This is a genomic window from Pseudarthrobacter sp. PvP090, from assembly GCF_040547365.1.
Classification (GTDB): domain Bacteria; phylum Actinomycetota; class Actinomycetes; order Actinomycetales; family Micrococcaceae; genus Arthrobacter.
On the sequence record NZ_JBEPPO010000003.1, the window covers coordinates 169,100 to 226,132 of the forward strand.

Below are 57,033 nucleotides of genomic sequence, written 5' to 3' on the forward strand. Positions count from 1 at the left end.
GGAAAGGGGCCGCACTTGTCATCTGGACGGTATCGCCGTCGGTCAGTGTTCGGACTTCGACGCCGACTCCACGGTGACTTCCTTGCCGTCGCAGTCGATCAGCTTGCCGCCCTCGAAGCGGTCGCCGTCGGCCAGGCACTTGAGGTCCTGTTCCCGCACGATCCGCTCCGTGCCGGCCACAAACACCGACTGGTTCTCCGAGTTGCCCGCCTTGAGGTGGTTGAAGAGCAGGTTCAGCAGGATGGCCATCACGGCGGCGGAGCTGATGCCGGAGTGGAAGATGGTGGCGAACCAGGACGGGAACTGGTCGTAGAAGGTCGGCGCAGCGATCGGGATCATACCGAAGCCGATCGACGCGGCCACGATGACCAGGTTCATGTTGTTCTTGTATTCCACCTTGGCCAGGGTCCGGATGCCGCTGGCCGCCACCGTGCCGAACAGGACGACGCCGGCGCCGCCCAGGACCGGTGTCGGTACCGCGGCCACCACCCGGCCCAGGACCGGAAGGAGGCCCAGGATCACCAGGATGGCGCCGCCGGCGCTGACCACGAAGCGGCTCTTGACGCCCGTGATGGCGACCAGTCCCACGTTCTGGGCGAAGGCGCTCTGGGTGAAGGAGTTGAACAGCGGCGAGATGGCGCTGGACAGCATGTCGGCGCGCAGGCCGTCGCCGATGCGCCGGGCGTCCACCTTGGTGCCCACGATTTCGCCGACGGCGATGATGTCCGCGGACGTCTCCGTCAGGGTCACCAGGATCACGATCAGCATCGAGATGATCGCGGCAAGGTGGAACGTGGGCGGGCCGAAGGCGAACGGGGTGGGGAATGCCACGATGTCGCCCTGCGCGACCTTGGAGAAGTCGGTCATGCCGGCGATGAAGGCGATGACCGTGCCCAGCACCATGGCCAGGAGGATGGAGAGCCGCGAGATGGTGGCGCTGCCGACCTTGCTGAGCAGCAGCACGATGGCCATGGTGGCGGCCGCCAGCCCGATGTTGGCCACGGAGCCGTAGTTGGGCGCCGCCTTGTTGCCGCCCATGGCCCAGTTGGCGGCCACCGGCATCAGGGTCAGCCCGATGACGGTAATGACCGTTCCGGTGACCACGGGCGGGAAGAAGCGGATGATCTTGGAGAACAGCGGCGTGATGAGCAGGCCGATCAGGGACGCGGCAATCACGGAGCCGAACACCGACTGGATGCCGCCGCCCTCGTCCACGATCGCCACCATGGTGGAAACGCCGGCGAAGGAGACGCCCTGGACCAGGGGAAGCCGGGAACCGAAGAACGGGATGCCGATGGTCTGCAGGATGGTGGCCAGGCCTCCCACAAACAGGCAGGCCGCGATCAGGAGCCCGATTTCCTCCGACGGCATTCCGGCCGCCGCGCCAATGATGAGCGGGGGTGCGATGATGCCGCCGTACATCGTCAGGACGTGCTGGAGGCCGTAGGCGAAGGTGCTTCCGATCGGAAGCCGTTCGTCTTCTGGCCGGTCGGACGGTGTGCGGCCGGCGCGGGACTTGACCGCTGACGGCTTCTTTTTCATGTTCATGGCAGACTTTCTTGGTTCATGGCAGACGTCTTTGTCTGGCTAACGGTGTCTGGCTAACAGATGTGGCTTGTTGGGGTGGTGCTTGCCTGTTCCAGGGCCGGCACTGGTGCTGGCCGGTGCTGGCCCTGGAACAGAACTGGCGGCGGCTTGTAAGCCGGCGGGGTCCAGGTCCTAGCAGAAGCCGGCGATGCCGGACCACGCGGCGTCGGCCGGTGCTGCGTCCTCGCGCTGGACCGTCGCCTCGATCAGGCCGTACGGGCGGTCGGCGGCAAAGAACACCTCGTTGGGGTTGTCGAGGCCAAACGGCGAGAGGTCCACCAGGAAGTGGTGCTTGTTGGGCATCGAGAACTTGATTTCATCGATCTCGCTGTGCGCTTCCAGGACCTTGGTGCCCATGTCGAACAGGGTCTGCTGAAGGGCGTGGGAGTACTTTTCGGTGAAGCCTTCCAGCAGGAGGGCCTTGACGTCGTCGTAGCTCTTGTTGAAGTCGAGGGTGCTGAAGTCCGTCCCGGTGTTGTAGCGCCAGCGGGCGGAAACGTCCGTGGCGAGGATCCGGTCCGTGGTCTCCGGCAGGGTGGTGTACTTGTCCCGCGGGTAGCCGACGAAGCCCGACTGTGTGGACTTGAGGACCGTCAGGTCCTTGAGCCCCGAGATCAGGTGCCGGTCCGCGCCGTCGCGGACCAATACGGCGGTTCGGATTTCCTGGCCGTTGCGCACAAAGGAGTGGTCATGCGCCGCGCCGTGGGCCTGGATGCGGTCCCAGCTGTAGGACTCTGCCTCCCAGCGGCCACCGGTCACCCAATCGAAGCTCGAGGTGAAGTGGTCTCCGAGCCGGAGCAGGAACGCCTCCGGGGAGCCGATGCCCTCCCGGGCGAAGGCGTAGATGGTGTTCTTCTGCGTGTCCGTGGCCACGACGTGGCTGTTGTCGCCTGCCAGGTGGGCCGCCGCGAAGTCGCCGCGGAGCTGTGAGGTGACGTTGAGGTCTTCGATCTCGTGGCGGTCCGTATCGCGGGTGATCTTGACGACGCGGACTTCGGCCTTACCGTACTGGTTCTGTCCGAGGACGATCTTGTTGTTCATGGTGGGTTTCCCAACTTCCGGTATGTGGGATCAAAGTCCCACATAGAAATGTCGTACGCGTTTCGCGTTCGTTTCTTTTCCCGCCGGCCCACAAAAAAGAGCCGACGTCAGTTGACGCCAGCTCATTACAACCCTGCCTGCTGCTCCCAGGTTACGTGACCTGCGCCACGAATTACCTTCAAGGCTAGCCCAGTCCGGCGGTGGTGTACATCACAAACTGAATTTTCCGATTGTGACCGGGCGGAGCCCGCGGCAGCACGCGGGGTCTTGACCGGGCGCGGGGCCGAGGCTTACAGTTTCCACAAGGCAATAAATATTTTCCGAATTACGGAAACACCTGCAAGAATGAGGAGGAACAGATGGACCCCCAGGAGCAAGACATCGTCGCTGACTTTCCGGCACCCGGCCAGGAGCTGTACCTGCCCTTCGGCGCCACCGACCCCGACTTCTACATCCCGGCCGACTGCGACCGCACCGGCCGCGGGTTCTCCCGCTGGCTGCGTGCACTCCCGGTCTTCGGCCGCTAACACAGGTAGCGGCGCGCCGCCTCAGCGGCGCTCGCCTTCAGGCCCCGGGACGCCCCGGCCAGTCCCTGCCGGCCCAGGGGTCGTAGTCGGCGATGAGCTCCTCCTGCGGCGGACGCTCCGCTTCGGGGACATGCTGCAGGTTCACCCGCACCCTGTACCAGAGCGAGCTCGAGCCGCGCATTCCGTCGACGAGCACGTCGGCGGGGTGCAGGGCCGGGACGATGTCCGCATGCCGGGTCTTCCAGTCATCGAGGGCCGCGAGCGCCTCGGGCTTGGTCCTGGTGCGGGCCACCTCAATAAGCGGCATCACCGACTGCCGGCGGCCGGAGCCGTCGACGCCGCGCGGGGGCTTTTCGGCGGGGCCCAGCTCGGAAGCCAGGGCGAGGAGCCTGTCGAGTGAGCCGGCCGCATCGTCGATGCCGGCGTGGGGGTCGCCCCCGTCCGCGAAGCGCCCGGGCACGGTGCGCACCGTGAACATTTCCGGCCGCGCGGAGCGGACCTCCTCCCAGGCCAGCGGCGTCGAGACCCGGGCGTCAGGCAAGGGCCGGATCGAGTAGGCCGATGCCACGGTGCGGTCCTTGGCGTTCTGGTTGAAGTCGACGAACACACTCTCGCCGCGTTCCTCCTTCCACCACCGGGCGGTGGCGAGGCCCGGCGCGCGGTTTTCGACCTCGCGGGCGAGGGTCTCGGCGGCAAGCCGCACATCGCGGTATGACCACTGAGGCGCGATGCGCACCAGGATGTGGAGTCCGCGCGACCCGCTCGTCTTCGGCCACCCCACGAGCCCGACGTCGTCGAGCACGTCCCGCGCGACATACGCGACGTCGATGATCTGGGACCAGCCGACTCCCGGCATCGGATCCAGGTCGACCCGCAGCTCGTCGGGGTGATCGAGGTCCTCGGCGCGCACCGGATGCGGGTTGAGGTCCAGGCATCCAAGGTTCACCACCCACGCCAGGCCCGCGGCATCCCGGATGACAGTCTCCTCGGCTGAGGTCCCCGACGCGTAGTGCAGGGTCGCCGTGTCGATGAAGTCCGGGTGGTTTTCGGGCACTCGCTTCTGGAAGAACGGCTCAGTGTCAATGCCCTTCGGGAAGCGCTTGAGCACCATGGGCCGGCCGCCGGCGCCGCGCAGCGCACCATCCGCGACAGCGAGGTAGTAGTGCACCAGGTCGAGCTTCGTCAGCCCGGGTTCGGGGAACACCACCTTGTCCGGACTCGAAATCCGGACCTCGGTGCCGGCGATGTTGAGGACCTCGGCCGGGGCCTTCGACGGGTTCATTCCGTCACGCTAGCAACGATCGGATGCGGCGGCCAGACCGGCTGCGCGGCCGGCGGAGGCGGCCGGAAATGGCTCAGCCGTTCACCAGCCTCCGCGCTGCGGCCGAGTGCTCCGCCATGAGCCCGGCAACGTCCAGCCCCGGAATCTGGCCGTCCACCACGCGCCATCGTCCGCCCACCATGACGCGGTCCGCCCGGTCGGCCGCGCACAGCAGCAGGGCCGCGACGGGGTCATGGCTGCCGGAGAAACGCAGTTCATCGAGGGTGAAGAGGGCCAAGTCGGCCTGCATCCCGGGGGCCAGCTGGCCCAGGTCCGGCCGGCCCAGGACCGCGGCGGATCCCCGCGTCGCCCAGCCCAGCGCCCGTTCCACCGGAACCTGCGCGCCGTAGCGCAGCCGCTGAAGGTACAGCGCCTGCCGCGCCTCCAGGATCATGTTGGAGGCATCATTCGACGCCGAACCGTCCACACCCAGCCCCACGGGGACCCCGGCGTCCTCCAGTTCCAGCACCCTCGCGGTTCCGGAGGCCAGGCGCATGTTGGAGGTGGGGCAGTGCGCGACGGCGGTGCCGGCGGCCCCCAGCGCGGCGATCTCGCCGTCGGTGAAGTGGATGCCGTGGCCCAGCCACGTCCGGCCGCCCAGCCAGCCCACGCTGTCGAGGTACTCCACGGTCCGCAGGCCGAACATCTCCCGGCAGAAGTCCTCCTCGTCCAGGGTCTCGGCGAGGTGGGTGTGCAGCCGGACATCGTGCCGCTCCGCCAGGGCCGCGCTTTCCGCCATGATCTCCCGGGTGACCGAAAACGGTGAGCACGGCGCCAGCGCAATCTGGACCGTGGCGCCGTCGCCGCGCTCGTGATACTCGCCAATGAGCCGTTCGCTGTCCGCCAGGATCACGTCCGGTGATTGCACCGTGGACTGCGGCGGCAGGCCGCCGTCGTCCGTGCCGAGGCTCATGGAGCCCCGGGTGAGGGTGGCGCGCATGCCGAGTTCGCGCACCGCCCGGACCTCGATGTCGATGGCGTCCTCCAGGCCGTCCGGGAACAGGTAGTGGTGGTCCGCCGCGGTGGTGCAGCCGGACAGGAGCAGCTCCGCGAGCGCCACTGTCGTGGCCAGCTCGAGGTCGCGGGGCGTAAGGCGCGCCCACACCGGGTATAGGTTCTGCAGCCAGGGGAAGAGCGGCGCGTTGGCCACCGGCCCCCAGGCCCGGGTGAGGGTCTGGTAGAAGTGGTGGTGCGTGTTGATGAGCCCCGGCAGCATCACGTGGCTGCCGGCGTCGAACGTCTCCTGGCACGGTGCCGCGGGCAGCTGCCCGGCAGCCAGCACTTCGACGATGACGCCGCCGCTCACCACGACGCCGCCGGAGGCGTCGAGGCTGTTGGCGGTGAAGGCGCCGAGGGGGTTCTTGATCCAGAGCCGGGTTTCGGGGGACGGTGCGGGCATCGGGGTTTCCTGTCTGAGCGTGGGGAGGTTATGCCAGCTCAGTGATGCCCTGTCTGCTGATCCAGGGTGCCGGCGGCGGTGCGCCGGTTCGAACAGGTTAGGGTGGCCGTGGACGGTCCGTCAATGTCGGGCGGGCGTGAGAGTCCGGAAACCTAGATTTCACATCACGAAACTTAAATTCCACAAAACTATGGCGCGGGCCCCGGTTCCACTGCTAGTCTCGCTGGTGTCAAAGGCGGGCACCCGGGACCGGGAGGCTATCTACCAGGCGCAACTGAACCTTCATCGCACACGCTGAAGCCTGGTCACCGACGCAACTGGCCTATTACGTTCCGGCACGGTACCGGCTTCCACAGCACAAGGGAGTCGCATCATGACCGTCACCGTCACGGCCCAGGCGTATCTTGCCCGGTCCATCGAGCTGGCCACGGCCAATGTCATGAACAGCGGAGGGCCTTTCGGCGCCGTCATTGTCACCGCGGACGGCCAGGCATTCGACGGCGTCAACCGCGTCACCGCCACCAACGATCCCACCGCCCACGCCGAGGTCACGGCCATCCGGCGGGCGTGCGCCGACCTGGGCCGGTTCGAACTCAGCGGGGCCACGCTCTACACCAGCTGCGAGCCGTGCCCCATGTGCCTGGCCTCCGCCCTCTGGGCGCGCGTGGACCGCGTCGTCTATGCCGCCGACCGGCACGACGCCGCCTCGGTCGGGTTCGACGACGCCGTGTTCTACGAGTACTTCGAGAACAACCAGCCCGAGGCCGTCCTGCCCGTGCGCAAGCTGGAGCTTGAGGGGCCGGGGGCGCCGCCCGTGCTGCAGCCCTTCACCACCTGGAACACGCTCCAGACGCGGATCGACTACTAGGACCCGTGGCTGAAGTGCGGATTTCGCTGCGCATTCGGACAGCCGCGGCGCGGATCCCGGGCGCGGGCGTCCGGAACCGCAGCGGAATTCCGGCGCTTCCCCTGGCCGCAGTTACGAACGAGAATGTGCACACCGTCGCCGCACGGGACAAGGGGGTGCAGCAATGTTGGATCTGATGCCTGCGCTGGCAGCCTGGCCGCCGGCCGCCACCGGCGGGCGCTGCGCCGTGGCGACCGTGGTGGGGGCTGGCGGTTCCGTACCGCGCCCGGTCGGAACCTCCATGCTGGTGTCCGAGTCCGGTGATGTGCTGGGCAGCCTCTCCGGCGGCTGCGTGGAGGGCGCCGTCGTCGCAGTCGCCCTGGAGGTGATGGCCGACGGCGGCACCCGCCGCGAGTTCTTCGGCTACAGCGCCGAGGACGCATTCGCCGTCGGGCTCACCTGCGGGGGTGAGCTGGAAGTCCACATCGAACTGCTGGCGGACACCCTCGGCGGCCTCCGGCCGGAGGGCCTGGCCACCCTGGACGCCCACGATCCCGGCCCGGGCCTTGCGCTCATCCGCCGGATCGATGCCGCCTCCCCGGAAGATGCCTTGTCCCCGCGGGGCGCACGTTTCGGGCGGGGCACTGGGTCCCCGCGGGGCGCCGGCGCCGTCGTCATCCCGGATCCCGCCCGCTACCAGGTGGCGCAGTCCGACGCCGTGGCCGCCCTGCTGGGGGTTGCGGGGGACGGGGCCCGGTCCCTGCTGCGGGCGGCCGCCGCGCAGATCGAGCCCCTGCTGAGAACCGGGACCACCGGGGTGGTGCGGCTGGCGGCGGAATCCGGCTGCTCCGGCGACGCGGCAGCGGGCCGGCCCGCCGCCGAGCCCCTCACCCTGCTGGTGGAGAGCAGGCTGCCGCCGGCCCGGATGCTGGTGTTCGGCGCCAACGATTTTGGCGCGGCCCTGGTGCCGGCCGCCCGGCTGCTCGGCTACCACGTGACCCTGTGCGACGCCCGGCCGGCCTTCGCCCGGCAGGAGCGCTTCGCCGCGGCCGAGGAGGTGGTCACGGACTGGCCGCACCGCTACCTGGCCGCCGAAGCCGCGGCCGGCCGGCTCGATGCCCGGACCGTCGTCTGTGTACTCACCCACGATCCCAAGTTCGACATCCCGCTGCTGCAGACGGCGCTCGGCCTGGACCTGGCGTATGTCGGGGCGATGGGATCGCGGCGGAGCCACGCCCAGCGGCTGGAGTCGCTGCTCGCCGCCGGGGTGGCGCCGGGAGAGTTGGAGCGGCTGCATTCCCCGATCGGGCTGGATCTGGGCGCGGTCACCCCGGCCGAGGTGGCCGTCTCCATCACCGCGGAGCTGGTGGCAGGCCGGAGCCGGTCCGCCCAGGGGCTGTCCCTGAAACACGGGAGCGGACCGATCCACCGGTACCCCACCCCGGAAGCCCTGACTCCGCCAGCACCCACCCCGCACCACACCCCGCACTACCAGGAGATGCCATGGACATGAACACCATAGAGGCCGTGGTCCGCACCGCGGATCCGGCCGACTGGCAGGCCGGCGACGCCTGGCTGGCCGGCGGCACCGTGCTGTTTTCCTACGGCAGCTTCGCCTTTGGCAAGGAACCGCTCCGGCGGCTGCTGGACCTCGGCTCCACGGGCTGGCCGGCGGTCACGGTGTCCGACTCCGGGATCGAACTCGCGGCCACCTGCAGCATCGCCGAGCTTTACGCGCTGCCCGCCGGGGAAACCGGCCAGGCGCAGGCCGCTGCCTGGCCTGCACTGGAGCTGATCCGCCCGTGCTGCGATTCGTTCGTGGCGTCCTTCAAGGTCTGGAACATGTCCACCGTGGGCGGCAACCTCTGCACTTCCCTGCCGGCCGGACCCATGACCTCGCTCTGCGCGGCGCTGGACGGCGTGGCCACGGTGCTCGGCCCGGGCGGGGCCAGCCGCACCGTCCCGGTGGCGGAGTTCGTGACCGGTGACGGCCGCAACTGCCTGGCACCCGGCGAGCTGCTCCGCAGCGTCCACCTCCCGGCGTCGGCCCTGGCCTCCCGGGTGGCGTTCCGCCGGCTGTCGCTGAGCAACCTGGGACGGTCGGGGGTGCTGCTGATCGGAAGGCTCGACGCCGACGGCGGGCTGGTCCTCACGGTCACGGCGGCCACCAAGCGCCCCGTGCAGCTGCGCCTCGGCAACTCCCTTGGTGACGCGGCCGGTGCTGAGCCGTCGCCGGCCGCCCTCGCTGAGGCGCTCGACGCCGCCATCCCGGACGGGCTCTACCACGACGACATCCACGGCCTGCCTGCCTGGCGCAGGGACATGACCTACCGGCTCGCGGAGGAAATCCGCGCCGAGCTGGCGGCCCCGGCAGGCACGCCAGCAACCCACGTGTCCGGCGATTTCTGGCCTCCGCGGCGCACGTCACCGCAGGCCTCGCCGCAGCAGGAAGGGGCCTGAGCATGGCCATCGAAATCAACGGCGCTCCGGCGCAGGCCGAACCGCGGCCGGGGCAGTGCCTGCGGACGTTCCTGCGGGAGCAGGGCAACTTCGGCGTCAAGAAGGGCTGCGACGGCGGCGACTGCGGGGCCTGCACCGTCCACGTGGACGGCACCCCCGTGCACAGCTGCATCTACCCGGCCGTCCGCGCGGACGGGCGGGCGGTGACCACCATTGAGGGGCTCGCCCGCACCTGCGGACCGTCCGACAGGACTGGCGCGAACGGGACTGCGTCCGACAGCGGAGCCCTGCATCCGATGCAGCAGCAGTTCATGGAACGGCAGGGCTTCCAGTGCGGGTTCTGCACCGCCGGCATGGTGATGACGGCGGCCACCTTCGACGACGAGCAGAAGGCCGACCTGCCGCGGAACCTCAAGGGGAACCTGTGCCGCTGCACCGGCTACCGGGCCATCGCGGACGCGGTCTGCGGCTGCGAAGGACACCCGCACGGCGAATCCGGACACCCGGACCCCGCGGGGCCGGGGTCCGGGACCGCCGGCGGGGGCCAGCCCGGGCCGCATCCCGGCCAGCTCGGCGACGACGTCCCGGCGCCCGCCAGCCAGGCGATCGTCACCGGCACGGCGCGCTACACCCTGGACGTGCCGGCGTCGGAGCTTCCGGGGCTCCTGCACGTGAAGCTCCTGCGCTCGCCGCACGCCCACGCCCGCGTGCTGTCCATCGACGCCGCGGACGCGCTGCGGATTCCCGGCGTCGAGGCCGTCTTCACCCACGAGGACTCACCCGCGCAGCTGTTTTCCACGGCGCAGCACGAGATCTACACCGACGATCCGGACGACACCCGGGTGCTTGACGACGTGGTCCGGTTCGTCGGGCAGCGGATCGCCGCCGTCGTCGCCGATACCGTCGCCGCAGCGGAAGCCGGCGTCCGGGCGCTGAAGGTGGAGTACCAGCTGCTGGACGCCGTGTTCACCCCGCAGGCCGCGCTGCTCCCCGGCGCGCCGCTGGTCCACGGGGACAAGGACGCCGCCACGGCCCGCATCGGCCGGCCGGAGCGCAACGTAGTTGCCGAGCTGCACTCCGAACTGGGCGACGTCGCGGCGGCCTTTGCCACCGCGGACTCCATCCACGAGCAGACCTACCGCACCCAGCGGGTGCAGCACACCGCGCTGGAGACCCACGCCGCCATCGCCTCGATCGACGACGACGGCCGGCTCCAGGTCCGCACCTCCAGCCAGGTGCCGTTTCTGGTCCGGCGCACCCTGGGCCGGGTCTTCGGCCTGCCGGAGGACCGGATCCGGGTGGTCGCGGGACGGGTGGGCGGCGGCTTCGGCGGCAAGCAGGAAGTCCTCACCGAGGACATCGTGGCGCTCGCCGCGCTGAAACTGCGGCGCCCGGTGCAGCTGGAATTCACCCGCACCGAGCAGTTCACGGCATCCACCACCCGGCACCCGTTTACCATCCACCTCAGGGCCGCCGCCAGTAATGAGGGCAAGCTGACGGCCCTGCAGCTGGAGGTGCTGACCAACGCCGGCGCCTACGGCAACCACTCCGTCGGCGTGATGTTCCACGGCTGCGGCGAGTCCCTGGCCGTCTACAACTGCGCCAACAAGAAGGTGGATGCGCAGGCGGTGTACACCAACACCGTGCCCTCGGGTGCCTTCCGCGGCTACGGGCTGAGCCAGATGATCTTCGCGATAGAGTCCGCCGTCGACGAGCTCGCCGCCGGGATCGGCATGGACCCGATGGAATTCCGCCGCCGCAACATGGTCCGCGAGGGCGACGACATGCTCTCCACGCACCCCGACCCGGAAGAGGACGTGCTCTACGGCAGCTACGGGCTGGACCAGTGCACGCGGCTGGTGCAGGACGCCCTGGACCGGGGGCGGGAACGCTACCGGGACGCCGGACTCGAGGACCTCGGCCCGGACTGGGTCACCGGGGAAGGCTCGGCGCTGTCCATGATCGACACCGTCCCTCCGCGCGGACACTTCGCGCATTCCAGGATCCGGCTGCTGCCCGGCGGGACGTACCAGGTGGATGTGGGGACCGCGGAGTTCGGCAACGGAACCACCACCGTGCACGCCCAGCTCGCCGCCACCGCCCTGTCCACCACCGCCGGCCGGATCGCGGTGCGGCAGTCCGACACGGACCTCGTGGACCACGATTCCGGCGCGTTCGGCTCGGCCGGGACGGTGGTGGCCGGGAAGGCCACCCTCGCCGCGGCCGAGGAACTCGCGGTGCGGATCCGCGCCTTCGCCGCCGGCATCCGGCACGTCCAGGCCTCCGGGTGCGTGCTGGACGGCGACGCCGTTGTCTGCGAGGGAACCCGGGTGGAGCTGACGGAACTGTTCGACGCCGCCGCAGCGGCCGGCGTCGACCTTTCCGGCGAGGGGCGCTGGGGCGGGACCCCGCGGTCCGTGGCGTTCAACGTCCACGGCTTCCGGGTGGCCGTGAACACCGGCACGGGGGAGCTGCGGATCCTGCAGAGTGTCCAGGCCGCCGACGCCGGTGTGGTGGTCAACCCGCGGCAGTGCCGCGGGCAGATCGAAGGCGGGATTGCGCAGGCGCTGGGTGCCGCGCTGTATGAGGAGGTCAGGGTGGACGACGCCGGCTGGGTCACCACGGACATCCTCCGGCAGTACCACATCCCGTCCTTCGCGGACGTGCCGCGCAGCGAGGTCTACTTCGCCGACACGTCCGACAAGCTGGGCCCGCTGGGCGCGAAGTCCATGAGCGAGAGCCCGTTCAACCCGGTGGCGCCGGCGCTGGCCAACGCCATCCGGAACGCCACAGGGGTCCGGTTCGCGGAGCTGCCGATCGCCCGCGACAAGATCTACCTCGGCCTGAAGGAAGCGGGGCTGGCCTCGTCCTCCCACTAGATGCCCGGGTCCCGATTAGATGCCGGGTCCCGATCCAACCGTTTGTGACTGGCGATGAACCGTCACCCCCTTGACGCCGACGTGACACAGGTCATACCGTTATTTCACTACTCGATACCCATCTTCCGCATTGTGGAATATAAGCAACGACGCTCCTGCCGGTATTTCCGGCACAGATCCCGGTGCGGAATGGATGGAAGACATCTTCAAGAAGTGAGATCACGATGCAGACGACCCCGTTGACCGGCGTCGACCCGGATCCCGGGACCGCTGGTGACATGAGCAAAGCAGCCCACCCCTCCATGGGTGTCGACGCGCTTTGCGATGCAGCCAGCGCCACCTCCGGCCGGACGATCAGCCCCACCCTCTACAACATCGACCTGGCCCCGACGAAGCGGGAAGGCCGCCGCTGGACCAGCTACAGCATTTTCACCCTCTGGGCCAACGATGTCCACAGCCTTGGAAACTATGCCTTCGCCATCGGACTCTTCGCCCTCGGGCTGGGCGGCTGGCAGATCCTTCTCGCCCTGGGAGTCGGGGCCGTCCTCCTCTTTGCGCTGCTCAGCTTCTCCGGCTTCATGGGCGTCAAGACCGGTGTCCCGTTCCCCGTCATGAGCCGGATCAGCTTCGGCATCCGGGGAGCCCAGATTGCCAGCCTCCTGCGCGGGGCAGTGGCCGTGGCATGGTTCGGCATCCAGACCTACCTCGCGTCGGTGGTGCTCCGCGTCATGCTCGTGGCCGTGGTTCCCTCGCTGCGGGAGCTGGACGCCAACTCCATCCTCGGCCTCTCCACGCTGGGCTGGGTCTCCTTCGTGTTCCTCTGGATCGTCCAGCTGGTCATCGTCAGCTTCGGCATGGAAATGATCCGCAAGTATGAGGCCTTCGCCGGCCCCATCATCCTGGTGACCATGGCGGCCATTGCCGTCTGGATCTTCGTGGAAGCCGGCGGCTCCATCGCCTGGGCCGCGGACAACGCCCTCGAAGGCGCCGACATGTGGCGCACCATCTTTGCCGGCGGCGCACTGTGGGTGGCCATTTACGGAACGTTCGTCCTGAACTTCTGTGACTTCACCCGGTCCGCCGTCTCCAAGAAGGCCGTGGTGCGCGGCAACTTCTGGGGCATCCCCATCAACATGCTCCTTTTCGGGGCGATCGTGGTGGTCATGGCCGGCGGACAGTTCAAGATCAACGGCACGGTCATCGAGAGCCCGTCGGACATTGTCCAGACCATCCCAAACACGCTGTTCCTGGTGCTGGCCTGCCTCGCGCTGCTGATCCTGACCATCGCCGTGAACCTGATGGCCAACTTTGTGGCCCCCGTCTATGCCCTGACCAACCTCTTCCCGAAGCACCTGAACTTCCGGAAGGCTGCCTGGGTCAGCGGCACCATTGGGCTCATCATCCTGCCGTGGAACCTGTACAACAACCCGCTCGTGATCGTGTACTTCCTGGGTGGACTCGGAGCGCTGCTCGGCCCGCTGTTCGGCGTCGTGATGGCCGACTACTGGCTGCTGCGCCGCGGCAAGGTCAACGTGATTGAGCTCTACACCGAGGACCCGGCGGGGGCCTACTACTACAAAAAGGGCTTCAACCCCCGCGCGATCATCGCCATGGTGCCCGCCGCCTGCGTTGCGCTCCTGATCGCCTTTGTTCCGGCGCTGGAAGCCGCCGCCCCGTTCGCCTGGTTCGTCGCGGCCGGCATCGCCGCGGTGGTCTACTACGCCATCTCGGACCGCTCCCAGCGGCTCGACGACGTCGACGGCGAGGCCATCGCCGTCGCCAGCACCCACTGACCAGCTGCCCTGGAAGGGAAAGCCCATGCGCATCCTTGTCGCCAACGTCAACACCACACAGTCCATGACCGACTCCATCGCCGCGCAGGCACGCCAGACCGCGCTTGCGGATACGGAGATCGTGGGACTCACTCCCCGCTTCGGCGCGGACTCCTGCGAGGGAAACTTTGAGAGTTACCTCGCGGCGATCGCCGTGATGGACCGGGTCCTGTCCTATCCGGAGCCGTTCGACGCCGTCATCCAGGCCGGCTACGGCGAACACGGCCGCGAGGGGCTCCAGGAGCTCCTCGACGTTCCGGTCGTGGACATCACCGAAGCGGCCGCGAGCACCGCAATGTTCCTGGGCCACAAGTACTCCGTGGTCACCACCCTGGACCGGGCCGTTCCGCTGATCGAGGACCGGCTGAAGCTGGCCGGCCTCGACGCCCGGTGCGCCTCGGTGCGGGCCAGCGGACTCGCCGTCCTGGAACTGGAAGAGGACCCGGAACGCGCAGTGGAAGCCATCATCGAACAGGCGCTGCTCGCCGTCCGGGACGACAAAGCGGAAGTCATTGTCCTGGGGTGCGGCGGCATGGCCGGCCTGGACGAAGAGATCCGCAAGCGAGCCGGCGTTCCGGTGGTGGACGGCGTGGCCGCTGCCGTCACCATCGCCGAATCGCTGGTCCGGCTGCGGCTGAGCACCTCGAAAGTACGGACCTACGCCACCCCGCGCCCCAAGACGGTCATCGGCTGGCCGCTGGCCACTGCCCCCGCGACGGCCACCCCGTGAGCCCGGCCTCCTCCCGCTAAGACCAATGCGGGTTCAGATCCGGCCCATGGGCGGGGGGCAAAATGGCCGGATCTGACCCCGCGTTTCTGTTCCCGCCTATAGTCAGATGATGGAACAGCGAATCTTGGGCAAAACCGGACGGAACGTCTCCATTGTGGGCCTGGGGACCTGGCAGCTTGGCGCGGACTGGGGCACCGTGGACCCCGCGCAGGCGCAGGCCATCCTGGCCGCCTCCGCGGAGGCCGGTGTCACGTTCTTCGACACCGCGGACGTGTACGGCGACGGCCGCAGCGAACAGGCCATCGGCAAATTCCTGGCCGACAACCCGGGCCTGGACATCACGGTGGCCACCAAGATGGGCCGCCGGGCGGAGCAACTGCCGGAGAACTACAACCTGGCCAACTTCCGCGAGTGGACGGACCGGTCCCGCCGCAACCTGGGCATGGAGCAGCTGGACCTGGTCCAGCTGCACTGCCCGCCCACCGCCGTGTACAGCAGCGCCGAAGTCTACGACGCGCTCGACACCCTGGTGGCCGAGGGGGCCATCCGGAACTACGGCGTCAGCGTGGAGCGCACCGACGAAGCCCTCGAGGCCATGCGGCACGAGGGCACGGCCACCGTCCAGATCATCCTCAACGCGTTCCGGCTCAAGCCGCTGGATGAGGTGCTGCCCGCGGCGGAGGCTGCCGGCGTCGGCATCATCGCCCGCGTGCCGCTCGCCTCGGGCCTGCTCTCGGGCAAATACACCGAGGACACGTCCTTCGCGGCGGACGACCACCGGAACTACAACCGCACCGGCTCGGCGTTCGACGTCGGGGAAACCTTCTCCGGCGTGGACTTCGGGCGGGGCCTGCAGGCAGTGGCCGAGTTCGAGGAACTGGTGCCCGACGGCGTGAGCACCGCCCAGGCGGCCATCGCCTGGATCGCGGCGCAGGACGGCGTGAGCACGGTGATCCCCGGCGCGCGGAACGTGGACCAGGCCCGCGCCAACGCCGAAGCGGCCGGGGTCAGCGGGATCGACGCCACGTTCGACGTCGGCGTCCGGGAAATCTACGACAAGTACTTCCGCGCATCGATCCATCCGCGCTGGTAGCACCCTCCGCATTGGGGTTGGGTTACCGGCCGTCAGCCCTCCGGGTACCAGAGCCGCTCTCCGTCAACGCGTGCGAAGGAGGTCAGGGTGTGGGGTTTGGCGGACTTCTCCGTCATGATGTCCAGGACCCGGACGTTCCGGACCAGGAGCGCGTCGCCGATCAGCGAGCGGTGGCAGCGCCACGGGACGGCTTCCGCGCACATGATCGCAGCATCGTTGGTCCGCCCGCGTTCCAGCAGCTGGCCGATGGCGGTGGCAAATTCCTCGGTCTGCATGTAGTCCGCATATCCCCGGAACGACGCGTTTCGCCAGGCGGCATTGGGGCTGTCCTTCCGGGCGTGCCGCAGTCCGCCGAGGGATTCCATCCGCCGGTACGTGATCCCGCTGGCCCGCACGCTCGCCGCGAGGGCATCCCCATTGAACTGCGGATTGTGCCGCGATTTCGGGACGGTGCGCACATCGATGAGCTTCCTGACGCCGTGGGCCTTCAGGATGCCGATGAACGCGTCGATGGGATGAGTGGAGTGCCCCACCGTGAAGATGGTCATGTCCGCCATGCCCCAATGCTAAGGCGGCCTGGGCCGGCGGCGAAGCGACCCGGATATTCTGATGGACCTACGAGATGCCAAGGGAACGGGCAGGAATGACTTCATCCTCCATCGACGCCTTTGTTGACCTGCTCGCGGCCGCGCCGACAGGGCCTGGGTGCACCAACTTCTTCGACCACACTGTGCCGGAGAATGCGCAGCGCCGGCGGAACCTGGCGATCTACCTGCAGGAAATGCTGGAACGCTCCCCGTCGGTGCTGCTGGTGGGAGAAGCCCCCGGCTTCCGGGGCATGAGGATCACTGGAGTTCCCTTCACCAACCGTGCGATGTTCGAGGGCCCCGCCAACGCGTTTGGGCTCTTCGGGCCCGATAAGGGCTACGTGCTGCCGGCGGAAGCTGCGGGCGTTGCGGCGGAACCGACGGCGACGGTGATGTGGGAGGTGCTGGCCGAGCTGGACTTCCTTCCCCTGCTCTGGAGTGCTTGCCCGTGGCATACCCACGTCCCCGGGCGGCCGCTGTCCAACCGCACTCCAACGGCCGCCGAAGCAACACTGGGAACCCCGTTTTGGCAGGCGCTGACGGCGATGTATCCCATCGAAAGGGTGGTGGCGGTGGGAAATGTGGCGCACCGCAGCCTGCAGCGGAGCGGCTTGGACGTGCCCAAAATCAGGCATCCCGCCCATGGCGGCCGGTCCGGTTTCAAGCGCGGTCTTCAGGAGCTCCTTCCCTAGCCCAGGAGGTGCAGCTGGTCCGGGGTGTCGAGGTCTTCGCCGGCGGAGAGATCGCTGCAGTCCACGAGGTCGATCAGCTCCCGGTGGGCCTGGAGGAAGACGCGCGCCCCGGCGTCGCCGGTTGCCGTATCCACAGCCTCAGCACGGAGGCTGGCATCCAGGAGCAGCGGATGGCCCCGCTGCAGCGTCCCCTCCGGGGTGCGGTAGGCGGCCGCCGTCACCCGGCCGGGCCGGTGGGATGCCAGCAGCCGGGCGACGGTCTCGGGTGTCAGCCCCGGCTGGTCCACCAGCGCCATGAGCACATGGTCCTCCGGCGCTGCCGCGGTGACGCCCAGCCGGAAGGAGCCGCCCATTCCGGTGGCCCAGTCCGGGTTGTCGATGACCCGGTGCCGGCTCAGGTCGGTGGCGGCGCGGACCGCTGCCGCGTCCGCGCCGAGCACCGCCACGACTTCCCGGCAGCCGCCCGCGAGCAGCACGTCGGCCAGCACTTCCACGAGGGTGCGGCCGCGGAACCGGAGCAGCGCTTTGGGCCCGAGGCCCAGCCGGGTCCCGGCGCCGGCGGCCAGCAGCACCGCCGTCGTTGATCCCGGCGTCCTGAGCGGTTCCGATGAGTCAGCCATGGTCCCCAGCCTATGCACCCAGATGGCAGGTGACGGCAGTCCCGGGGCGGAACACTGCCGTCACCTGCGCATTCGATGGCGTCAGGCGTCGCCGCCCGCTCCGCCGGTGGTCCCGGCGTTGACGTCCAGGAGCTTGTAGCGGTCCATCGCGTAGGCGGGCACGCCGCCGTCGACCTCCCCGCGCGAGGCCAGCAGCTGCAGGGTCTTCACGACAATCGAGTGCGTGTCGTTCTTGAAGAAGCGGCGGGCTGCGGCGCGGGTGTCGGAGAAGCCGAAGCCGTCGGCGCCGAGCGAGGCGAACTGGTGCGGGAGGAACTGGCGGATCTGGTCCGGGACGGCCTTCATGTAGTCGGTGACGGCCACGATCGGTCCGGCCGCGCCGGCGAGCTGTTCGGTGACGAACGGGACGCGGGCGGGCTGGCCGGGGTTGAGGAAGGCTTCTTCCTCGGCGGCGAGTCCGTCCCGGCGGAGCTCGGTCCAGGACGTCACGGACCAGACGTCGGCGGAAACGCCCCAGTCCTCGGCAAGGATCCGCTGGGCCTCCAGGGCCCACGGGACGGAGACGCCGGAGGCCAGGATCTGGCTCTTGGGCCCTTCCAGGTCCGACGCCGACACCCGGTGGATGCCTTTCAGCACCCCCTCGACGTCGAGGTTCCCGGGTTCGGCAGGCTGGAAGATCGGCTCGTTGTAGACCGTGAGGTAGTACATCAGGTTCCGGTCTTCGGATTCCGGGCCGTACATCCGTTCCAGGCCGTCCCGGATGATGTGGCCCATTTCGTACCCGAACGCGGGATCGTAGGTCAGGACGGCGGGGTTGGTGGCGGCCAGGATGGGGGAGTGGCCGTCGGCGTGCTGCAGGCCCTCGCCGGTCAGGGTGGTGCGGCCGGCGGTGGCGCCGATGATGAACCCGCGGGTCATCTGGTCCGCGGCGGCCCAGAAGGAGTCGCCCGTGCGCTGGAAACCGAACATCGAGTAGAAGACGTAGATCGGGATCAGCGGTTCGCCGTGGGTGGCGTAGGACGTGCCCGCGGCGGTGAACGCCGCCACGGCGCCCGCCTCGTTGATGCCCGGGTGGATCAGCTGGCCCTGGGCCGATTCCTTATAGGCAAGGACCAGGTCCCGGTCCACGGAGAGATAGCCCTGCCCGTCCGGGTTGTAGATCTTCGCCGAGGGGAAGAAGGCGTCCATGCCGAAGGTGCGGGATTCATCCGGGACGATCGGGACGATGCGGTGCCCGAACTTCTTGTCCCGCAGCAGGTCCTTGAGCAGGCGCACGAACGTCATGGTGGTGGCGGCCTGCTGTTTCCCGGAACCGCGCTTGGCCACCTCATAGGTTTTGGGGTCAGGCAGCTCTATGGGAGCGTGGTTTGACCGGCGTTCGGGGACGAAGCCGCCGAGGGCGCGGCGGCGTTCCATGAGGTACTGGATCTCGGGGGAGTCCATGCCGGGGTGGTAGTACGGGGGCCGGTAGAGGTCCGCTTCGAGCTGGTCGTCGGTGATGGGGATGCGCAGGTGGTCGCGGAAGGCTTTCAGGTCCGCGAGGGTGAGCTTCTTCATCTGGTGCGTGGCGTTGCGGCCCTCGAAGTGGGTGCCCAGGCCGTAGCCCTTGACCGTGTGGGCCAGGATGACGGTGGGTTTGCCCTTGAACTCGGTCGCGGCCTTGTACGCGGCGTAGACCTTGTTGTAGTCGTGGCCGCCGCGCTTGAGGTTCCAGATCTGGTCATCGGTGAGGTCCTGGACCATTTCCTTGGTCTGCGGGGTCTGTCCGAAGAAGTGTTCGCGGACGAACGCGCCGGACTCGGCCTTGTAGGTCTGGTAGTCGCCGTCGACGGTTTCGTTCATGATCTTCACGAGCGAGCCGTCCTCGTCCTTGGCCAGCAGGTCATCCCACTCCCGGCCCCAGACGACCTTGATGACGTTCCAGCCCGCGCCGCGGAAGAACGCCTCGAGTTCCTGCATGATCTTGCCGTTGCCCCGGACCGGCCCGTCGAGGCGCTGGAGGTTGCAGTTGATCACGAAGTTGAGGTTGTCGAGCTTGTCGTTCGCGGCGAGCTGGAGCAGGCCGCGGGACTCGGGCTCGTCCATTTCACCGTCGCCCAGGAACGCCCAGACCTGCTGGTCGGAGGTGTCCTTGATGCCGCGGTTGGCCAGGTACCGGTTGGACTGCGCCTGGTAGATCGCGTTCATCGGCCCGATGCCCATCGAGACCGTGGGGAACTCCCAGAACTCCGGCATCAGGCGCGGGTGCGGGTAGGAGGAGAGGGCATGTCCTTCCTTGGACTTCTCCTGCCGGAACCCGTCCAGGTCCTCCTCGGTCAGCCGGCCTTCCATGAAGGCCCGGGCGTACATGCCGGGGGAGGCGTGGCCCTGGAAGAAGACCTGGTCCCCGCCGCCGGGGTGGTCCTTGCCGCGGAAGAAGTGGTTGAACCCGACCTCGTACAGGGTCGCGGCCCCGGCATAGGTCGAGATGTGGCCGCCGACGCCGATATCGGCCCGCTGCGCCCGGTGCACCATGACCGCCGCGTTCCACCGCAGCCACGCCCGGTACTTCCGCTCGATCTCCTCGTCCCCCGGGAACGCCGCTTCCTGGTCCACCGGAATCGTGTTGACGTAATCCGTGGTCGTGACCATCGGAACACCCACGGACTGCGCGCCGGCCCGCTGGAGCAGGCTGCGCATTATGTACTGGGCACGCTCGGTGCCCTGTTCCTGAATCAGCGTATCCAGGGACTCCAGCCACTCGGCGGTCTCTTCCGGATCACGATCAGGCAGCTGGTTAGTCAACCCGCTGAGGATATGGGAGGTCTCTTCTCCTGCAGCCACGTCCAACCTCTTTTCGTCGTTGAATGGTCGGCTCAAGTTTTCATTGTGTGAGAAAACTTTCTTGCAATTCGAGAATACTCAGGCGATTGCGGGCAGTCAAACAGGGCGGCGGCCAGCCGCCAGCAAGGCCTCCCCGAGAGCCTGTGGGCGGATTGTGACTGCGGACCGGAAGCCCCGGAAGGCCATTCCAGCCGTGCCTGCCTGCCCCGGTTAGGCCTGGATGAATTCCTGGCGCTGGCGTCCAAGGCCGGACACCTCTGTCTCCACGACGTCCCCGGCTTTTAGATAAGGGAAGCGTCCGGACAGGGCCACGCCCTCCGGAGTCCCGGTGCAGATCAGGTCGCCCGGTTCCAGGACCAGGTACTGGCTGAGGTCATGGACAAGGGTGGCCACGTCGAAGATCAGGTCTTGCGTCGTGGAGTCCTGGCGCGGTTCGCCATTGACCCAGCTGCGCAGCCGGAGGTGGCCCGGGTCCACGTCCTCGGGGGTGACCAGGTATGGGCCGGTGGGGCAGAACCCGGCGCAGCTCTTGCCCTTGGACCACTGACCGCCGGGACCTTCCAGCTGGAAGGTCCGCTCGGACAGGTCGTTGACGGTGACGAAGCCGGCGATGTGGCTGAGCGCATCCGACGGTGATTCAAGGTAGGAGGCGCGGGTGCCGATGACTACGCCCAGTTCGACTTCCCAGTCCGTTGTGGTGGAGCCGCGGGGGATGGCGACGGCGTCGTTGGGTCCCACGACAGTGTTGGCAGCCTTCTGGAACAGGACCGGTGCCGTGGGTGGTTCGGAACCCGACTCGGCGGCGTGTGCGGCGTAGTTCAAGCCGATGCCGAACACGGAAGACGGCCGGGTGATGGGTGCACCGATGCGGAGGCCCGCGGCATCCATTTCCGGCAGGTCCCCGGCCGCCAGGGCGGCTGCCGCCCGGGCGGGACCGCCCGAGGACCAGAAGTCCGCGTCCAGGTCCGGGGTGAGCCCGGCCAGGGAATAGAACGTTTCACCGTCCACGATGGCGGGAGTTTCGGCGCCGACGGCGCCGAGGCGTGCAAATTTCATGCGGTTAATTCCTTCTTGAGGTCTGGATCAGGTTCCCGGGGCGTCTCAGTTCCCCAGGAGCCTGCCCCAGCGCGGCTCCAGCAGCGGTGCGCCCGCCATCCTGAGGCAGTGCCACAGCGTGACGGCCACCGAGTCCAGGACGGGAACGCCCGTCTCGGCCTCGATTTCGGCGGTGATGTTGGCGCCGTAGAGGTTGGTGCAGAGGTAGATGATGGCGTCCGGCCGGGCCGCGGCCAGCTCCAGCGAGCCCGGGCGCATCTCCTCGTCCGCCACGCGGGCGAACGATTCGTTGTCGCTCAGGCCCAGGAACCGGTGGTCCAGGGTCTTGATGCCGTCCCGTTGGTAGGACGCCATGATCTGTTCGTTGACATCCCCGGTGTACGGGGTGAACAGCCCGATGCGCTCGGTGCCGAAGGTCCGGAACGCCTCCATGTACGCCAGGGTGGACGTGGTGGCCGGGATGCCCGTGGCGTCCGTGATGTCCTCCACCAGCCTGCGGTCATGGTCGGCGCCGAGCCAGGAGCCGGACGTGCCGTTCCAGGCGATGACGTCCACGTCGGCGGTGGCGAGGAGTTCGGCGGCCGAGCGCATGACGGCGGCATCGAATTGCCGGTCCGAGGATTTGTCCAGGGCAATCCGGGTGACCGGGATCCGGGCGAAGTGGATGGTGACGTCGTTGCGGTCGCCCAGGATCCGGTAGCTCTGCGGTTCCAGGCAGGTGTTGGACGACGGCACAATCATGCCGATGCGGGTGGGGCGGGTTGCGGAAGGCATGGGGGTCTCCTAGCGGGTGGCCTGGTCGGCGGGCACGACGGCGGCCGCGGCGGGAACGGGGGCGGACGGCGCGGCGGACTGGTGCTTGCGGAAACCGGCCCGGGGCACGAAGCGGCCCACGGCACCGGGGTCGTGGAACCCGCCGCTGTCCAGCACCACACGTCCGGCGGAGACGACGACGGCGGGCCAGCCCGTGAGCGTCCGGCCGTCGAACGGGGAGAAATCGGTGCCCATGTGCAGGGCGCCGCCGTCGACGACGCGTTCCTCGGCCGGATCGAAGATGACCAGGTCGGCGTCGAACCCGGGCGCGATGGTTCCCTTGCGGGGCAGGGCGTTGATGCGGGCCGGGCCCGCGGAGAAGACTTCAACGAAGTCCTCGACCCGTGCCCCGCCGTCGCCGGCCGCCTCCATCAGGGCGGTGAAGGTGACGGGCATCCGGGTTTCGACGCCCGGGAGTCCGTGTGGCATTTCGCGGATGTCGTCCGTGCGCTCCCGCTTTTGCGTGAGGTCGTAGCAGGAGTGGTCGGACGCGACGGTGTGGATGGCGCCGTCGGCAAGCCGTTCCCGGAGGGCGGCGACGGTCTGCGGGCTGCGCATGGGCGGGCAACAGGCGTACCACTCCGGCATCACCGAGCCGTAGACGCTGTTGTCGAGGGTGAGGTAGTGGGGGCAGGTCTCGGAGTAGGCCTCCTGGCCGCGGGCGCGGGCCTCGCTGACCAGATCCACGGCGCCGGGGGTGGACTGGTGCACAAAGTACACGGGGGCGCCGGTGTACTCGGCCATGGCCAGGGTCTCCTTGACCGAGACCTCCTCGGCCAGCTCGGGGCGGGTGCGGTGTAGGTGTTCGATGCCGATCCGGCCGTCGTCCGCGTGCTGCTGCGTGCAGTCCGCGATGATGGGGTCGTGCTCGGCATGGATGTAGGTGAGGCCGTCCAGGCGGACCATCTCGCGCATGACCTTCAGGATGGTGTCCCCGTCCGCCATGGTGGTGTCGCGGTTGGTGGTGTACATCTTGACGGACCGGACGCCCTCGGCGGCGAGCTGCTCCAGCTGCCACGGCACCGTTTCGTCCCAGCTGACCACGGAGCCGTGCAGCGCGACGTCGCACCGGGACTCCCGGGCCAGTTCCTTCTTGTGCAGGACGGCCGCGAGCGGGGTTTCGCGGGCATCGCGGGGGATGCCGAAGTCGATGATGGTGGTGGTGCCGCCCCACAAAGAGGCCGTCGACGTCGTCCGGTAGTCATCGAGGGTGCGGAACCTTCCGGTGATCTGGGCAACGTGGCAGTGCCCGTCGACCCCGCCGGGAATGACCAGCTGTCCGGCGGCATCGACGACGCGATGGGCGGCCGGGACCGGCTCGGCCGCATCCACAAGCTGGTCGATGCGGCCCTCGCGGACCACAACATGGGCGTGCCGGCGGCCGAAACTGTTGACCACGGTGCCGTTGGCGATGACGAGTTCTGGGGTGTCGGACATCGGTGTCCTCCTAGGTTGAAGTGGCTAGTTGGCCGGTGCGGGCGTGGCCGGCCGGGCGGTGCTCGGCGCGGCGTCGTGAGTGGCGTCGCGCGTGGCGGCGTTCTGCGCGGTGGTGAGGGCGGCGTCCAGGTGCGCGGAGAGGCCGCGGCGGGCCTTGGCCGGGGGAGCCGCGAAGGCGCCGGCTCGGTGCGGACCGGAGTCGAGGCCGACGACGGCTTCCGCCATCCGGATGCCCGCGGAGATGCCGTCCACGACGGGGACGCCGATCTGTCCGCGGAGTTCGCGGGCCAGCCCGGCGAGCGGCGCTCCGGCGAGCATGACGACGTCGGCCCCGTCCTCGGTGACGGCCTGGTGGCTGAGGGCCAGCAGGGTTGCCTTGAAGTCCTGCTGCACGGAGGCGATGCCGTAGAGGGCCTCGTTGATGGAGCGGATCGACGCGAGCCGGCCGCCGAGCCCGAAGCGCTCCACGCAGTCCTGGTACCAGGGCCTGATCCGGTCGGAAATGGCGATGATGGAGAACCGGTGCCCCTGCAGGGCGGCGGCGCAGAGGGCAGCCTCGGTGATCCCGATGACGGGGATGTCGGTGAGTTCCTTCAGCGCCGGCATCCCGGGGTCCCCGAAGGCGGCGACGACGACGCCGTCGACGCTGTTGTCGGATCCGGGCCCTTCGCGGGTGTACTCGGCGATGATTTCGGCGACGGCTCCCGCCGCGATCAGGGACTCAAAGCGGGTTTCGATGTATTCGACGCCGTAGCCGGCGGTCCGGACCAGCAGTTCGGTTCCGGGGGACGCGGAGCGGCGGGCCTCCGCTTCGATCAGGGCGGTGACGTCGTCGCTGATGTTGGGGTTGATGACAAGAAGTTTCATAAGTTCTTCCGATGCAGGGAGGGTTCGGTCCGGCTGAGATCCTCCGGGAACTGGTCACGGTATTTGCCGATGTGCGACGCCGACTGGGCGGCTGCCCGGTCCGGGTCGCCGCTGGCGATGGCGGCGTAGAGGGCCCGGTGTTCCTCGATGAGCTCCGGCAGGTCGCTGACGTGGCGGAAGAGCCAGTGCATGCGGCCCTGGAGCGGTTCCAGTGCCGATTTGAGGAAGCCGTTGTCCGCGATCCGGGTGATGGCATCGTGGAATTCGCTGTTGGCGCGGTGGGCTTCCATGATGGCGCCCTTGGCCAGGCAGCGGTCCGCCTCGTCCAGCAGGCCTTGGAGGCCGCCGAGGTCTTCGGGCGTGGCGCGGGTGGCGGCCAGTCGGCAGGCAAGCACCTCGAGGGACTGCCGGACGTCGAACAGGTCCTCGACGTCCTTGGGGCTCAGGGTGCTGACCTCGGCTCCGCGGGCGCCCCGGTCGCTGATGAGCCCTTCCTGGCGCAGCATGCGGAGCGCCTCGCGGACGGGCAGCCGGGACACGTTGAATTCGGCGGCGAGGTCGCGTTCCACCAGCCTGGTGCCGGGAACGTAATGCCCTTCGAAGATCCGGTTGCGGAGAGTGTCCCGGACAGCCTCGCGGAGGGGGCGTTCCTTGTCCTGGGTTTCTTCTGCGGTCTGCATGTTTCTCCACTTTCGGTTCTTGTCCGGCATTGCGTTCCCGGCTTCAGGAACAGGTGCGTGTGGCTAGCTTAGACAGGTAGCCGCTTGTTGTAGTTCAGGGTCAGGACGGAGGCACCCATGATGATCGCGGAGCCCACGAAGTACAGCAGCGCCCAGGTGTAGGAGCCGGTGGCGCCCACGATCAGACCGACCGCAATCGGCGTCACGAAGCCGGAGATGTTGCCGCTGAAGTTCATCGCGCCGCCCAGGACGCCGGCGTTGGTCCGGCCGCCCAGGATGGAGGGGATGCTCCAGAACAGGCCCACCCAGCGGAGGAAGAACATCACGACGGACAGGAGGACGACGGCGGTGGTGGGGTCGGCGACGACGGTGACGCCGATCAGGCCGCCGATCACGACGACGCTGGAGGTGCCCAGGAGCGTGCGCATCACGCGGTTGGCGGAGGCTCCGGTGGACTGCCACTTGTCGGCGATGGCGCCGCCCAGGATTTCGCCGACGAAGCCGGCGCCGAAGATCACAAACGTGGACCAGCCGATGGTCTTGAGGTCGAAGCCCTTGTCCTGGGCGAGGTAGAGCGGTCCCCAGGTCAGCAGTCCGTAGAAGACGCCGTTGAAGCCCAGCCAGCCGAAGCACATGGCCCAGAAGGAGCGGAACTTCAGGTAGGGCAGCAGGGCGCGCTTGCCCTTGCTGCCGTCGAGCTCGGCCGCAGCGTCCTCGGCGGCGTGGGAGGCCTCGATGTACTCGGCCTCAGCGTCGTTGACCCCGCGGTGCTGGCGGGGGTTGTCGCGGACGTACCACCAGACGGCCAGGCCCATCAGGACGGTGGCGGCGCCGGCGATGATGAAGGCGGTGCGCCAGCTGCCGGTGGAGGCGATCAGGCCGGCAATGAGAATGCCGCCCAGGCCTGCTCCGAGAGGTGCGCCGGCGTCGAGGATGGTGGCGCCGCGTCCGCGCTCTGACTTGTGCATCCAGATCGCGTTGAGCTTGCCGCCGGCTGGCATCACACCGGCTTCGGTGACGCCGATGCCGAGCCGGGCAATGAACATGCTGAGGAAGCCGCCGGCCAGGCCGGAGGCCGCCGTGGCCGCGCCCCAGCCGACGCAGGACGCCGTCATGACCTTGCGGGGACCGAACTTGTCGATCAGGAGGCCGACCGGGACCTGCATCAGTGCGTAGGTCCAGAAGAAGGCCGAGAGCAGGAGGCCCACGAGCTCCGGGGGCAGGTTGAATTCCTTCTGGATGATCGGCAGGGCCACCGAGATGGAGCCCCGGTCGATGTAGTTGACGGCGACGAGGACCAGCAGGAGCAGGAACATCTTCCAGCGGACGTTGGTGCGACGCTGCACGCCGTCCTTGCCGGTCTTGTCGTCGGGGAGCGGAACTGCGGTTTCAGTGTTTTGAACAGACACAACTTCTCCTTTACAGAGAGGAAAATTGCAGACGGGGAAAGACTTTGGTGTTCGCGGGGCAGGAGGCCGGCTGGTGGGGCGTCCTGCGTCCGGATCCTGAAGCGCCGGGCAATGACTTGCGGCTCGGGATCCGGATCGCGATCTTTTGGGATCCCATTTTGGGATCCCAAAATTTAGAATAGAAGTGACCCGGGCCACTGTCAAGGAATCCGTCCCGTTGTGGCCCACCCGGGCCAAATAACCGATTGTGACTGCGTTGGGCGGGCGCCGGTGCCGGCCTGCTGCCGTCGGGGAAGTAGGTGTGGGGCTGGATGGAGGAGCTGCTGGACACAGGAAAGGCCCCGCGGCATCGCCGCGGGGCCTTTCCGTCACGTCCGGTCAGGGCCGGGTCAGCTGCCCCGGTACGTGGAGTACGCGAACGGGCTCAGCAGGAGCGGAACATGGTAGTGGGCCTCCGACTCCACCACACCAAAGGTGAGGATCACTTCCGGGAAGAACGTTTCGGTGCCGCCGGCGGCGAAGTACTTCCCCGTGTCGAAGGCCAGGCGGTAGGTCCCCGTCGGCAGCCGGTCCGGCCCGAGTTGCTTGATGCGACCGTCCGCGTCGGTTACGCCCCCGGCGATCTGGACCCAGCGCTCGCCGTCGAGCATGTGCAGGGTGACCGGGACGTCCGCCGCCGGCTTGCCGGAGCCGGTATCGAGTACGTGGGTGGTGACGTGGGACATGCTCATTTGCCGATCAGTCCTTCGAGTCGGAGCACTGCGATTTCCCGCAGCTGCTGGCCAATAATTTCCTGTTCTTCTGCGGGGGAGTGGCCGAGCCGGGTGTTGAGCGCGGCGAGGATCTCCTCGCGGCTGCGGCCGGCCGCGCGGATCAGGAACACCTGCCCGAACTTCTCTTCGTAGGCCCGGTTGCCGTCCGCCAGGGCCTCCGCGACGGCCGCGTCGGCCTCCCCAAGTCCGGCCTGTTCTGACTGGGATAGCCTGGCCTCCGCACTGTTTCCCTGGGCACGCTCGCCAATCCGCGGGTGGTGGGCGAGGGCCGCGTCGATCTCCGCCGGAGTGAACGGGTCGGCTGCGAGGCGGCCTGCTGCAAGAAGTGCTTCGAGGTCGGAGTAGGGCCGCGCATCGGCCAGATCGTCGATCCAGCGCTGGATGTCCAGGCAGGGCCGCAAGGCATCGGCGGCCTCGGTGCGGCCGGCCGCGTTGAACTGTTCAAGGTGCATGAGGCAGGTCCTCGTGTTCGATGCTGGCATCCACGGTGTAGGGCTATGCGGATAATTCTTTCCGCATCATGGAACTGTTATTTCAGCATATGCAAAAAGTGAACCGCACCCTCCTGCCGGTGTCAACTTCCGGGCCGGTAGTTGACGAGCTGCAGCAGAGTGCCGTGGTGCCAGAGGGTGCAGGCGCCGCCCGGCGGCTGATCCGGTGTCCACGTTAGTCTGGGAAGGACTCGATTAGCGGATGAAAGGCAGTGTCATGAGTGATCCGAATGGACCCAGCACCGATCCGGCTGGCCTGCGGGGGCCGGGCGATCCGGACGCCGTCGAAGCCCGCCAGCCGCACGCCGAACCCGGCCGGGCCGGCAACATCCGCGCGGAACAACTGACCCAGGCCGCAGGAACGGTGCCCGCAGCCTACATCGGATCCGGCGACCCGGACGCGGAGGACAAGCCGGAAGACGCCGCGGAAACCGGCACGTGGGACGACGAGACCTAGACTTCGGGCTCTGTTGGGCGGGGTGACTGCTGGTTCACAGCTCCGGCATAACTGGTGTGGCTAGCGTGGAACCTATGTATGAACACACGCCGCGGCCCAGTGACCCTCCCGGCAGCACGGGCTCCCGGCAGCGCCCGCGGGCGTTCCGGCGCACGCGCGCAGTCATCGTGGCGGTGTGCGCTGCTTCGCTGGCGGTGGTTGTTGGGCTCGGTGTCCACTCCGCCGCGCAGGCCCGGTCGACGGCGGCCGTCCAGTCCGGGAGCCAGTCGGCCGGCCAGGTGTCAGCGCCGCCGTCGGACGGCCAGGCAGTGGCGCCGGCTGCCGCCTTACCGGCCACGCCCGCCGCGGAAGCCATCGACGCCGAACTGGACGCCGGGATCAACGCCATCATCGACTCGCATCCTGAATATCAGCTCGGTGTCGCCCTTGTTGACCTGTCGGACGGCGCCGCGTCCCAGAAGGTCCACGAGTACGGCGTCGAGGAAGCATTCGTCGCCGCCAGCACGGCCAAGGTCCTGGCCGCCGAGGCGTATTACCATCTCGTCGAAACCGGGGAGGCCTCGCTCGACGACCCGCTGGGCGCCCATACCGCGGAATTCCAGCTGCAGGCAATGATCCAGCAGAGCGACAACGACTCCTGGTCTCTGATCATGGACGCTGTGGGGCACGCGGAGCTGACGGACTATGCGGCCTCGATCGGGGTGGACTACGTCCCCACCAGCAATACGCTGACGCCCGCGGAGATGGCCCGCATCCTGGGCGGGCTCTACGACGGGACGCTGCTGGAGCCCGACAACACCGCGCAGCTGCTGGCCTACATGCAGGACACCAACTACGAAACGCTCATCCCGGCCGCCGTCCCTCCCGGTATCACTGTCTTCCACAAGTACGGGCTGCTGGGCGGCGAACTGCACGACGCCGGCATCCTCGCCAAGGACGGCCGCGCCTACGCCCTCGTCATCTACACCAAGGGCGATGACCTCAGCAGCGTCCCCGAGCGGACCGAAGTCATCCACCAGGTGACGGCGGCCGTGGCGGACGCCCTGTTTTAGGGGTAGTCCCGCCGGGGCGGCTTCGCCCGCAGGGCGGCGTTGCCCGCAGGACGGAGTCACTTCGCGGCCGGGCCTTCCCTCGGCGGTCCGGGGGCACTTCGCGGCGTCCAGCGTCGAAATTGCCGACGGCGGCCCGGCGTTTCGTGTCAATGTGCCCCCGGACGGCAGGGAGCTCCGCGATGTCGGCCCGGCGCTGTGTCAAAATCCCCAGCAGAAGGGGTCAGGGAACGGGTTCCCTGGCTCCCGATGAGTGGTCGCGTGGGCCGCTGGATGATCACTAGTGGATTCTGGCCACGTCGCTCTTTTCCCAGCGGGTCCAATCGGACCAATGGTCGCTGTTGCCGCTCTGGACGCGGAAGGAAACGAGCTGGTAGACCTCCTCGCTGCCTGGGCCGTTCGGCACGCTGTCGTAGCTGTGGATCGTCACGGCGTCGTCACGGGGATCGAAGGACTTCCAGAACCTGTCCTTCCCCAGGAAATCGTCATTCCGTCCGCGGTCGTCTTCGAAGCGCAGCTGGCGGATCTCCACATTCTTGTTGCCCTTGCAGTCCACATAGATCCGGAAGTCCACTCTGAATTTGCTGTTGTCCTTGTGGTCGCGCTTGACGGGCTTCAGCGGTTCCACTGTGCAGCCGCGTTCGGAGGTTGATGCAACGGCCGGCCCGGCCGCTACAACGGGCCCCCCGATGAGCCCCACGGCGACAGCCGGGATCAGTGCGATCCGGGCCACCCGGAGGCGGGATGTTCTTGGTGAGTTGATGATGGACATTGACTTGGTTCTTCTGCCTGAAAATGCGAATCTGTGGCTTTGGACGGCGTCTGCCCGCCAGATCACACCGCTGTGACAGTCCAATCAGGGCGGTGGCATTCGCGTCCAGCTTCAACGAGCTCGCCCGTGCTCGGCGGGGAGCCGAACCGGCATCCGCTCGCGGCATGTGAGGGACCCGGTGCTTTAATCCTCCGCCGGCTGCGGCTCTGATCAATAGGCGCCGGGACAGTGCTGCCCGGCGTGGGCAGCCCTGCGGTCCGGGGGCACTTTGGGGCGGCCCGGCGTCGAAATCCGCGACGTCTGGCCGGCGTTCATGTCAAAGTGCCCCTGGACCGCAGGGGCCGGGTCCGGACTGAGCCCGGGTTGCCCCCGGACGGCGAGGGCCGGCCCGGGGGTTGAGCCCAGGTTGCCCGAGCCGGCGGCCGGTCACGGGAGCCCCAAGCCGGCCTGGGCTAAGCCCGCTACTTCCCGAGGAACCGGAGCAGCACGTCGTTGACCTCGGCGGCGTGGGTCCAGAGCATGCCGTGCGGGGCGCCGTCGATCTCCACGTATTCGGCGCTGGGAAGGGCCTTGGTGAACCGCCGGCCCGTAACGTCGATCGGCAGGATCCTGTCCGCCGTGCCGTGCACGATCAGCACGGGGACATCGATCTTCGGGATGTCTGCGCGGAAGTCGGTGAGCCAGGTGGGCTGCGCTGCTGCGGACGCGGTGGGACCGCCCGAGGTCGCGAGGTTCCAGCCCGCGCGCATGACTTCCTCGCTGAGCCGGGGCGTGCCGAGGAAGGTGTCGCTGTTGTAGAAATTCTTGAAGAACTCCGTGAAGAAGGCGTAGCGGTCGGTGGTGACAGCCTCCATCAGGCCGTCGAACACGGACTGCGGGACGCCGTCGGGGTTGTCCTCGGTCTGCAGGACGTAGGGCTCCAGCGAGCCGAGGAACACAGCCTTCGCCACCCGGGCCGACCCGTAGGTGCCGAGGTACCGGCCCACCTCGCCGGTCCCCATCGAGAAGCCCACCAGCACGGCGTCGTTCAGGTCCAGGCTGGTGAGCAGGGTGTTGAGGTCGGCGGCGAAGGTGTCGTAGTCATAGCCGACCGTGGGCTTGCTGGACTGGCCGAAGCCGCGGCGGTCGTAGGTGATGACCCGGTAGCCGGCGCCCAGCAGGGCCGTGGTCTGCTTCTCCCAGGAGGATCCGTCCAGCGGGTAGCCGTGGATCAGGACCACCGGCTGCCCGCTCCCGTGGTCTTCGTAGTAGAGCTCGATGTCGGTGCTGTTCTCGGTTCCAACCTTGATGTAGGCCATATCGGCAGTCCTCTCGGTACGGTTCGGAAGTCAGTTCGTGTGCGGCGCGGCGTTGGTGCCACTGTACGGAACCAACGCCGGTGGGCAACAGGGTGTTCCCCGCGGTCGCATTTTGACGGCGCGCATTTCGACAGTGCACATTTTGACCAGTTATACCCCTGGGGGTATAGTAATCACGACAGACCTACCAACAAGGAGAACCAGATGTGCCGACAGGTTGCATGCAAGAAGTGCGGTAAGACCACTTGGGCCGGCTGCGGCCAGCACGTTGACACGGTCATGCGGGGCGTCAAGAGCGCCGACCGCTGCAAGGGCCACGAGGGTGAAGTCAGCACCAAGACCGGCTTCTTCGCCAAGCTCTTCGGCCGCTAAACCGGTTCTCCAGCTGGATCGCAGGGCCCCGTTGCACACCGTGCAGCGGGGCTCCGCGCTTTAATGCAGACGTGACGCTCGCAGCCGGCCCACCCAAGCAGCGCCCCGCGCGTGACAGACCTACCCCAGCACGGCCTTCGTGACAGCATCGGTCAGCTCGTGGATCACGGCCAGGCGCTTCTCGCCCCCGCCGTCCTCGCCCCAGGTGTAGATGGCCAGGGCGTAGGACCGCTCGCCGGAGCTCAGGATCGCCGCGTCGTGGAGGTAGCCCTCCAGCTGGCCGTACTTGTGCTGCACCGTGATGCCCGGGCCGACGGCGGCCGGAATGAGCCGTTCGTTGTTGGTCTGCTGCATGTAGCCGAGCAGCTCCTGCGTGTGCTCCGCGTTCAGCAGCGTGCCGGTGGAGAGCCGTTTGAGCAGCTCCGCCATCTCGGCCGGGGTCAGCAGGTTCTGTTCCGGGTCGTAGCTGATCCCGATCGACGCGGCGTACTCGATCAGCCGGGGGTAGCCGATGTCCTGCATCAGCAGCAGCCAGGCGTCGTTGCTGCTGGCGTTGACCATCGCCTTGACCTGGAACGCTGCGTCGTAGCTCCCCAGCGGCACGTCCAGCGACTTCTCGCCGGTCTCCACCAGATGGTAGTAGGCGGCCGCCGTGATGATCTTGGCGGTGCTGGCCGCCACGAACTCGGACCCGTCACCGTAGCCGCGCGGCTCCCCGCCGTGGGTGTCCGCGAGGACGACGCCGATCCGGTAGCCGGGGTTTTCGGCCAGGACCCGCCGCACCTCGGCGTCGAGGGCATCAAGGTCGACGGCGGCCTTCGGGGCCTCCGCCGCCGGGGCCTCGGCCGCCGGCTGCTCCTCCCACAGCTCCTGCGGGCCGGCGAGGAAGTCCGTCCCTGGAACCGGCCCGGTGCGGACGACGGCGACGGCCACCATGCCCAGCAACACAAGGACTGTGGCCGCCCAGACCACGAGCAGTTTCCCGCGGGTTGTGAGGGCTTTGGCGGCCGGACGCGATGGTCCCGAGGTGTTCATGGCGCAGGACCTTCCAGGTCAGTCAAGGGGAGGGGTTTCCTGCAATGTATGCCGGGCCGCGGGGCATGTCCAAATGCCGCGCGGGGCGGCGCGAAGGTGAGGGCAAACTCCCAGCTGGGACGGGACCGGACGTGTGACACGGCCCGCGCTGGAAGCACCCCCGTGCTGCCCCGCACGATTAGGCTGGCAATCATGCCGAGGAAAATCACTGTGAGCCTGCCGGACCCCACCCTGCGCGAGTACCTGACGCCCCACCCCGACGTCACCGTCCTCGACTGGGACCTGACCGGGGAACCGCCGCTGCCGCACCTCGACATCGTGGTCCAGCCCTACATGGGCAGCACGGAGATCCTGCGCAACCTGGAAGCCGTGGACACCGGGCTCGTGCAGAGCACCTCGATCGGCTACGACGGCGTCGCGGAGCAGCTGCCGCCGGGCCGCGTGTTCGCCAACGCCGCCGGCGTCCACGAAACCTCCACCGCGGAACTCACCCTTGCCCTGATCCTGGCCAGCCAGCGCGAGTTCCCGCGGCTGCTGGCCAACCAGCGGGAGGGCCGCTGGGAGACCCGGCCCACCGCCAGCCTCGCGGACCGGCGGGTGCTGATCGTCGGCTACGGCGGCGTGGGCAAGGCGATCGAGGACCGGCTCCTGCCGTTCGAAACCACTGTGACCCGGGTGGCCAGCAAGGCGCGGGACGACGAGCGCGGCCACGTGCACGGCATCGCGGAGCTGCACACCCTGCTGCCGGAACACGACATCGTTGTGGTGGGCGTGCCGCTCAGCGATGCCACCCGCCACCTCATCGACGACGCCTTCCTCGCGGCCATGCCCGACGGCGCCCTGCTGGTCAACGTGGCCCGCGGACCGGTCGCGGACACCGACGCCCTGGTCCGGCACACTGCCAGCGGCCGGATCCGCGCCGCCCTGGATGTCACCGATCCCGAACCGCTGCCGCAGGACCACCCGCTGTGGCGGACCCCCGGCGTCATCATTAGCCCGCATGTGGGCGGGGCCAGCTCGGCCATGCGCCCGCGGATGGGGAAGCTCGTCCAGCGGCAGATCGAGCTGATGCTGGCCGGCGAACCGCCGGTGAACGTGGTGCTGGGCGGCTAAGAGCCGGACCAGTCCCGCCGGTGGGCTGCCCGCCACCATATAATCCCAGTATGCCAATCACGCGCCCCGACCGAGGCAACCTCGCCCAGCCGTCCGCCCTCAAGCAGCACGGGAGCGAGCTGTGAGCGGCGGTCTCGTCGCCCTGCTGGACGACATCGCCGCCCTGGCCCGCATCGCGGCCGCCTCGGTGGACGACGTCGCAGCCGGAGCGGCCAAGGCGGGGGCCAAGGCAGCCGGCGTCGTTATTGACGACGCCGCCGTCACCCCTCAGTACGTGTCCGGGGCGGACCCGTCCCGCGAACTGCCGATGATCAAGAAGATCTTCTGGGGCTCGCTGCGGAACAAGCTGCTGATCATCCTGCCGGCGCTGCTGCTCATCAGCGCCTTCATCCCGGGCGTCATTCCGTTCATCCTCATGCTGGGCGGCACCTACCTCTGCTACGAGGGTGCCGAGAAGGTCTGGCACAAGCTCCGCGGCCAGCACGAGGCCGAAGAGGACACGCCGGCGGTCGACCGGGGCCCGGAGGCGGAGGCCAAAGTCACCAAGGGCGCCATCACCACCGACTTCATCCTCTCCTGCGAGATCATGGTCATCGCGATGAACGAGATCTCCGCCGAGTCCATTTGGGCCCGGGCGGCCATCCTGGTTGTTGTGGCGCTCGCGATCACGGTGGCCGTGTACGGCGCCGTCGCACTCATCGTCAAGATGGACGACATCGGCCTGCACCTGACCACCAAGGACTCTGCGGGATCCAAGCGTTTCGGCGAGCTGCTCGTCAAGGGGATGCCCGCCGTGCTGACCACGATCACCGTGATCGGGACGGTCGCCATGCTGTGGGTGGGCGGCCACATCATGCTGCAGGGCGCCTACGACCTCGGCTGGCACCTGCCGTATGACCTGGTGCACGTCCTCGAGGCACCGTTCGCCGGGATCGCGGTGGCGGGCGGCTTCCTGGCCTGGCTCGTGAACACCCTGTGCTCGGCCGTCCTCGGTCTCGCCTGGGGCCTTGTCGTTATGGCCGTCCTGCAGCCGCTGCTCAAGGTGCTGCCGTTTGGCAAGAAGCAAGGCGGGCATGAAGAAGGCGACGTCCGCGCCGCCGTCGACGACCATCAGCCGGCAAAGCACGACGCCGATCCCGCCTCTTAGGGATACGGCAGCCCCCGCCCGTGCCGGAATAAATGTCGCCCCCGTCGTAGCACGCAGAAACAGAGCGCAAATGTTTCGGGCCCCGCCGTAGGCTGTTTAGATGCCTCGTTTTGCGCTTGATATTGAGTCCGTCCCCCGTCCCGTCCGTTCGCAGGAGCTCCTGGATGCGGTGAACCACCGGGTGGTCATTGCCGATGGGGCGATGGGCACCATGCTGCAGGGGCGGGACCTGTCGCTCGAGGACGACTTCCTGGGGCTGGAAGGCTGCAACGAGATCCTCAATGCCACACGCCCGGATGTCCTCGCGGACATCCATGACGCGTACTTCGCGGTGGGAATCGACGCTGTCGAAACCAACACCTTCGGTGCCAACTGGTCCAACCTCTCCGATTACGGCATCGACGACCGGATCGAGGAACTCGCCCGCAAAGGCGCGGAGATCGCCCGCGAGCGCGCCGAAGCGGCAGAAAAAACAGACGGACGGATGCGGTGGGTCCTGGGCTCGATGGGGCCGGGTACCAAGCTCCCCAGCCTCGGACACACCAGCTACGACTACCTCAAACAGACCTTCGCCCTGCAAGCCGAGGGCCTCATCGACGGGGGAGCGGATGCCTTCCTCATCGAGACCAGCCAGGACCTCCTGCAGACCAAAGCCGCGGTCAACGGCTGCAAGCAGGCCATCGTGACCCGCGGCATCCGGCTCCCCATCTTCGTCGAGGTGACCGTCGAGACCACCGGAACCATGCTGATGGGATCCGAGATCGGCGCCGCGCTCACCGCGCTCGAGCCGCTCGGCGTCGACGCCATCGGCCTGAACTGCGCCACCGGGCCGGATGAGATGAGCGAGCACCTGCGCCACCTCTCCAAGCAGTCCTCCGTGGCCATTGCCTGCATGCCCAACGCCGGCCTCCCTGTGCTTGGCCCCAACGGCGCGCACTATCCGCTGTCACCCAGCGAACTCGCCACCGCGCACGAGCAGTTCGTGCGGGAATTCGGTCTGGGCCTCGTGGGCGGATGTTGCGGTACGACGCCGGAGCACATGGCCGCCGTCGTCGAACGTCTTGCGCCCTTCCGCACCACCGCCGCCGTCACCAGCGGCGGGAGGGGCGCCGACGGCGCCCGCGTTCCCACCGAGCGTGAAGCCGGCATCGCTTCCCTCTACCATCATGTGAATTTCGACCAGGAGTCCGCGTACCTCGCCATTGGTGAGCGCACCAACGCGAACGGTTCGAAGGCGTTCCGCCAGGCGATGCTGGACGAGCGTTGGGACGACTGCGTCGATATTGCCCGCGGGCAGGTCCGTGTCGGTGCGCACCTGCTCGATGTCTGCATTGACTATGTGGGGCGCGACGGCGTGGCCGACATGAAGGAGATCGTCTCGCGTTTCGCGTCGGCCTCCACGCTCCCGCTCGTCATCGACTCCACCGAACCTCAGGTGCTGCAGGCCGGGCTCGAACACATCGGCGGCCGCCCGGTGATCAACTCCGTCAACTATGAGGACGGCGACGGCCCGGACAGCCGCTTCGGGCGCATCATGCCGCTCGTGAAGGAACACGGTACCGCCGTGATCGCCCTGACCATCGACGAGCACGGCCAGGCACGCACCACCGAGGGCAAGGTGGCCATCGCCTCGCGCCTGATCGATTCCCTGGTGGGTGAATGGGGGATGCGCGTCGAAGACATCATCGTCGACGCCCTGACCTTCCCCATCGCCACCGGCCAGGAAGAAACCCGCCGGGACGGCATCGAAACCATCGAGGCCATCCGCCAGATCACCGCGAAGTACCCCGGCATCCACACCACCCTCGGCGTCTCCAACGTGTCCTTCGGCCTGAACCCGGCAGCGCGCATGGCCCTGAACTCGGTGTTCCTGCATGAGGCAGTGCAGGCGGGCCTGTCCAGCGGCATCATCGACGCCGCCAAGATCGTGCCGCTCGCGTCACTGCCGGAGGAGCAGCGCAAAGTGGCCTTGGACCTCGTCTGGGACCGCCGGGAATACGACGCCGACGGCAACGTCACGTACGACCCCCTGAACAGCATGCTGGACCTGTTCGCCGGCGTCGACACCGCAGCGCTCAAGGACCAGCGCGCGGCGGAACTGGCGGCGCTGCCCACCGGCGAACGCCTGGCGCGGCGCATCATCGACGGCGAAGGCAAGGGTCTCGAAGGGGACCTCGACCTTGCCCGGAGCGAAGGCATGTCACCGCTGGCCATCATCAACGATCAGCTGCTCGAGGGTATGAAAGTGGTGGGTGAGCGCTTCGGTGCCGGCGAGATGCAGTTGCCGTTCGTGCTGCAGTCCGCCGAGGTAATGAAGAACGCGGTGGCACTGCTCGAGCCGCACATGGAGAAGTCGGATTCCTCGGGCAAGGGCACCATGGTGATCGCCACCGTGCGCGGCGATGTGCACGACATCGGCAAGAACCTGGTGGACATCATCCTCACCAACAACGGCTACAAAGTGATCAACATCGGCATCAAGCAGGGGATCGCCGAGATCATGGCCGCAGCGGAGGAGCACAACGCCGACGTGATCGGCATGTCCGGCCTGCTGGTGAAGTCCACCGTGGTGATGAAGGAAAACCTCGCCGAACTCCAGTCCCGGGGGCTCGCGAAGAAGTGGCCCATCATCCTCGGCGGCGCAGCCCTGACCCGCGCCTACGTGGAGCAGGACCTGGCGGAGCAGTTCGAAGGAACCGTCAGATACGCCAAGGACGCCTTTGAGGGCCTGGCACTGATGGAACCGCTGGTGCAGGTGGCCCGCGGCGCCGACCCGGACGCCGTCGGCCTTCCGCCGCTGAAGAAGCGGATCCACAAAGGCGGCCCGAAGTTCACGGTGACCGAGCCGGAGGCAATGCCCGGCCGGTCCGACGTCGCCGCCGACAATCACGTGCCGTCGCCGCCGTTCTGGGGCACCCGCGTTGTGCGCGGCGTGGCACTCCACGACTACGCGGCCATGCTCGACGAGCGCGCCACGTTCATGGGGCAGTGGGGGCTCAAGCCCGGCCGCGGCGATGACGGCGCCTCCTACGAGGAACTGGTGGAACGCGAGGGCCGGCCGCGGCTGCGGTACTGGCTGGACCGTATCCTCGGCGAAGGCATGCTCGACGCGTCCGTCGCGTACGGCTACTTCCCGGTGGTCTCCGAGGGGGAACAGGTGGTGGTGCTGCACCACGGGGAGGATCGCGACGGCGTCCTCGGCACCGCGGGACTGCTCGCCCCCGACGGCGGCTCCGGCGGCCCGATCGGCACCGAGCGGCTGCGGTTCGACTTCCCGCGCCAGCGCCGCGACCGGCACCTGTGCCTCGCCGACTTTGTGCGCTCGCGCGAATCGGGGCAGATCGACGTCCTTCCCGTGCAGCTGGTCACCGCCGGCTCCAAGATCGATGAGGTGACTTCCGAGCTGTTCGCCGGAAACCACTACCGCGACTACTACGAGCTCAACGGCCTGGTCATGCAGCTCACTGAGGCGCTCGCGGAATTCTGGCACGCGCGCATCCGCTCCGAGCTGGGCTTCGCGGCCGAGGAGCCCAAGGACAAGGCCGGGTACTTCAAGCTCGACTACCGCGGTGCGCGGTTCTCGCTCGGATACCCCGCGTGCCCGGACATGGAGGACCGCCGCAAGGTCACGGAGCTGCTGCGTCCCGAGCGGATGGGCGTGGTCCTGAGCGATGAGCTGATGCTGCACCCCGAACAGTCCACCGACGCATTCGTGTTCCATCACCCGGAGGCGAAGTACTTCAAGGTGTGAGTTGCAGCCGGTCCCCGGCCTGGGCGGGTTGGGCCTGCGCGGCCTGCCCGCCGACGCTTCCGCGCGCGCTGGAGACCGGCTTCACCCGCCGGAGCGCGGCGAGAATGGCCCGCCCCACCACCGCGATTCCGATGACCGTGGTGATGGCACGCAGGGTGTCCCAGCCCGCCGTCGACGTCACCAGCGAATAGAGCAGGAAGCTGCTGAAGTTGGTGGCCAGCGGCGCGCCGGGCATGTAGGAGATGCCGGTGCCGGCACCCACCGCGAAAGGCCAGAACCACAGGTTGGTCAGCAGGCCGAACAGGTAGGACGCCACGGCGCCGTAGCCGCACAGCATCCACAGTTCTGCCCGCCCGCGCACCCGGCGGGGGAGCAGCCCTGCGCCCGCGCCCACCCACGCACAGGCGAAGACCTGGAACGGTGTCCAGGGCCCGATGCCACCCCACAAAGCACTCGAAAGGGCGATGGTTGCGGCGCCGAGGAGCATGCCAAAACGGGGACCGAAGGCCCGTCCGGCCAGGATCAGCAGGATAAACACCGCCTCAACACCTCCGACGCCGGTGCTTGCCACCCGCACCGCGGAACCTACGGCGGCCAGGACGCCGAGCAGCGCCACCATGTGTGCGGAGCGGACCGAACCGTCGAGGGACACGACGACGGCGACTGCTGCGAGCGGCGCAACGGCCAGCGCCGCGTAGGGGAGGGCCGCGGCGGCATCCTCCGGGAAGGCCGCGGCGAGCAGCGGCCAGCAGAACGCTGCGAGGGCCAGAACGTTTGCGGCCGCGAGCACTGCGAGCTCGACGCCCCGCGGCATCCGGATGCGGCGCTGCCTTGCCGGGCTCTGGGTGTCTGGTTGTTCAATGACCCGTGGCCTCGGTCCGGCACCTGCTTGCCTGGTAAGCGGGAGGGACGGTTCAGGTGCCGTGGCCGGCGCGGAAGAGGGCGCGACGCCGTCACGCATCGGGAGGATCCGGGCGCCGAGGCCGTGGGCAAAATCGAGGTCGTGCGTGGCGATCAGGACCGCCGCCCCTGAGTCCGCTGCCTCCCGCAACGCCGCCGAAACTGCTGCGCTCGCCGCAGGATCCAGCCCGCGGGTGGGCTCATCGATCAGGAGTACCGGGGGATCGTCCATGGTCTGCAGCGCGATGGCGAGGATTCTGCGCTCGCCTGCAGAGAGATCCCGGGGATGCTCGTGCCCGATGGGAATGCTGACGTCTCCCCGCAACCGGGCAAGGTGTGACTCCGCAGAGCGTGGGGGAAGCTGGTCACCGCGCCGGTCTGAGCGGCGCGCGGCACGCGCCTGGCGTCGCTCGGCCGCGCGGAGCTCTCCCGCGACGGTATCCCTCGTGAAGAGGTCGTCCGAGGCGTCCGGCACAAGGGCGACCCGGCCGCCGTCGACCGTGCGGCCGTTGACGGTTCCTTCGCCGAGGGCGAGCGCCACCAGGAGGGACGACTTCCCGGCGCCGTTCGGCCCCACCAGGGCCACCACCTCACCTCGGTGCAGGGTCAGCGATGCCTCGCGCACCAGCGGCGTGCCCTTGCGGTGCACCGCGAGATTTGCCGCAGTGAGCACGGGCGCGGGCTTCGCGGGCTTCGCCGGCTCCGCCGGCGTTGGACGGGCAACGGCAGGGGATGAATGCGCGGATGGCGCAGCACCCGGCACCAGGGCGACGTTGTCGATGGTCCACCACGAGTCGGCAACGGGTACCAGCGGCTCCGCCCGGTGCTCTGCCACGATGACGCAGACGCCGTCATCGCGGGCGAGGGCGTCAAGGACGGCGATGACGTGCCCGCGTGCTGCGGTGTCAAGATCGGCCAGGGGTTCGTCCACCAGGAGCATTGCCGGTTGCTCCACCACCGCGGCGGCGATGGCTACGAGCGTTGCCTCACCCGCCGAGAGCGTGCTGACATTCCGGTCCAGCAGCGCCGACACTCCGATCCGATCCGCGACCTCCAGCACACGGGCCTTGGCGGTCCCGGAGGCCACGCCGCGCAGCTCAAGTGCGAGGGAGATTTCGTCCCGGACCCGGGTGCTGGCGAAGGCTGCGCGGGGATTCTGCAGGACGACGCCGATAAGGCGGGCGGTATCGCGCGGCGGCGTGGTGGCACGGTCCGCTCCGGCGATGCACACGGTGCCGGAGATTTCTCCACCGTCAACGTGGGAGAGGAGGCCGGCGATACCCCGCAGGATGGTGGATTTGCCGGAGCCCGTCGGCCCGGTAATGACCGTGATGGACCCGCTCGACGGCGTGAATCCGGCGACGCGGACCTGCGCGTCGCCGATACGGAATTGTGCGTCCCGGACGATAACCGGTGATTCGGTCCCTTGGCCGGGTTGGTGTGCTGCCCGGCTCCCGAAGCCGCGCAGCTCCAGGGCCGCGGCGACCCGGCCCGCGTGCTCAAGGGTGCGCTCGAGCACCGGCACCAGGGCGCGGGGTCCGAAGCGTTCGCCCCGCAACCGGAACGCCAGGCGGACGGAGGTCACGGCGTCGGCAAGCGCCGGAAGCGCTGCCCACGCCACCACAAGCGTCCGGGCAACGCCCTGCATGGGGCCGCGCCGGGCCAGGTGCACGAAGCCGCGGGCCACGTCCACCCAGGCGTTGAGTAGGCCGAAACCGAGGAACATTACGGCAATCGGAAGTGCGGACAGGACTGCCGCCCACAGCCCGGGTCCCGTAACCGGACCGAGGAGGACAACGTGGGCGTACGGGGCAGGCAGCCGGATGGCTGGCAGGTCGAGCAGAACCGGTTCGCCGATGCCCGCCCCGTTGAAGAGGATGCGGTAGATGACCCGCGCCGCGATGAAGACGACGGCGAGGACCGCCGCGGCGCGTAACGGCGCGGGTCGAAAGGTCATACCGCGGGGGCGGCCGGTTCGCCGTCGACGGTGTAGAGCAGTTCCAGGCTCTCGCCCGGGCTCACCTGCAGGGTGGCGAGGCCCTCCTGGGCGTACGCCCAGTCACCGGAAGCCGGCTTCACCCAGAGCGCCCAGTAGGCAAAGGCAGCGGGCATGCTGCTGCATTCTTCCTTGTACGTGCCGCCCTTGTGGGTGATGTCCAGGTCTGCGGCGGGCACGCCGTTGACGCGGCACACCAGTTCGTTGGGGTATTGGGTGGTGCCTTCGGTTTTTACCTTGGCCTCGTCGAGCACCTTGGAGGCGGGAGTGGCCGCATCCACGGGCACGCAGACGGACGTATCAGCGGCAGACGGCTTCAGGGCGCCCGAATCGACGATGACCTTCACGCCGGCGCAGGGCCCGGCGGCGCTGGATGAAGACGTTGTCGGGGAAACCGGCGCGGAGGTGGTTGGCTGCGTAGCGGCCGGCGTGGAACAGGCGGCGAGGGTCAACAGGAGGCCTGCGGCGGCGAGGGAGCTCGCGGCGGCGGTGCGGATCTTAGTCAAAGTCACCTGTCAAGGGTAGGACGTGCTTGTCCGGATCAGGATGCTGTCTCGTTGTGTGACGTCAGGACCGGAATGGGGTCAGCGGCCCCCGCCAGTTGGCACCACAGCAAAGCGGCCGACGGCGGGAGATCCCGCCGTCGACCGCTTTGCTTTTTGTACTGCGTCCGCAGGCCCGTCGTGCCATAGCCGTTGTTCTTCTTCCCCGGAACAAAGCGCCACATCGGGTTCTATCCGACTTCAGACGCGATCGCGCATTTCTCGACAGAGCTGGCCGCAAATGGAACCACCGAGTACGCTATCCAGCTGCGCCATGATGCCCCGCTCCCGACCGAGCTCATCCGCGAGATAATCGCGTGGCGGCTACAGCAGCTGCCTTCAGACAGGGTTTGAATCGGTCTCCTCGGCGCACCGCACCGTTCCGCCGCCGGCTTCCTTTCGGGTTGCGGACGAACCCAGCGCCCGTGGTCCCAACCACCAGGCTCCGGCGAAACGCTGTTCTCAGGGGTGCATCTGACAGAATGGCCGGCATGATCGAGATGCCGCCGCCTGAACCGCCTGACCTGGAGCCGGATAAGATCCGGGCACTGATCGACTACGCGGACAGGATGGCTGCGTTCATGGAGGCTGAGATGCAACTGCTCCGTGAACTTGGCAAGGCAACTCCCGAGAACGACCTGAGCGAACTCGTAGAAGGCTGGAGGTTCACCGCGCAGGGCCTGCGGGACAGCTACGACGGACGGTTCTGAGACAGAACCACACCAGCGATATTCGGCGGCCGAGGTCAGCCTTGCGAAGTCTCGCTGGGTGGACGCTCATCTTTGCCTGCGGGCTTCTGCATCCCGAGGATGAGGAAGGTGATGCCCATAGTGAAGAACGCAATCCAAGCCGTGGTGCCCAGAAATATCATTGCGATCGCAACGGCAAGGAAAACGATCCCGATCGGCAGGAAGGCGGTGCCCCCGTTTCTCTTCGCTCGGCCGTTCGACTCCGACGTGGGCTTTCCTTCACGGTTCATCTGGCCGAGGCTACGTCGGTGAACGGAGACCCGCAAATGCTCCCGCGACTGAGCGCTGCTGCCGAACGGATAGGCGGAGGCTGCGAGGTGTCCAATTTGCCGTGCCTCCCTACCTTTTAGCTGAACGCCGGGAACGCCCGGATGGTCGTGTCAGTTGCAGAAGAGGTCCTGTCCACCCGGCCGTGCCCGGGCCGCCCTTGAACGGACCGACGATTTTCGAGGTGATCCAACCGCCGTAGAAGTCACCGTCCTGGGAGGTCACCTGCTCGCCGTCGACGGAGAGCACTGCCCCGTGAGGGCACCCGTTGTTGCAGAATCGGTCCCCGGGCACGAAAGTCGTCAACGGCTCACGGATGGTGGCTCCAGCCGCCTCGGCTGTTCACTCTCAAGATGATGGAGTGGAAATATCTCCGAAATAGCTCTTGCGGTGTTTCAGCATGATAGCTATCCTTCAATCACAGGCTAAATCAGCCATCGGGCAATGCTTCGGAGGTAGTTATGAAGGAAGTCACAGTCTTTGTCCCGGAACATCGTGTTATTGAGTTTTATCGACGATTCGGAGAGTTCATGTCACAGGAGGAAGAGTTCACCGCAGCTGATGGACCGCTGAGCGGGGGCCGGGTGCCGGCTTGGGCAACCGATGCAGGTGCAGTGGAGCTAGCTGCAAGAATCTGGTCGAACCTGAGCGCCGCAGGCCAGAAGGCTCTGGGGTTGCTGGTCGATGGAGCGTTGGAGGAGCGCCCCAAGAAATTCACGCCGCAGGAACTCGTCGAGCACCTCGACCACCCGAACGGCGTGAGTGGAGTGGCGGGCGTATTCGGATCTGCCGGCCGCGCAGTGAGAAAGGCGCGTGCGCCGCGCTACCCCTCAAACAACGGTAAGCAGTGGCATTTCGTCTGGGACTGGGATGGATCCCACTACTGGATGGTTCCTGAAGTCGCCGCGCTTTTCCGTGAGGCCCAAGCGCTGTAGCTCGCCCTGCCTTAAGAGGCGGCAGCAGTCTTCGGAGACTGCTGCCGCTTTCGTTGGCCATCGCCGAGCCGTAAGCCGGTCCCTCACCGGCAAACTCGCCAACTTCATGATTTCCTTCGAGAACGCCGTTATGCAGGCGCTCTCTGCTTCCCATGTGACCCGCCCGATTACCAACTGCCCCGCAAACGAATGGCTGCCCACTGCACGCACCCCGGTCCGCCCTGAGAGGAACCAGTTCCCCTCCCGGCCTCCGGACGTAAACTGACCTTCGGATCACTCGGCGGAACGCGTGGCTGGGAGTACGGATGCTCTGGAAACTGCTCGTTGAATACCTGACACCGCAACGCTGGCTGCTGCTCGCCGTCGTCGTCTTCCAGCTGGCGCAGTCCATCGCCTCGCTGTACCTGCCCACCCTGAACGCGGACATCATCGACCAGGGCGTGGCGAAGGGGGACACGGAGTACATCCTGCGTACCGGCGCCGTGATGCTGCTGGTGACCCTGTTGCAGATCGCCTGCGCCATCGCGGCCGTGTACTTCGGGGCGAAGGCGGCGATGGCGCTGGGCCGGGACGTGCGCGGGGCGATCTTCAGTAAGGTGGCGGCGTTCTCCGAGCAGGAGGTCACCCGCTTCGGCGCGCCGAGCCTCATCACCCGCTCCACCAACGACGTCCAGCAGGTCCAGCAGCTGGTGCTGGTCTCCGCCACGCTGATGGTGGCCGCGCCCATGCTGAGTGTCGGCGGGGTGATCATGGCGATCAGGCAGGACGTGCAGCTGTCCTGGCTGATCGCGGTCAGCGTGCCGGTGCTGCTGGGTGCGGTGGGGCTGATCATCACCCGGATGGTGCCGCTGTTCCGGCTGATGCAGACCCGGATCGACACCGTGAACCGGGTGCTGCGCGAGCAGCTCACCGGCATCCGCGTGGTCCGCGCGTTCGTCCGGGAGGACGTGGAGACCGCCCGCTTCGCCCGGGCCAACGAGGACGTCACGGACACCGCCCTGCGTGCCGGCCGGCTGATGGCGCTCGCATTCCCCACCGTGATGCTGGTCCTGAACGTCTCGTCCGTGGCCGTGATCTGGTTCGGCGCCTTTCGGATCCAGGACGGCTCCATGCAGGTGGGCACCATGATCGCGTTCCTGAGCTACCTCATGCAGATCCTGATGTCCGTCATGATGGCCACGTTCATGGCCATCATGATCCCGCGCGCGGCGGTCTCCGCGGACCGGATCGGGCAGGTGCTGGGCACCGAATCCAGCGTCAGGCCGCCGGAGCACCCGCTGGACTTCTCCGGCCGGACCGGCCGCGGCGAGCTTCAGATGCGCGACGTCGGGTTTGCCTACCCGGGTGCCGAGCAGCCGGTCCTGTCCGGGATCAGCTTCACCGCCCGGGCGGGGCAGACGACGGCGATCATCGGCGCCACCGGTTCCGGCAAGACCACCCTGGTGAACCTGATGCCGCGGCTCTTCGACGCCACGTCCGGTGCGGTAATGATCGACGGCGTGGACGTCCGGGAGCTGCACCCGGACCTGCTGTGGGGGCACATCGGCCTGGTCCCGCAGAAGCCGTACCTGTTCTCCGGCACGGTGCGCAGCAACCTGCTGTACGGCAAACCCGACGCCACCGAGGACGAACTCTGGCGGGCGCTCGCCATCGCGCAGGCGGAGGACTTCGTCCGCGAGATGGAGGGCGGGCTGGACGCGCCGATCTCCCAGGGCGGCACCAACGTCTCCGGCGGGCAGCGGCAGCGGATCGCGATCGCCCGGGCGCTGGTGAAACGGCCCGAGCTCTACATCTTCGACGACTCCTTCTCCTCGCTGGACACCGCCACCGACGCCCGGCTGCGGCAAGCCCTCCGGCAGCACACCGCCGGCGCCACCCTGGTGATCATCGCCCAGCGGGTCTCCAGCATTGTCGACGCGGACCAGATCCTGGTGCTCGACGGCGGCCGGCTGGTCGCGCACGGCACGCACGCGGAGCTGCTGGAGACCTCGGACACCTACCAGGAGATTGTGAACTCCCAGCTCGCGGCGGAGGAGACGGCATGAGCGCCACGAACCGCACCGGGCCTGCCGCACCGGCCGGCGGGCCGGGACGCGGCGGGGGAGCCGGGGCACCCGGCGCCGCTCCCGCCGTCGAACGCATCCCCCGCCCGCGCGGCGGCCCCGGCCACGGCGGGCCGTTCGCCGGGATGAACGTGCCGGCGGAGAAGGCGATGAACTTCTGGCCGTCCGCCAAGCGGCTGCTGGGCCAGCTGCGGCCGGAGCGGCTGTGGCTGGTGCTGGTCCTGATGCTCGCGGTGGTGAGTGTGACGTTCTCGGTGATCGGGCCGCGGCTCCTGGGGGAGGGCACCAACCTGATCTTCGCCGGCGTCGTGTCCAAGGAGCTGCCGGCCGGGGTGAGCCAGGAGCAGCTGATCGCGCAGCTGCGCGCGGAGGGGCAGGACCAGCAGGCGGACATGCTCAGTGCCATGACGCTGACCCCGGGCGAGGGGATCGACTTCGCGGCGCTGGCGAATGTGCTGCTGTGGGCGCTGGTGCTGTACGTGCTGGCGTCGGCCTTTATGTGGATGCAGGCATATATCCTCAACGGCGTGGTGCAGCGCACCATGTTCCGGCTGCGCGAGCGGGTCGAGGCCAAGATCAACCGGCTGCCGCTGCGCTACTTCGATACGGTCCAGCGCGGGGAGCTGCTCAGCCGGGTCACCAACGACGTGGACAACATCTCACAGAGCCTGCAGCAGTCCATCAGCCAGGCGGTCACCTCGCTGCTGACCGTGCTGGGCGTGCTGGTGATGATGTTCATCCTCTCGCCCACCCTGGCGCTGATTGCGCTGGTCACCGTGCCGCTGACGCTGGTGACGACGGCGCTGATCGCCAAGAGATCGCAGAAACTGTTTGTGGCGCAGTGGAAGCACACCGGGGAGCTGAACGGGCAGATCGAGGAGACCTACACCGGGCACGCGCTGGTGAAGGTGTTCGGCCGGCAGCGGGAGGTGGAGGAGCGGTTCCGGCAGAAGAACGCGGAGCTGTATGAGGCCAGCTTCGGCGCGCAGTTCGTGTCCGGGCTGATCATGCCGGCCATGACGTTCATCGGGAACCTGGTCTATGTGGGGATCGCCGTGGTGGGCGGCCTGCAGGTGGCCGCCGGGGCGATGCAGCTGGGTGACGTGCAGGCGTTCATCCAGTACTCGCGGCAGTTCACCCAGCCCCTAGCCCAGCTGGGGTCGATGGCGAACCTGCTGCAGTCCGGGGTGGCGTCGGCCGAGCGGGTGTTCGAGCTGCTGGACACCGAGGAGCAGTCCCCGGATCCGTCTCCCGGGGTGGCTCCGGCGGCGACACGCGGGAAGCTGGTGTTCGAGAACGTCTCCTTCGCGTACTCACCGGACAAGCCGCTGATCGCGGACCTGAGCCTGGTCGCCGAGCCGGGGCAGACCGTGGCGATCGTCGGGCCGACTGGGGCCGGGAAGACCACGCTGGTGAACCTGATGATGCGGTTCTATGAGCTAGACGCCGGCCGGATCACGCTCGACGGCGTGGACGTCACCGCGATGACCCGGGACGAGCTGCGCTCGCGGATGGGCATGGTGCTGCAGGACACCTGGCTGTTCGGCGGGACCATCCGGGACAACATCGCCTACGGCCGGCCCGGCGCCTCGGAGGAGGAGATCCTGGAGGCGGCGAAGGCGACGTACGTGGACCGGTTCGTCCGGTCCCTGCCGGAGGGGTACGACACCGTGCTCGACGATGAGGGCTCCAATGTCTCGGCCGGGGAGAAGCAGCTGCTGACGATCGCCCGGGCGTTCCTGGCCCGCCCGTCCGTGCTGATCCTGGACGAGGCGACGAGCTCCGTTGACACCCGCACCGAGGTGCTGGTGCAGAAGGCCATGAGTGCGCTGCGCTCCGACCGGACCAGCTTCGTGATCGCGCACCGGCTCTCCACCATCCGCGACGCCGACCTCATCCTGGTGATGGAAGCCGGGCAGATCGTGGAGCAGGGGACGCACTCTGAGCTGCTGGCCGCCGGCGGGGCGTACGCCGCTCTGTACGCGGCGCAGTTCGCGGCTCCGGTGGCCGAGGTCTAAGCAGTGCCGGTCGTGGTGAAGACCAGTTCGGTATGCCGGCAGTTGGTTGTGCTGACCGGTTGGCCATAGCCGGATGCACAGGTTGCAGCCGACATCGTTGGCGAGGATGCTCAGATTGTTCGCTTCGGCTTCGGTCCAGTGGTCATGATCAGGTCCTTGCTGACCCAGGTGGCCAGCGAGGCGGCGAAATCGGATGGTCCATCAAGGGGGCCGAATCAGCCCGGATCGTGGGTGTTATAGGCGAGGCCGATCTGGTGTCAGCGTGTCCTTTGCGGCGACGACGGGGACGCTGTCTTGGGGCGTGTCGTGTACGTCCTGTGATCGATGCCTGCGTGCGCTTTTGGCCGATTTGACGTAATGCGAGCTTAAGGTAAAGATCGAGTCCGTAGCGACTAGCACATGGTCGAATTGCGCTCCGAATCCAAAGGACAATAAATGCCCGGCCCTCACAACGTCGTTGAACCACAGGAATTCACAGAAGAGATGTATTCCTCCCCAGAGGTCGGTGGCCTGAATGACTTTCTGACGCTGGTCAAGAAAGGTGCTCCGTGGCGCATTTCTACTGAGCGCCTCATTCGCCTGAACGGCAACAGCAGACGTGGGAAGATTGTCAATCAGGACATAAACGAGAAACTTAAGAGTCGCGGCCTGGTGTGCAAGCCGGCAGTTGAAAACGCGGACTATTACGGACATGTGTTCATCTCAGACCCGAGGGATGAACTGCCGGAACCTGAAACGGTGGCCTCGTTGCCCATTTCCGCATTCCGCGGCGATTGGCCGAACCTGGTTTCTTGCGGACCTGACATGCCTGCGAAAAAGACGCAAACTTTCATGATCAGCGATGATCTCTCGCAGATTCCCGTCCTGTCTCAGGATAAAAAGACATTGTACGGCGTGGTGACGTGGAGAAGCATCGCTCAGTATCGAGGCAACCTGGACTCTGCGAGGGCAAGGGATGTGATGGGCCCGGTAAGCCACGTGGCGTCCTCGTCTGATGACTTTTTGGAGCTTGTCGAAACAATCATCGCTCAGGAGTTTGTGCTGTACAGAGCCCCCGACGGTTGCGTCGACGGCATCGTGACTGCCAGTGACCTCGCGGAAGCTTTTAATGGAACCGCCGGTATCTACATCCAACTCCAAGAGTTGGAAAGTCGGCTGCGGATTCTCTTGGATAAGTCTCCCATTCCGAAGCTCAGGGAATTCCTCGAATCAAGACGCAGAGACATGGTTAATTTCCGCGGTGCCACTGACATGATGTTCGGGGAGTATCTCGCCGCGCTTAATGACAAGCAAATTTGGAATGCCACTGGCATCGAACTCGATCAGGGTGTCTGCCTCAGTCTGCTCAAGAAGGTCAAGGACGTTCGGAATGGGGTTATGCACTTCAGTGCAGGCCCAGGCGACGAAACCGATGTGGAGTCGAGTAACAAGCATGCTGTGACGCGAGCACTACGCATTCTGAGGGCAACGCCCCTTAGCTGAACAAAAGGGACGCCTTTATCGCAGGTGCAGTGCATGCGTTGACATGGTAAGTGAAGTTCCCACTGACGCTGTAAACGGCACGGGGTGGAGATTTCCGTTGAACTCGGGTCTGCGGACCGTCGCCACCCCACAGACGTTTACTCCTGTTGCAGCCGGAAAGATTGAAGAATCCGGCTAAAGTTTTCAAGCACGATCGGCTTTCGTTCATGGAGTGTGGGCCGGTGGTCGAACCGGGGCAAAGTCGCGGAGGGAGCAGCGGGGATCAGGGAATCACCCAACTCTTCGGCGACCCGTTCAATGCCCAGGATGGTGTCGATGCTTTCGGCCTCCAATTCACCAACGCTCGACCACTCGTCCCGACCGTCGCTGCCCCGCCCAATAGGGGAAATAGCGGCGAGTACATTGGATACGTCCCACCTACCCCCCGATCCGATGAGCCCCCAAAGAAAATCTTGAGCGTGCGCGTTCGAAGTAAGATCGCGCAGGGCCCAGACGGTCCGGAGCGCTGCTTCGAATTCGGCATCTGTCGTGGTTGCGTTCAAACTCTTCAACTGAGCCTCGATACGATCGGCCACGATCGGCCTGGCGTTTTGGATCCAATCCGGTCGTTGTTCATTGTCCGCTCCCGAGCGGAACTGCTGTCGCATCAAGTCGCTTACAAGCGCGAGGCCTGATTGCGTTTCGCAAGTTGTCTTTATGATCGAGAGGGCATCTTCCGGGGCTGACAAAAGCAGGTGCTCTGCGAATCCCAAGACTGGCCAAGACGGACGCGACAGGAACCCTGTTTCCTTCGCGGCTATGGCTTCGTAATTCGATCCGAGTATTTGCATTAGGCTCGCGACCGGCAATGCAGAGTCAACTCCATGCCGCATAATTTTCGAAACAACTAATGGGGCGTTCTCTACAAGTTTGGATTCGACAGCCGCCGTCGCAGCTTCTGGACGAGATGCTCGGAGTTCCCGAAGGGACTCAAGGATAGTACTTTCGGCTATATCGGTCCGGGGCACTCCCGTCTGGGTGTACCGGTAGAAATAGTCCGGGTGTCCAACGCCCTTGCGGTTGGAGATGTCCGTCTTGGCTGCAGCCCCGTACTGCATGTTGTCTCTCGCGCTTCGGAGCGGGACAAACAAGTCCGCGAGAAGCTCTGCTATCGCGACAGGATGTCGGGCTTCCGCATCCTCGATGTACCCGAGCCAGCGTTCCCAACGCTGCTGATGTGTCTCCTTCCGATCGGACGGCCATTGGCCCCCGCCGGATGAAAGTAGTTCGTCGGAGCGCTCTTCGACGAGGTCGTATACAGAAGGCTCAAAAGTCCGGAGGAAAGTCATTAGGACAAACTCCACGAAATCGACTTCGCCGGCGACGTCGTGCCAGGTCGCGTCGACCTGAGTAAAAAGCCTCTTAGCTGCTCGAGGTTGAATAATGTAGCGGTCAAGGCACTTCCCCCACGACCGGCTCAATCTTTCCTCGTCCTGATTGCTGAGCTGCAAACCATGGCTGGTGAGTACTTCCTGAAGCACCACGTTGACCAGCTCCAGCCGGTCCTCCGGGAGCATCGAGGGTATGTCCAGCCGCAGTTGGATCATCTTTTCCATGTATTCGCGCGCCCGGCTCTTCTCGTTGGCGACCAATCCCGTCCTCATTAGGACGTCCTGAAGAGTCCTTTCGTCGTATGACAGCAAGTAGTACACGTTGGGCAGTCGCCCGAGAAGGCGCACAAGCTTGAAAGTCATGAGCAGCTCATCGGGGCCGAGGCGGTCAAGGTCGTCCATCAGCACAAGGATGGGCGTATCCAGCTCTTGGAGAAGGTCCGCGGCCTGCGCCCGAAGCTTTTCCGGGCTGCGGTCCCCGCTGACCAAATCCGCGAAGAGCTGCATCGGACCAGAAAGATCTGCCCCCGCTACACTGGCGATGCTGCCTAAGGGCGCGAACCGTGAGATCCATCCGCCTATTGCCGCTCTCGCCCCTTCGCCCCCGGAACCGTCTGGAAGTGCGGCTCTGATTTCTGAGAAGAAGGCGGGCACGGCTGTATCCATCGATGCATACGACCATGGGTTGTACTTCGCCACTCGCCATTCGGTGTTCGTCGCCAAGGCTGCCTCCACCTGATTCAGGAGCGTGGTTTTCCCGCTTCCCCACGGGCCCACAAGTGCGGCTACGGCGCTAGGTGTTCGGTGGCGGAGAATGTTCAGTGAGGACACAACGCGGTCGACGATCTTTCCCCTGCCGAAGCTGTCCAAATGATCACCGGTAAGGGGGTCGTCTCCGTAAAGTATCGACAAGGCGTTTCTCCTCGCTAACTGATGGCTGAACGTAATCTGGGACAAAGCGCACAATGATTGCACAGTATCGCAGCCAAGTGCACCGTGCGGCGGTACCCTGGCCAGCGGTGTCGCTAGACCCGCTCGATACGGGCACATTTATCAACTCATGGGGCAGCGGCGGGGGAGTTCAAGCTGCGACATATAGCGTGCTCGTTAGCCCGTGAGCACACTGAGATTAAGATGATCGATATCTCTAGGGCTTTAATTGGGCCGCTGCGCGCCCATCCCGATCATGGCTCCACCGCCAGGTCGACCCTATTGCGACGCAACGTCGGCGAAGGCGGCCACACCACAAAGTCTTCGCCCGACGCGAGAACTTCTCACAAGCAGAGCTAATCGTTGTAGCCCCAAGCAGATTATCGAGACGCCCGACAGCCATAGGCTCCAATTGCGCAGTAGGGGCCTGGGCCGTGGCCTGAAGGAGACAGCTCAGCGGCAACGTCTAGTCGCTGACCCGAGCGCTAAGCCAATATGCCGTCTCGTAGCCAGCGTCACATTTCCAACTGCTCACCTTTTTGCATGTTCAGATGACGGGGAGACCTAACTGTCGGTTTTGGAAGCCGTCTGGGCCGAATGTCCGGAGGTACCTGCACCAGCCAAACCCCGTGAGTCGAGGGCGGCTGATGTCGAAGCAAATCAAATGTCACAGCCTCAAACTAGTCTTCGAGCTATGACCACAGATTCAGCAGTTGCCAGCCTCCTCGAATGGGGCAATTCCCAACTCGGCATCGCAGTGCTCACGGCTCTTATATTGGGAGTTCTGAAGAACATTCCTAAGCTTCTGCGTGGCTTCATCCGTGGACTCCACAACGCGCCCGACCGAATACTCATGCGCGTGTTCGATGCCATAGATAGGAGGACTTCCTCTAAGTCAAGCGGTCTTCTTTAGGTTCCGGCCGCTCGGACCCTTGCCCGGGAAAACAAGCTCTAATGATGAGCGTCCTGAGCGCTTGGCTCCATCCGGGGGATGGCATTATGCCTGCGGAAACGGACTAAACAGGGAAGGTACTCGTTCCAGTTCTGGTGCATACGGCCGGTCACGCGCGAGTACCCGTAAGCCGCCCCGATGTGCGCCAGAATGGACGCGGCCGCGCGGTCTGCGGCCGGTCGTGGTCGGATGCCGAGAGCAGGGCCAAGTGGTTACTGTCCGGTTCCTTATCGATGAAGGTTCGGCGGAGTCGATCGACCCGTGTTGAGTTCGTCCTTCAGCGCAGCGGGCACAGGTAGCCTGTCGGAACAAGCTCCGAGGTGGAGCACAAAACAACGCGCAGGATTTGATCCAGCGTCGACTGCTGGAGGAAGGTCGAATGGGCGCTCCGTACGTATCTATGAGGCGTTTGGTGGATAACTCGCTGTCTGCAATCTTGGGGGCAGTTGAGGTCTACAACAAGCCGCGTATGACTTATCGAGATGAAGTCACCGTGATGCTTGTGGTGAACGCGTGGGAGCTCGCGCTGAAGGCGACATTGAGAAAGAACGGTAAAACGATCTTCTACCCAAAGCACCGAGGTGAGCAGTACCGATCGCTCACGCTCGACGACTGTTTAGGAAGAGTCTCAGCACAGAATCTATGGCCCCCGCACATTGACGGCCCCGCCGTCGTGGCAAACGTGAGGGCACTTTCGGAGTACCGGGATCGTGCCATTCATCTCTATAATGCCCAAGGCCTGGGGGCGATCATCTACCCGTTCCTGCAACAAAATGTCCTGAACTACCGTGACTTCATGCTGGCCAAGTTCAACAAGGATCTCGCTGACTCCATGACATGGCAGCTCCTGCCGCTTGGAGCGACAGCTCCGGCGGACGCCGTGAGGTTCATGCGCACCGACGGAAACGCAACGATGGTTACCGAAGTGCGGCAGTTCATCGAAGCCCTGCGAGGTTACATGGATGAGGCGGAGGCGGCGGGTAGCGAAATGTCACGTGTTGCCACGATCTACGACATCAATATGCAGTCTGTAAAGAAGATGACGAGCGCAGACCTCGTTGTGGCCATCTCCCCGACGGGAGACGGACAAGTTGTGGTGCGGAAGACCGACCCCAATAAGACTCATCCCTACAGCATGAAAGAGCTGCTTGAAAGGGTCAATGACCGGCGCGAAGGACGTCCTTTGAATACCTACGACTATCAAGTCGTTTGCTGGAAGGAAAACCTTAAAGACGAGCCGAAATACGCGTGGAAGCATAGCAACGCGGCAAGCTACGTCTGGTCCGGTGATGCCGTCCATTTACTAGCATCATTCGATGACGACTACTACGACAAGTGCCGAGCAGAGTACCTTGCGCGGGTATAAGACCGCGTGAGCGGACAGGCGCCTCTGGTTACTAAGCGGCGTGCGTACCTCTGCCGAGAACCCGCCCTGGGAACGGTAGTCGGTCCTTCACACAAGTGGCCACGGGTAGCGCATGCCGGTGCGGTCAACCGGCAGCGCCCGTGCGCGCAGCAGGCGCTGGACGCGGTGCTGCAGGGCAGTGACCTCGTCGTCGTCGAGGAGCTCGGCCACCTCGGGAGGGACGGCCTCGGCGAGCGGCGCAATGTCCTCGAGCAAGGCTTCGGGGGTGGGGTCGCCGGCGAAGTCCCAGATGACGGTGCGCAGTTTGAAAGCGGCAGAGAAGCACAGCCCGTGGTCGATGCCCCAGATCCGGCCGTCGTCGCCGCGGAGGACGTGCCCGCTTTTGCGGTCCGTATTGTTGGCGACGAAGTCGAACAGGGCGATCCGGGCCAGCTCGGCGTGGGTTTCGGGGGCGTCCTCGAACAGGGTGAAGTAGTGCTCTTGGAAGTCGCACTCGATGAACCACTGCAGCGAACCGACCCCTAAGGGTGCCTCCTCGCGGATCACTGTCGGCGGGATGAAGCCCCAGCCCAGGGATTCGCTGAGCAGGTAGGCGGCGCGTTCCCGCTTGAAGAGGCCGGCCTCGAAGTCGGACAGCGGACGTTCGCCGGCTTCCGGCTTGTAGACCGCGTACGCGACGTCGTCCCCGCAGGTGACCTGGACGAGGAACGTCTGGTTGCTGCTGCGCGGGATGAGCCCGAGCAGTTCGATGCTGCCCTCGGTCAGCAGGGTCAGCTCGCGGCCGGACACCCTGGACCCCGCTTCATGACGCCCTCAGCCCGCTGAACGGTTCGGAGGTCGAATTCACCATGTGCACCGCGGGATCCTGGCCCTCCACGAATGAAATAGCAGACACCGAGCCCGGGCTGATGACGAGCCGCTGGAACAGATCCAACGGCGTGCCGAGAGCGTGGGCGACGGCGGCCTTGATGGGATCAGCGTGCGAGAAGCACACCACCACGCCGCCGGCGTGGGCAGTACACAGCGCCTCCAACGCCCCGACAATCCGTGTCTGCATCTCCGGAAAGCTCTCACCGTCCGGGAAGCGGAACTGGGACGGGCGGTGCTGCACGGTCTGCCACTCGGGCAGGGCAGCCAGGTCGGCGATCGCTGACCCGGTCCACCCGCCCAAATCACACTCCAGCAGCCCGTCGTCGTACTTCACTGCCAGCCCGGTACGGGCCGCCGTCGGCTCGGCCGTCTCGCAGGCGCGCTCCAGTGGCGAGGAATAGAGGGCATCGACCGGTAAACCGGAGAGCCGTTCCGCGACGCGCTCGGCCTGGGCGCGGCCGCGGTCGGACAGGTGCAGGCCCGGCGCCCGGCCCGGCAGCACCGTGCCCGTCGTCGGCGTCTCCCCGTGGCGGACCAGAAGGAGGAGCGTGCCCTGCTGCGGGGGCTCCGCTAAAGGTCCGGGCGTTGTTGAAGTCATCAGCATCCAGCGTATTCCGCACTCCACCCCAGTGCGCAGGAATCTCAGGAAATTCCTCGATTCCCCGCCGGGTACAGGTCTACGGTGGAGGAGTGAGTGATCGCCCCGATATCTTCACTGCTGGTGAACTGCGTGCCTCCGGCCACGTCCACAAGGACCTGCGCCGCGAAATCCGCGACAACCTGCTGGCCGCGCTCGCCGCCGGCCGCGACCCCTGGCCCGGAATGTACGGCTTCAGCCGCACCGTCCTGCCCCAGCTCGAGCGCGCCCTGCTCGCCGGGCACGACGTCGTCCTGCTCGGCGAACGGGGACAGGGCAAGACCCGGCTCCTGCGCACCCTGGCCGGGCTGCTGGACGAGTGGTCGCCGGTGATCGAGGACTCGGAACTGAACGAACACCCCTACGAACCCGTCACCGAGCACTCCCGCGCCCTCACCGAGGGGGACCGGCTGCGGGTGGCGTGGCGCCACCGCTCCGAACGGTACGTCGAGAAGCTCGCGACGCCGGACACCTCCGTCGCGGACCTGATCGGCGACGTCGACCCGATGCGGGTGGCCGAGGGCCGCCGCCTGGGCGACCCGGAAACCATCCACTACGGCCTGGTCCCGCGTTCCAACCGCGGCATCATCGCCATCAACGAGCTGCCCGACCTTGCCGAGCGGATCCAGGTCTCCATGCTCAACGTGATGGAGGAACGCGACATCCAGATCCGCGGCTACGTGCTGCGGCTGCCGCTGGACGTCCTGGTGGTCGCGTCCGCCAACCCGGAGGACTACACGAACCGCGGCCGGATCATCACGCCGCTGCGGGACCGCTTCGGCGCCGAGATCCGCACCCACTACCCGATAGAGCTCGACGACGAGGTGGCCGTCATCCGGCAGGAGGGTCACCTCGTGGCCGGCGTCCCGCCCGTCATCCTCGAGATCCTGGCCCGCTACACCCGGGCCCTGCGGCAGTCCCCGGCGATCAACCAGACCTCCGGGGTGTCCGCGCGATTCGCCATCGCCGGCGCCGAAACCGTCGCCGCGGCCGCCCTG

General features: G+C 66.9%; 48 protein-coding genes and 1 pseudogene (1 of these 49 running past the window's edge). 24 read left to right on the forward strand and 25 right to left on the reverse strand.

Features of this window, described 5'->3' with window-relative positions:
• Nucleotides 1-42 precede the first annotated feature (42 nt).
• Together ABIC21_RS04515 and pucL are read right to left on the reverse strand one after the other, a co-directional pair.
• Nucleotides 43-1,548: a nucleobase:cation symporter-2 family protein gene (locus ABIC21_RS04515; RefSeq protein ID WP_354349219.1), complete on the reverse strand. Its 1,506-nt coding sequence runs from the start codon at nt 1,546-1,548 to the stop codon at nt 43-45.
• 171 nt (nt 1,549-1,719) lie between these two features.
• The gene (gene pucL, locus ABIC21_RS04520) at nt 1,720-2,628 is read right to left on the reverse strand and encodes a factor-independent urate hydroxylase (RefSeq protein ID WP_354349220.1); all 909 of its coding nucleotides are present in this window, start codon (nt 2,626-2,628) and stop codon (nt 1,720-1,722) included.
• Nucleotides 2,629-2,987: 359 nt separating this feature from the next.
• On the opposite strand from pucL, the gene ABIC21_RS04525 reads away from it, so the two are divergent.
• Nucleotides 2,988-3,155, forward strand: a complete 168-nt coding sequence (locus ABIC21_RS04525; RefSeq protein ID WP_354349221.1) for a hypothetical protein — start codon at nt 2,988-2,990, stop codon at nt 3,153-3,155.
• A 37-nt stretch (nt 3,156-3,192) separates the two neighbouring features.
• On the opposite strand, the gene ligD is transcribed toward ABIC21_RS04525, so the two are convergent.
• Both ligD and ABIC21_RS04535 read right to left on the reverse strand, forming a co-directional pair.
• Nucleotides 3,193-4,437 (reverse strand): non-homologous end-joining DNA ligase, encoded by a 1,245-nt coding sequence (gene ligD, locus ABIC21_RS04530; RefSeq protein WP_354349222.1) that lies wholly within the window; start codon nt 4,435-4,437, stop codon nt 3,193-3,195.
• 73 nt (nt 4,438-4,510) lie between these two features.
• The gene (locus ABIC21_RS04535; RefSeq protein WP_354349223.1) at nt 4,511-5,875 is read right to left on the reverse strand and encodes an 8-oxoguanine deaminase; all 1,365 of its coding nucleotides are present in this window, start codon (nt 5,873-5,875) and stop codon (nt 4,511-4,513) included.
• Nucleotides 5,876-6,248: 373 nt separating this feature from the next.
• On the opposite strand from ABIC21_RS04535, the gene ABIC21_RS04540 reads away from it, so the two are divergent.
• The 7 genes from ABIC21_RS04540 (at nt 6,249) to ABIC21_RS04570 (ending at nt 15,716) form a co-directional block, all read left to right on the forward strand.
• A complete protein-coding gene (locus tag ABIC21_RS04540; RefSeq protein WP_354349224.1) occupies nt 6,249-6,743 on the forward strand; it encodes a nucleoside deaminase in 495 nt (164 codons plus the stop codon).
• 163 nt (nt 6,744-6,906) lie between these two features.
• Nucleotides 6,907-8,235: an XdhC family protein gene (locus tag ABIC21_RS04545; RefSeq protein ID WP_354349225.1), complete on the forward strand. Its 1,329-nt coding sequence runs from the start codon at nt 6,907-6,909 to the stop codon at nt 8,233-8,235.
• Nucleotides 8,226-9,182: an FAD binding domain-containing protein gene (locus tag ABIC21_RS04550; RefSeq protein ID WP_354349226.1), complete on the forward strand. Its 957-nt coding sequence runs from the start codon at nt 8,226-8,228 to the stop codon at nt 9,180-9,182. Before ABIC21_RS04545 ends, ABIC21_RS04550 begins: the two co-directional genes overlap by 10 nt.
• Before the next feature lie 2 nt (nt 9,183-9,184).
• Nucleotides 9,185-12,061, forward strand: coding sequence for a molybdopterin-dependent oxidoreductase (locus tag ABIC21_RS04555; protein ID WP_354349227.1), 2,877 nt, complete (start codon nt 9,185-9,187; stop codon nt 12,059-12,061).
• Between the two features lie 224 nt (nt 12,062-12,285).
• Nucleotides 12,286-13,854 (forward strand): NCS1 family nucleobase:cation symporter-1, encoded by a 1,569-nt coding sequence (locus ABIC21_RS04560; protein ID WP_354349228.1) that lies wholly within the window; start codon nt 12,286-12,288, stop codon nt 13,852-13,854.
• A gap of 25 nt (nt 13,855-13,879) precedes the next feature.
• Entirely contained in the window at nt 13,880-14,623 is a 744-nt protein-coding gene (locus ABIC21_RS04565; protein ID WP_354349229.1) for an aspartate/glutamate racemase family protein, read from the forward strand.
• Nucleotides 14,624-14,732: 109 nt separating this feature from the next.
• Entirely contained in the window at nt 14,733-15,716 is a 984-nt protein-coding gene (locus ABIC21_RS04570) for an aldo/keto reductase (RefSeq protein WP_354349230.1), read from the forward strand.
• Between the two features lie 32 nt (nt 15,717-15,748).
• Here the strand turns inward: ABIC21_RS04570 and ABIC21_RS04575 are convergent, their stop codons facing one another.
• Entirely contained in the window at nt 15,749-16,273 is a 525-nt protein-coding gene (locus tag ABIC21_RS04575) for a DUF488 domain-containing protein (RefSeq protein ID WP_354349231.1), read from the reverse strand.
• Nucleotides 16,274-16,359: 86 nt separating this feature from the next.
• On the opposite strand from ABIC21_RS04575, the gene ABIC21_RS04580 reads away from it, so the two are divergent.
• A complete protein-coding gene (locus tag ABIC21_RS04580) occupies nt 16,360-16,995 on the forward strand; it encodes a uracil-DNA glycosylase (RefSeq protein WP_354349232.1) in 636 nt (211 codons plus the stop codon).
• On the opposite strand, the gene nboR is transcribed toward ABIC21_RS04580, so the two are convergent.
• The 10 genes from nboR to uraD all read right to left on the reverse strand — a co-directional run bounded on the left by nboR (nt 16,992) and on the right by uraD (nt 27,925).
• A complete protein-coding gene (gene nboR, locus ABIC21_RS04585) occupies nt 16,992-17,615 on the reverse strand; it encodes a nicotine blue oxidoreductase (protein ID WP_354349233.1) in 624 nt (207 codons plus the stop codon). The two genes, ABIC21_RS04580 and nboR, sit on opposite strands and share 4 nt — an antisense overlap.
• 81 nt (nt 17,616-17,696) lie before the next feature.
• On the reverse strand, nt 17,697-20,438 hold the full coding sequence (gene aceE, locus ABIC21_RS04590; RefSeq protein ID WP_354349234.1) for a pyruvate dehydrogenase (acetyl-transferring), homodimeric type: 2,742 nt from the start codon (nt 20,436-20,438) through the stop codon (nt 17,697-17,699).
• 210 nt (nt 20,439-20,648) lie between these two features.
• Nucleotides 20,649-21,494 (reverse strand): fumarylacetoacetate hydrolase family protein, encoded by an 846-nt coding sequence (locus ABIC21_RS04595; protein ID WP_354349235.1) that lies wholly within the window; start codon nt 21,492-21,494, stop codon nt 20,649-20,651.
• 45 nt (nt 21,495-21,539) lie between these two features.
• Entirely contained in the window at nt 21,540-22,268 is a 729-nt protein-coding gene (locus ABIC21_RS04600; RefSeq protein WP_354349236.1) for a maleate cis-trans isomerase family protein, read from the reverse strand.
• Between the two features lie 9 nt (nt 22,269-22,277).
• Nucleotides 22,278-23,744 carry an amidohydrolase family protein gene (locus ABIC21_RS04605; protein WP_354349237.1) on the reverse strand — a complete coding sequence of 489 codons (1,467 nt, stop codon included), beginning with the start codon at nt 23,742-23,744 and terminating at the stop codon, nt 22,278-22,280.
• 24 nt (nt 23,745-23,768) lie between these two features.
• Nucleotides 23,769-24,611, reverse strand: coding sequence for an aspartate/glutamate racemase family protein (locus ABIC21_RS04610; RefSeq protein WP_354349238.1), 843 nt, complete (start codon nt 24,609-24,611; stop codon nt 23,769-23,771).
• Nucleotides 24,608-25,291: a GntR family transcriptional regulator gene (locus tag ABIC21_RS04615; protein WP_354349239.1), complete on the reverse strand. Its 684-nt coding sequence runs from the start codon at nt 25,289-25,291 to the stop codon at nt 24,608-24,610. Before ABIC21_RS04615 ends, ABIC21_RS04610 begins: the two co-directional genes overlap by 4 nt.
• 68 nt (nt 25,292-25,359) lie before the next feature.
• Entirely contained in the window at nt 25,360-26,700 is a 1,341-nt protein-coding gene (locus ABIC21_RS04620; RefSeq protein WP_354349240.1) for an MFS transporter, read from the reverse strand.
• Between the two features lie 389 nt (nt 26,701-27,089).
• The gene (uraH, locus tag ABIC21_RS04625) at nt 27,090-27,431 is read right to left on the reverse strand and encodes a hydroxyisourate hydrolase (RefSeq protein ID WP_354349241.1); all 342 of its coding nucleotides are present in this window, start codon (nt 27,429-27,431) and stop codon (nt 27,090-27,092) included.
• Complete coding sequence (gene uraD / locus ABIC21_RS04630) at nt 27,428-27,925, reverse strand: 2-oxo-4-hydroxy-4-carboxy-5-ureidoimidazoline decarboxylase (RefSeq protein ID WP_354349242.1); 498 nt, start codon at nt 27,923-27,925, stop codon at nt 27,428-27,430. Before uraD ends, uraH begins: the two co-directional genes overlap by 4 nt.
• Nucleotides 27,926-28,181: 256 nt before the next feature.
• Here uraD and ABIC21_RS04635 point away from each other — a divergent pair, with 256 nt between their 5' ends.
• Nucleotides 28,182-28,421, forward strand: a complete 240-nt coding sequence (locus ABIC21_RS04635) for a hypothetical protein (RefSeq protein WP_354349243.1) — start codon at nt 28,182-28,184, stop codon at nt 28,419-28,421.
• Between the two features lie 74 nt (nt 28,422-28,495).
• Nucleotides 28,496-29,473 (forward strand): serine hydrolase, encoded by a 978-nt coding sequence (locus tag ABIC21_RS04640; RefSeq protein WP_354349244.1) that lies wholly within the window; start codon nt 28,496-28,498, stop codon nt 29,471-29,473.
• Between the two features lie 277 nt (nt 29,474-29,750).
• Here the strand turns inward: ABIC21_RS04640 and ABIC21_RS04645 are convergent, their stop codons facing one another.
• Both ABIC21_RS04645 and ABIC21_RS04650 read right to left on the reverse strand, forming a co-directional pair.
• Nucleotides 29,751-30,242: a hypothetical protein gene (locus tag ABIC21_RS04645; RefSeq protein ID WP_354349245.1), complete on the reverse strand. Its 492-nt coding sequence runs from the start codon at nt 30,240-30,242 to the stop codon at nt 29,751-29,753.
• Between the two features lie 461 nt (nt 30,243-30,703).
• Complete coding sequence (locus tag ABIC21_RS04650; RefSeq protein ID WP_354349246.1) at nt 30,704-31,540, reverse strand: alpha/beta fold hydrolase; 837 nt, start codon at nt 31,538-31,540, stop codon at nt 30,704-30,706.
• A 204-nt stretch (nt 31,541-31,744) separates the two neighbouring features.
• On the opposite strand from ABIC21_RS04650, the gene ABIC21_RS04655 reads away from it, so the two are divergent.
• Nucleotides 31,745-31,912, forward strand: a complete 168-nt coding sequence (locus ABIC21_RS04655; protein WP_354349247.1) for a DUF8730 family Cys-rich protein — start codon at nt 31,745-31,747, stop codon at nt 31,910-31,912.
• A gap of 120 nt (nt 31,913-32,032) precedes the next feature.
• Here the strand turns inward: ABIC21_RS04655 and ABIC21_RS04660 are convergent, their stop codons facing one another.
• Nucleotides 32,033-32,947 carry a serine hydrolase gene (locus ABIC21_RS04660; protein WP_354349248.1) on the reverse strand — a complete coding sequence of 305 codons (915 nt, stop codon included), beginning with the start codon at nt 32,945-32,947 and terminating at the stop codon, nt 32,033-32,035.
• A gap of 192 nt (nt 32,948-33,139) precedes the next feature.
• On the opposite strand from ABIC21_RS04660, the gene ABIC21_RS04665 reads away from it, so the two are divergent.
• The 3 genes from ABIC21_RS04665 (at nt 33,140) to metH (ending at nt 38,958) form a co-directional block, all read left to right on the forward strand.
• Nucleotides 33,140-34,060, forward strand: coding sequence for a 2-hydroxyacid dehydrogenase (locus tag ABIC21_RS04665; RefSeq protein ID WP_354349249.1), 921 nt, complete (start codon nt 33,140-33,142; stop codon nt 34,058-34,060).
• 121 nt (nt 34,061-34,181) lie between these two features.
• A complete protein-coding gene (locus tag ABIC21_RS04670; RefSeq protein WP_354349250.1) occupies nt 34,182-35,207 on the forward strand; it encodes a DUF808 domain-containing protein in 1,026 nt (341 codons plus the stop codon).
• Nucleotides 35,208-35,307: 100 nt separating this feature from the next.
• A complete protein-coding gene (metH, locus tag ABIC21_RS04675) occupies nt 35,308-38,958 on the forward strand; it encodes a methionine synthase (protein ID WP_354349251.1) in 3,651 nt (1,216 codons plus the stop codon).
• Here metH and ABIC21_RS04680 read toward each other — a convergent pair.
• Together ABIC21_RS04680 and ABIC21_RS04685 are read right to left on the reverse strand one after the other, a co-directional pair.
• Nucleotides 38,948-41,815 (reverse strand): ATP-binding cassette domain-containing protein, encoded by a 2,868-nt coding sequence (locus ABIC21_RS04680; protein ID WP_354349252.1) that lies wholly within the window; start codon nt 41,813-41,815, stop codon nt 38,948-38,950. The genes metH and ABIC21_RS04680 overlap by 11 nt on opposite strands.
• The gene (locus tag ABIC21_RS04685; RefSeq protein ID WP_354349253.1) at nt 41,812-42,366 is read right to left on the reverse strand and encodes a hypothetical protein; all 555 of its coding nucleotides are present in this window, start codon (nt 42,364-42,366) and stop codon (nt 41,812-41,814) included. The genes ABIC21_RS04680 and ABIC21_RS04685 overlap by 4 nt, the downstream gene beginning before the upstream one ends.
• Nucleotides 42,367-42,549: 183 nt before the next feature.
• Here ABIC21_RS04685 and ABIC21_RS04690 point away from each other — a divergent pair, with 183 nt between their 5' ends.
• Nucleotides 42,550-42,750: a DUF1801 domain-containing protein gene (locus tag ABIC21_RS04690; protein ID WP_354349254.1), complete on the forward strand. Its 201-nt coding sequence runs from the start codon at nt 42,550-42,552 to the stop codon at nt 42,748-42,750.
• 137 nt (nt 42,751-42,887) lie between these two features.
• Complete coding sequence (locus ABIC21_RS04695; protein ID WP_354349255.1) at nt 42,888-43,106, forward strand: hypothetical protein; 219 nt, start codon at nt 42,888-42,890, stop codon at nt 43,104-43,106.
• 35 nt (nt 43,107-43,141) lie between these two features.
• On the opposite strand, the gene ABIC21_RS04700 is transcribed toward ABIC21_RS04695, so the two are convergent.
• Nucleotides 43,142-43,375 (reverse strand): hypothetical protein, encoded by a 234-nt coding sequence (locus ABIC21_RS04700; RefSeq protein ID WP_354349256.1) that lies wholly within the window; start codon nt 43,373-43,375, stop codon nt 43,142-43,144.
• A 172-nt stretch (nt 43,376-43,547) separates the two neighbouring features.
• A pseudogene (locus tag ABIC21_RS19310) lies at nt 43,548-43,652 on the reverse strand (DUF427 domain-containing protein); the annotation flags it as partial.
• A 221-nt stretch (nt 43,653-43,873) separates the two neighbouring features.
• On the opposite strand from ABIC21_RS19310, the gene ABIC21_RS04705 reads away from it, so the two are divergent.
• The 4 genes from ABIC21_RS04705 to ABIC21_RS04720 all read left to right on the forward strand — a co-directional run bounded on the left by ABIC21_RS04705 (nt 43,874) and on the right by ABIC21_RS04720 (nt 49,910).
• Entirely contained in the window at nt 43,874-44,347 is a 474-nt protein-coding gene (locus tag ABIC21_RS04705) for a DUF6416 domain-containing protein (protein WP_354349257.1), read from the forward strand.
• 305 nt (nt 44,348-44,652) lie between these two features.
• A complete protein-coding gene (locus ABIC21_RS04710) occupies nt 44,653-46,392 on the forward strand; it encodes an ABC transporter ATP-binding protein (RefSeq protein ID WP_354349258.1) in 1,740 nt (579 codons plus the stop codon).
• Complete coding sequence (locus ABIC21_RS04715) at nt 46,389-48,428, forward strand: ABC transporter ATP-binding protein (RefSeq protein WP_354349259.1); 2,040 nt, start codon at nt 46,389-46,391, stop codon at nt 48,426-48,428. The genes ABIC21_RS04710 and ABIC21_RS04715 overlap by 4 nt, the downstream gene beginning before the upstream one ends.
• A 435-nt stretch (nt 48,429-48,863) precedes the next feature.
• Entirely contained in the window at nt 48,864-49,910 is a 1,047-nt protein-coding gene (locus ABIC21_RS04720; protein ID WP_354349260.1) for a CBS domain-containing protein, read from the forward strand.
• A gap of 137 nt (nt 49,911-50,047) precedes the next feature.
• On the opposite strand, the gene ABIC21_RS04725 is transcribed toward ABIC21_RS04720, so the two are convergent.
• The gene (locus tag ABIC21_RS04725; RefSeq protein ID WP_354349261.1) at nt 50,048-52,192 is read right to left on the reverse strand and encodes a KAP family P-loop NTPase fold protein; all 2,145 of its coding nucleotides are present in this window, start codon (nt 52,190-52,192) and stop codon (nt 50,048-50,050) included.
• A 712-nt stretch (nt 52,193-52,904) separates the two neighbouring features.
• On the opposite strand from ABIC21_RS04725, the gene ABIC21_RS04730 reads away from it, so the two are divergent.
• Both ABIC21_RS04730 and ABIC21_RS04735 read left to right on the forward strand, forming a co-directional pair.
• Nucleotides 52,905-53,123, forward strand: a complete 219-nt coding sequence (locus ABIC21_RS04730; RefSeq protein ID WP_354349262.1) for a hypothetical protein — start codon at nt 52,905-52,907, stop codon at nt 53,121-53,123.
• 451 nt (nt 53,124-53,574) lie between these two features.
• Nucleotides 53,575-54,528, forward strand: coding sequence for a DUF3644 domain-containing protein (locus ABIC21_RS04735; protein ID WP_354349263.1), 954 nt, complete (start codon nt 53,575-53,577; stop codon nt 54,526-54,528).
• A gap of 87 nt (nt 54,529-54,615) precedes the next feature.
• Here ABIC21_RS04735 and ABIC21_RS04740 read toward each other — a convergent pair whose 3' ends face one another.
• Together ABIC21_RS04740 and ABIC21_RS04745 are read right to left on the reverse strand one after the other, a co-directional pair.
• Nucleotides 54,616-55,317 carry an SCO1664 family protein gene (locus ABIC21_RS04740; protein ID WP_354349264.1) on the reverse strand — a complete coding sequence of 234 codons (702 nt, stop codon included), beginning with the start codon at nt 55,315-55,317 and terminating at the stop codon, nt 54,616-54,618.
• A 13-nt stretch (nt 55,318-55,330) separates the two neighbouring features.
• Entirely contained in the window at nt 55,331-56,002 is a 672-nt protein-coding gene (locus ABIC21_RS04745; protein WP_354349265.1) for a histidine phosphatase family protein, read from the reverse strand.
• Nucleotides 56,003-56,088: 86 nt separating this feature from the next.
• On the opposite strand from ABIC21_RS04745, the gene ABIC21_RS04750 reads away from it, so the two are divergent.
• A protein-coding gene (locus tag ABIC21_RS04750) for a sigma 54-interacting transcriptional regulator (protein WP_354349266.1) crosses the window boundary here: on the forward strand, nt 56,089-57,033 show its 5' portion. Its footprint extends 438 nt past the window's final position; only the first 945 of its 1,383 coding nucleotides appear in the window; it begins with the start codon at nt 56,089-56,091; its stop codon lies beyond the right edge, outside the window.

Coding starts and splice junctions, on each gene's coding strand:
- ABIC21_RS04515 (WP_354349219.1), bottom strand. CDS start 1,548: ATGAACATGAAAAAGAAGCCGTCAGCGGTCAAGTCCCGCGCCGGCCGC.
- pucL (WP_354349220.1), bottom strand. CDS start 2,628: ATGAACAACAAGATCGTCCTCGGACAGAACCAGTACGGTAAGGCCGAA.
- ABIC21_RS04525 (WP_354349221.1), top strand. CDS start 2,988: ATGGACCCCCAGGAGCAAGACATCGTCGCTGACTTTCCGGCACCCGGC.
- ligD (WP_354349222.1), bottom strand. CDS start 4,437: ATGAACCCGTCGAAGGCCCCGGCCGAGGTCCTCAACATCGCCGGCACC.
- ABIC21_RS04535 (WP_354349223.1), bottom strand. CDS start 5,875: ATGCCCGCACCGTCCCCCGAAACCCGGCTCTGGATCAAGAACCCCCTC.
- ABIC21_RS04540 (WP_354349224.1), top strand. CDS start 6,249: ATGACCGTCACCGTCACGGCCCAGGCGTATCTTGCCCGGTCCATCGAG.
- ABIC21_RS04545 (WP_354349225.1), top strand. CDS start 6,907: ATGTTGGATCTGATGCCTGCGCTGGCAGCCTGGCCGCCGGCCGCCACC.
- ABIC21_RS04550 (WP_354349226.1), top strand. CDS start 8,226: ATGGACATGAACACCATAGAGGCCGTGGTCCGCACCGCGGATCCGGCC.
- ABIC21_RS04555 (WP_354349227.1), top strand. CDS start 9,185: ATGGCCATCGAAATCAACGGCGCTCCGGCGCAGGCCGAACCGCGGCCG.
- ABIC21_RS04560 (WP_354349228.1), top strand. CDS start 12,286: ATGCAGACGACCCCGTTGACCGGCGTCGACCCGGATCCCGGGACCGCT.
- ABIC21_RS04565 (WP_354349229.1), top strand. CDS start 13,880: ATGCGCATCCTTGTCGCCAACGTCAACACCACACAGTCCATGACCGAC.
- ABIC21_RS04570 (WP_354349230.1), top strand. CDS start 14,733: ATGGAACAGCGAATCTTGGGCAAAACCGGACGGAACGTCTCCATTGTG.
- ABIC21_RS04575 (WP_354349231.1), bottom strand. CDS start 16,273: ATGGCGGACATGACCATCTTCACGGTGGGGCACTCCACTCATCCCATC.
- ABIC21_RS04580 (WP_354349232.1), top strand. CDS start 16,360: ATGACTTCATCCTCCATCGACGCCTTTGTTGACCTGCTCGCGGCCGCG.
- nboR (WP_354349233.1), bottom strand. CDS start 17,615: ATGGCTGACTCATCGGAACCGCTCAGGACGCCGGGATCAACGACGGCG.
- ABIC21_RS04595 (WP_354349235.1), bottom strand. CDS start 21,494: ATGAAATTTGCACGCCTCGGCGCCGTCGGCGCCGAAACTCCCGCCATC.
- ABIC21_RS04600 (WP_354349236.1), bottom strand. CDS start 22,268: ATGCCTTCCGCAACCCGCCCCACCCGCATCGGCATGATTGTGCCGTCG.
- ABIC21_RS04605 (WP_354349237.1), bottom strand. CDS start 23,744: ATGTCCGACACCCCAGAACTCGTCATCGCCAACGGCACCGTGGTCAAC.
- ABIC21_RS04610 (WP_354349238.1), bottom strand. CDS start 24,611: ATGAAACTTCTTGTCATCAACCCCAACATCAGCGACGACGTCACCGCC.
- ABIC21_RS04615 (WP_354349239.1), bottom strand. CDS start 25,291: ATGCAGACCGCAGAAGAAACCCAGGACAAGGAACGCCCCCTCCGCGAG.
- uraH (WP_354349241.1), bottom strand. CDS start 27,431: ATGAGCATGTCCCACGTCACCACCCACGTACTCGATACCGGCTCCGGC.
- uraD (WP_354349242.1), bottom strand. CDS start 27,925: ATGCACCTTGAACAGTTCAACGCGGCCGGCCGCACCGAGGCCGCCGAT.
- ABIC21_RS04635 (WP_354349243.1), top strand. CDS start 28,182: ATGAGTGATCCGAATGGACCCAGCACCGATCCGGCTGGCCTGCGGGGG.
- ABIC21_RS04640 (WP_354349244.1), top strand. CDS start 28,496: ATGTATGAACACACGCCGCGGCCCAGTGACCCTCCCGGCAGCACGGGC.
- ABIC21_RS04645 (WP_354349245.1), bottom strand. CDS start 30,242: ATGTCCATCATCAACTCACCAAGAACATCCCGCCTCCGGGTGGCCCGG.
- ABIC21_RS04650 (WP_354349246.1), bottom strand. CDS start 31,540: ATGGCCTACATCAAGGTTGGAACCGAGAACAGCACCGACATCGAGCTC.
- ABIC21_RS04655 (WP_354349247.1), top strand. CDS start 31,745: ATGTGCCGACAGGTTGCATGCAAGAAGTGCGGTAAGACCACTTGGGCC.
- ABIC21_RS04660 (WP_354349248.1), bottom strand. CDS start 32,947: ATGAACACCTCGGGACCATCGCGTCCGGCCGCCAAAGCCCTCACAACC.
- ABIC21_RS04665 (WP_354349249.1), top strand. CDS start 33,140: ATGCCGAGGAAAATCACTGTGAGCCTGCCGGACCCCACCCTGCGCGAG.
- metH (WP_354349251.1), top strand. CDS start 35,308: ATGCCTCGTTTTGCGCTTGATATTGAGTCCGTCCCCCGTCCCGTCCGT.
- ABIC21_RS04680 (WP_354349252.1), bottom strand. CDS start 41,815: ATGACCTTTCGACCCGCGCCGTTACGCGCCGCGGCGGTCCTCGCCGTC.
- ABIC21_RS04695 (WP_354349255.1), top strand. CDS start 42,888: ATGATCGAGATGCCGCCGCCTGAACCGCCTGACCTGGAGCCGGATAAG.
- ABIC21_RS04700 (WP_354349256.1), bottom strand. CDS start 43,375: ATGAACCGTGAAGGAAAGCCCACGTCGGAGTCGAACGGCCGAGCGAAG.
- ABIC21_RS04705 (WP_354349257.1), top strand. CDS start 43,874: ATGAAGGAAGTCACAGTCTTTGTCCCGGAACATCGTGTTATTGAGTTT.
- ABIC21_RS04710 (WP_354349258.1), top strand. CDS start 44,653: ATGCTCTGGAAACTGCTCGTTGAATACCTGACACCGCAACGCTGGCTG.
- ABIC21_RS04715 (WP_354349259.1), top strand. CDS start 46,389: ATGAGCGCCACGAACCGCACCGGGCCTGCCGCACCGGCCGGCGGGCCG.
- ABIC21_RS04720 (WP_354349260.1), top strand. CDS start 48,864: ATGCCCGGCCCTCACAACGTCGTTGAACCACAGGAATTCACAGAAGAG.
- ABIC21_RS04730 (WP_354349262.1), top strand. CDS start 52,905: ATGACCACAGATTCAGCAGTTGCCAGCCTCCTCGAATGGGGCAATTCC.
- ABIC21_RS04745 (WP_354349265.1), bottom strand. CDS start 56,002: ATGCTGATGACTTCAACAACGCCCGGACCTTTAGCGGAGCCCCCGCAG.